This window comes from Gilvibacter sediminis, assembly GCF_028561565.1.
In the GTDB taxonomy this organism is placed as follows: Bacteria; Bacteroidota; Bacteroidia; order Flavobacteriales; family Flavobacteriaceae; genus Gilvibacter; species Gilvibacter sediminis.
Window position 1 is genome coordinate 57672 of record NZ_JAQQTE010000004.1, and the last position, 57671, is coordinate 115342.

Genomic DNA, 57671 nt, shown 5'->3' on the forward strand with positions numbered 1-57671 from the left:
AGGCGTTACTACGTCCACCATATCACAGTCCTCAATAAGGGCTTCTAATGAAGGATAGGCTTTGTAGCCAAATTCTTCGGTGATGGCAGCAGCCTGCTTTGGGTCTGCGTCGTAGAATCCCATCAACTCGTATTGATTGGATTCTTGCAATAGTTTTAAATGGATCTTTCCCAGATGCCCAGCACCTGCAACACCGGCTTTAAGCATAGTTTTTGATTGTTGATTTTGACTGCAAATAGCGCAGATTTACCTACCCCAATTGCCTTAACAAAAATAGCATTTATTCCCCGAACTACACAGGATAAATCGGCTGTGATTTTTGCAGGAAAGCTTTTTGTTCGTTTTCTTTGTGAGACTCAAATTAACCGTGAAAGATTCCTTCAAACATCAAGGCAAACGCAAACAATTGGTCGATGTGATCAAAGCCAAAGGTATTGCCGATCCTGCAGTTCTAGACGCTATTGGTAAGATCCCGAGGCATTTGTTTATGGATTCCAGCTTTTTAGATCACGCATATGCCGATAAGGCTTTCCCTATTGCTGCGGATCAGACCATTTCACAACCCTATACCGTAGCGCGTCAAAGCGAACTTTTACAAGTCAAGCCAGGAGATAAGATCTTGGAAATAGGCACGGGGAGTGGCTATCAAACGGCCGTACTTATGGAAATGGGCGCGACGGTCTTTACCATTGAGCGACAAAATGAACTATTCAAAAAAACGCAGCTCTTCTTGCCTAAATTGGGCTATCGCCCCAAACGACTGATTTTTGGAGATGGCTATAAAGGCTTGCCAGAATTTGCGCCTTTCAACGGAGTGATCGTTACGGCTGGAGCTCCTTTTGTACCCAAACCACTCATGGCACAGCTCGCCATTGGCGGACGTTTGGTGATTCCTGTAGGCGAGAAGGTACAGATCATGACCGTCTACTCCCGCGAATCCGAAACTAAATTTGTCAAGAAAGAATACGGCGAGTTCCGCTTTGTGCCGCTTTTGGAGGATAAGAACTAGTCGTTCTACTGGGGAATCAGCTCAATATTTTTTTCATCACCATTTGCTGAAACGTATAATGTTTCTAACTTTTCTCCGTAGATAGAATCTTTTATGTACAGCACAACGAAATGTGATTTATTCAGCTGTTTTTCGTAGTACCCCTCACTATTGGTAGTAACCCTAAATTGTTCCTGTAAGGCATAGCTTTGATCTGGGCTGTCGTCATAAGCCCAATTCTCTACCATGATTTCCAAACCAGTGATTGGCTTTTTGGTCACCCAGTCGGTGACCTTGCCGTAGACCACGACGTCTTTATAATCTCTTTGGCAGGACAGCGAGAAAACACTTAGTAAGAGCAATATGTAAATGTGTGGTTTCATTGAGTTTCAAACTCTGGGCAATCTAGTCTCAAGTCCTCTGTCTTAAGAGGCATTTCAAGAAGTTGGCAATAGTAGGTGTCTTTATTTTGGTCGAAAAATTTACAAGCCTGACACTGACGCTGTACTTTGATAATACCTTTTTTATGGAGTCCAAAGATCATTTGACTAATGGCTTCGAAAACAATTTTTGATTTTTCTGGCCCAAGATCATTCACTTCCTTAGAAATTTCTTTGTCAAAGCTGGCAATACTTTCCAGTTTCTGCAGTGCTACAGGGGTAGGTTTGAGCCAATAACTCCGTTGATCTGAAGCAGAAGGTATTTTTTGAAGCAATTCTTTATTTACTAGGACTCGAACTGCATCGCTAATGGTGGCTTTAGTCACATTGAATTCCAATGCGAGATAACTCACCGTATTGTAATTGGAATCGTGATTAGAGCAAAATAATAGTATTTGTATTTGAATAGGACTTATACCATGAGTTTTAGCTTGATCCCACAATAAATGACGAAAACTTTCTCCAAGCCTTTCGAGGCCTGAAACAACCTTAAGGTTGAGGTCACTATTTTGATGTTCTGGTTTGAATCTTGATTTTGCCATAAAAATGTCCTGCCACGCTAAGGTAGCAGGACAAGGTTAGTATTCCTAATAAACTAGGAGCAGTTTTCCATTTCTATAATATAGAAACCACTACTTTTGATCTGTTTTTCCATTTCTGGAGTTGCTTGTGCTATATGACAAAAGGAGCAGTATTCTACACGAATATCCAGATCGTTCAAGCTTTTGCTCTTTAAATATTCCTGCCCGTATTTAATTACGGCCTGTTTGTCTGTTATGCGCTCATTCACAACAATATCAAAATGCATTACCCTCCCAGAAGGTCGTTGGACATAAGTGTCCCAAACTGCTGCTCTCATTTGTTAGTTACTTTAAATGGTAAACTGAGGTCTTTGCTTAAAATACTGTAAACTCCATAAACACCGAGCATGGGTTTGTCTTCTTTGCTCGTGTTTACTTGCATATACGCCGTAAGGGCGTCAAAGTTGAATTTAGTTTTATTACTCATGCGATAAGCGGGAACACTAACGCGGATTCTATTGTTGTTAGTGGTTACTGGGAAACCTGGAGAGTCCATATACATCGGCATTCCAGGGTTAGTTGGCGGAAGAGTGACTTCATCCGCACTTTTGAATTGAATCACAGAAAATCCGCCCGCAACACGATTGTCTTGTTGTAGCACTACCCAGTGTGGGTGCCAGATAATTCCGTCATTACCATAGTTGGAGTCGCTGTTTTCATCCCAAAGCGGGGTGTCGTCAAAATCGGGGTGTGAAGTTAAGGCTAAGGCAAGTATTCCTTCTGCGTTTCCGAAGCCAACCGCGCTTGGGGAAAGAGTGGTTGGAAATACGTATCCTAAAACAGGGGCGCCATCCAATTGTCCCAGTTTTTGTGGAGTTGTTGCTCCTGCTTGTCCCTGCACAATAATGTCCCAAATAAGGAGGTCTAAGTCACTGTGATAGTTTACAACTGCTGATTCGATGATAAAATCATCGTTTTTGTATTGCTCAGCTTGTCCTTGCATACAACTAGATAAGACGAACCCAATAGATGCTAATAATACGCTTTTTAGTTTCATTGTTTTTAGTTTAAAATTTCATCACAAATATAGTAAGGAATCCTAACTAAATAGATTTTGAAAATAAATATTGCCTATGGAGCTATAGAGGAATAGGTTCTTTCCCTACCTTAAACTCTGCAATTCTACCTGCAGTTCGGTAAGCATCTGTGCAATACTGCTTATTTTAAGCTCTTGGGCGTCGTATTCCTGGGTGTTGATGGAACAAGTGAATTCCCAAAGCTCTACGATCTCTGCAGCTGGAACCTCAAAGGCCTCATAGGCTTTGTTGTCTGAGATTAAACGAATGCTCCCCTGAGTCTTTAAGTTGTTCTCTACGCGTTTGTAAGTGATCCCGTTGTTAAGGGTCACCACCACATAAGTGGTTCCGTTTTTAATATCATCCAGACTTTCCACAAAGCGCGCTACCACATAAGAACCATCTTTAAGCGGTAGCATGGAATCTCCTTTAATGGGGAAGGCACGGTGCTTTCCGGTAGGCAAGAAAGGCAGCTTGATCTTTTCCAACTGTTCTATGTATTCCGGATCATCATAGCCCAACAAATAACCCGCAGAAGCTTTTACTGGCACTACTTCAATGACGTTCTCGTTAGCCTCATCCACCTGAATGGGAAACAATACCCGCTGTTGCCCGATCTCAATGAAGGAATGATCTTGAGCGCTGGTCAGATCGTTCTTGATCAAAATATCCACAGGAATTTTAAAGAAATCAGAAAAGGCCACCAGCATAGCAATGGGCGGTTCCGAACGACCTTCTTCATAAGAGCCGATACGCGAACGCGGTACTTGCAACTCTTCAGCGAACTGTTCTTGAGTGAGTCCGCGGAGCTTGCGCAGGTGTCTGATGTTTTTGTGAATAATTTTATTCATTTACTACAAATATAAGCAATAATTACTACAAATGATAGCTAATTTTGAAATGTGTTTCTCAATACCCATACATACTACAGTTTGCGTTACGGCACTTTTGCTCCGGAACCCTTGTTGGAAGCCGCTTCCAGCCTGGGGATACAGCAAATGGCCTTTACCGATATAAACAATGTTTCGGCCTGCTTTGATCTGCTCAGATTGAGTCAGAAATACGGCATAAGACCGGTAGTTGGCGTGGATTTTAGAAACGGAGCCGAACAGCAATTCATCGCCTTGGCTAAAAGTCATGAAGGCTTTGCGCAGATCAACCGTTATTTGTCTCATTTTTTGCATGAAGATCTACAGATTCCTGCACGGGCAGCTACACTTAAAGACAGTTTTATAATCTACCCTTTTGCGAGTTTTAAGGGAACCAAATTAGCCGAGCACGAGTTTTTAGGCGTCTGCCCTCAGGATTTGAACCGATTGAAATTCTCTCCCTGGCTCAAGCGTAAGCACAAGTTGGTGGCTCTGTATACTGTGAGCTTTGCGGGCAAACGCAGTTTCAACACCCACAGGCTTTTACGGGCCATTGACAACAATACGCTCTTGAGCAAGTTGCCAGAATCTGAGCAAGGTCTGGAGACACATGTTTTGTGTGCGCCTGAGGCTTTAGAGCAGCAATATGCGTCTTTTCCATTTTTGTTGGACAATGCTACGGCACTGTTAGAGGCTTGTCGTTTTGAGTTTGATTTCTCTAACGAGACGCCCAACAACCAAAGGACCTATACCGGCAATGCTGAGTTGGATTTTAGACTGCTCAAAAAACTGACCTATCAAGGTTTGGCCTATCGGTACGAATCCGCAGACGATAAGATCTTAGACCGTATTCAGAAGGAATTGACCATAGTTAAAGAAATGGGCTTTGTCTCGTATTTCTTGATCAATTGGAAGATCCTAAAATACGCCCGTTCCAAAGGGTATTTCTATGTGGGTCGAGGCAGTGGCGCCAACAGTATAGTAGCTTATTTGTTACGAATCACAGACGTAGATCCCATTGAATTGGATCTCTACTTTGAACGATTCATAAATCTGTACCGCAAAAACCCGCCCGATTTTGATATTGATTTCTCTTGGAGTGATCGGGACGACGTGACTCAGTTCATCTTTAAACGCTTCCCGAATTGTGCCTTGCTCACGGTTTACAACACCTTCAAATACAAGGCTGCTGTTCGTGAATTGGGGAAGGTCTTTGGTTTGCCCAAGGCGGAGATCGATCTGCTTTCTGCAGGCAGCTATGTCTTTGAGCAGTTGGATTCCCTTTCTCGTTTGGTGGTGACCTACAGCAAGCGCATTCAGGGCTTTCCCAACTATCTGGGCATTCACGCCGGAGGCATTCTCATTGCAGAAAAGCCTATGCATTATTACACCGCTACCTTTATGCCGCCCAAGGGCTTTCCCACCACGCAGTTCGATATGGTGGTGGCAGAAGATATTGGCCTGTATAAGTTTGATATTCTGAGCCAACGCGGTCTGGGGAAGATCAAGGAAACCGTAGGTATTGTGGCTTACAACCGTCCCAAGCAAAAGCCCATAGACATTCACGATATCAAAGGTTTCAAAGAAGATGAGCGCATCAAATACCTGCTGCGCAATGCCAAAGCCATTGGGTGTTTCTATGTGGAATCTCCAGCCATGCGGATGCTGCTTAAAAAGCTTCGGGTGGACGATTATTTAGGCTTGGTCGCTGCCAGTTCGGTGATCCGCCCCGGAGTTTCCAAGTCTGGGATGATGCGGGAATACATACTGCGCTACCGTTTCCCGGAAAGGCGCAAAGATGCCCATCCAATTCTACTAGACATCATGCCAGAGACCTACGGGGTTATGGTGTATCAAGAAGACGTGATCAAGGTGGCACACTATTTTGGTGGGTTGACTTTAGGTGAGGCCGATATGCTGCGTCGTGGGATGTCTGGAAAATTCCGCTCTCGGGAGGAGTTTGCCAAGGTGAAGGATCAATTCTTTATGAACTGCCGCAATGCCGGCAAACCCGATGCTTTGATCGCAGAGATCTGGCGGCAGATAGAGAGTTTTGCCGGTTATGCTTTTGCCAAAGGACACTCCGCTTCTTATGCGGTGGAGAGCTATCAGAGTCTGTATCTCAAGGCTTATTTTCCTTTGGAATATATGGTGGCGACCATCAACAATTTTGGTGGTTTTTACCGCACGGAGTTCTATGTGCATGAGGCGCGTTTGCACGGCGGGATCATTGAGCCGCCCTGCGTGAATACCAGTAAACACGAAACCATCATCAAAGGCAAACATATTTATTTGGGCTTTATGTTTCTGCACGCTTTTGAGAGCAATACGGCTAAGGCCTTACTGAGTGAACGTGCAGCTAATGGCCCTTTTAAAAGCCTGGACGATTTTATAGAACGCGTGCCGGTAGGCATGGAGCAGCTCGCCATTTTGATCAAAATAGACGCCTTTCGTTTTACGGGAGTCAATAAGCGAGAACTGCTTTGGGAAGCTCATATGAAACTGGGTAAAACAGCGGTGGCAGAACCCATGCCGTCGCTCTTTAAAGCAGAGAAGGTCAACTATCAAACCCCGGAGCTGAGCACCACGGTTTTAGAAGATGCTTTTGATCAGATGGAGCTTTTGGGTTTTCCGCTGTGTTCGCCTTTTTTCTTATTGCTGAATCCGGGAGGGAATACCCTGCGGGCCCGACAGCTGATGGCTTACATCAGCAAGACCATAACCATAGAAGGTTATTTGGTGACCACCAAACGGACCAACACCACAGGAGGCAAGGGCATGTTCTTTGGCAACTTCTTAGACCGCGATGGCGATTTTATTGACACCGTACATTTCCCGCCGGTGGCTAAAAGATATCCCTTTAGGGGCAAGGGGATTTACCGAATCACGGGCGTAGTGATGGAAGAATTTGGATGTGTATCGGTAGAGGTGAGTAGGATGGAGCGATTGCCCATCATTGCAGATCCGCGTTATGCCGATTCTAAAAAAGGATTGCGAATATGAACAGTGAACGCGCGATAGTACATATGGATCTGGACACCTTTTTTGTGTCCTGTGAGCGGCTATTAGACAGCCGATTGGAAGGAAAACCGGTATTGATCGGAGGAACCACAGACCGTGGAGTAGTGGCCTCTTGCAGTTATGAGGCCCGTACTTTTGGAATACATTCGGCCATGCCCATGCGGATGGCCAAACAGCTTTGCCCGGAGGCGATAGTGCTGCGGGGAAATTCTGGGGTCTATTCTAAATTCTCTGATATGGTTACTGATGTGATCAAAGAAAGCGTACCGCTTTACGAGAAGACCTCTGTAGACGAATTTTACATTGACCTCACAGGGACAGATCGCTTTTTTGGATGTCATAAAATGGCCTCGGAGCTGCGAGATCGGATCATCAAAGAGACGGGACTGCCCATTTCCTTTGGACTATCTACCAACAAAACCGTTTCTAAGATCGCTACCGGAGAGGCCAAGCCAAACAATAAGATCCGCATAAAAAAGGGCAATGAAAAACCTTTCCTTTCACCGCTTTCGGTGCGGAAGATCCCGATGGTGGGGGAGGTCACCTACCGTTCGCTTTGCGATCTGGGGATCAAGCGGATCCAAACCATTCAAGAAATGCCTTTGGACATGATGGCCAGGGTTTTTGGTAAGAATGGCCAGGTGATCTGGCGCAAGGCCAATGGGATAGATCCTTCGCCGGTGGTGCAATATCACGAACGCAAATCCATCTCTACAGAACGTACCTTTGATCGGGATACCACAGATCCGCAGAAATTAAAAGGAATACTAACCGCCATGGCGGAGAACCTGATCTACCAACTAAGGCGAGGTGATAAACTTACGGCCTGTGTAACGGTAAAGATTCGCTATTCAGACTTTCAAACCTACACCATGCAAAAGCGCATTCCCTATAGTGCAGCAGACCATAAGATATTGCCGGTGATCATGGAGTTGTACAAAAAGCTCTATCAGCGCAGATTGTTGGTGCGTTTGATTGGTGTGCGGTTCAGTCATTTGGTCTCTGGTGGCCAACAGATCGATCTGTTTCAAGACAACGACAAGATCATCAACCTTTACCAAGCCATGGACAAGATGCGTGCCCGATACGGGGATCGAGCAGTCATCAAAGCTGCTGGGATGAACGCAAAGAGTATTGGACGCTGGAACCCCTTTACTGGGGAACCGCCGCCGCTACTGGCCAACAGAAGGCAATAGGCTATTCGCGCTCAAAGCTAAAGACAGGGCCGTCTATGCAACCGTCAGAAATGGTGATCAAGCCAGAATCGTAATCATCCATGATCAGAAGTCCTATGGCATCGCTACCCACATGAAAGTAACGATTGTCGTCATAGTTACAAATGTTGTCATTCAAGCTGTAATTGTAAGTGCCTGGTTCTAAGCGAATGGCAGATGCTCCTAAAGCAACTTCTACCTTGACAGTTTCATTGGCAAAGTCAAAGGACCAAACGATCTCTCCGTCTTCAAATTCTTCAAAGACCGGATTCATGGCACTGGGTTGATAGGTCTTTAGATTAAAGGCCTCAAAGCTCACCGGAGCACCGTCATCATCAGAAGAACAACTCCACAGCGTAGCGGCTAAAAGGAAAAGTGTGCATAGTTTGTTCATCTACGTAGATAATTTTTATTTCTGTGTTAATCAAGCAAATAAAAATTATCTGCATAGATCAACCGCTTCGCTTTCGCACAAAAAATTTAATTATTACAGTCGATATTACTAATTAAATTTATTTGTGCTCATTTCATAACAAGTCTTTTCTTAAAGGTACAGAATTCACCGAATGGTTGCGTAATTGGCTTATTCTAAGAAGTCTAAGAACTTGAGGCCAAAGACAAAAATACCGTCGTTAACACCGTTAAGACTGGAGCGCACATAATCGATCCGCAGCAAACGATATTTGCCCCAACCAATATTGTCCAAACCAACAGAATACTCGTAATAAGGCTTGTTGCCTACGGTGCTTAGCAGGTGTCCGCCTACTACTAAATTGAAGTTGAGCTGATTCAAACCAGGGATTTTGCCTAAAAGCCAACCGTTAAAATGATGTTCGGCATGGAACTCCATATAAGAATCATTAGTGCTCAAAGCGTAATAAGGCAAATTGTTGAATACATTGGTATAGACTCCTCCATCATTCACTCGGGTTTGATTGCCGTTAAAGTGTTGGAAGTCCACAAAGGAGATGTCTTCTCCATTCACAAAGGTTCCTCCTTTTAGGTTATAGCGGAATCGGCCTTTGTTGCCAATTCTAAAGCTCTGATACAAGCCTGCGCTGAATTGATGGAAGTTATAATTCTCATTAGAAGCAGAGAATCCTCCCTCATAATTCAGCTGAATTCGTGGAAAACGATTGTCTCCACCCACATTGAACTTAAAGTCCGGATAGCTCATGTATTTCTGCCCAATGGTAATATAAGCGCTCACCCCAGCCTTGACAATATTGTGTTTGTCAATCGCGGCGTTTTCAAAGTCTGTGGGGTCGAGTGGATTGTTGGAGGTGTATGATACTCCAGAATTCCTAAACCAAACCTGATCGGAATTATTGAACAGCGGTACCCGTTCTTCATAGGCCAAACGGCTGGTTAAAAACAAACCGTTCACCACTTCTTGGCCATAGTTAATAGCTCCAGAACGCAGCTCATAGGCTTTTAAGAAGTTTCGCTCAAAGGCCAAACTGCTTATCGCATTTACAAAAGGAGATATGGGCTCATTGCCGTTAAACTGTTCTACCGTAACACCTCCGCTCACGCTTAGTCGTGCGCGGTTTTTGGCATTGAATCTATAGGTAGCACTGGCGTTGAATCGGAAGCGGTCCTCATCTATCCCGTAATTAAAGCGCGAATTAAAACTCAACCAACGGGTATAATTCTCATCAAAGCCTTTAAAAAAGCTCAAACCAACTTCTGGGGCATAACCTTGAATGGTATTGAATTGAAAGCTCGGGCCATCATAAGTGACGTTCCAACGCTCATAGCTGTTTCTATAGGTATAACCGGTAAGAGGCGCTAAAAGGGAAAGCCTGTTATTGCCAGCGTCAATGGAGTCTAAATAGGTTTTGGATTTGCGCAAGGTTTGAATGCTGTCTTTACGCACATAGTCTGTGATTTCCTCAGGTGTAAGTGGAACAGGTCTAACCTGATTCCAGTACAAGGAATCCTTTTCATTGGCATTATCTACAAAGGTGAGTACCTCATTGGTAAAACTGGCTCGGGTAAAGACAGGGTCAAAATTGTAATTGCTGTAAACCGCCGTAAAGCGGCCGTCTCCATTCAATCCAAAGAGTCCAAAACTAAAGTCAATGGTCTGAGAGATCTTAACCCAAAACTGCTTCTGCTTGTCATAAGTGAAGTTCTGTTTAAAGACCAATTCCTTAACAAAGGGTATTTGAATGGCCGTGCCTGAGGTGGTTAAGTCAATTCCGTAGAACTCCCAGTCGTCCTCTACTATATAGACGTAACCTTGCCAAACCCGATCCTGACTGCGTTTAGGAGTCACCAGGATCTTATTGATCAGTTTTCCATCTTCATAAAAAACACCTTCTAATTTATAACGGTAGTATTCCAAGGCATTGCTCGCGATTGGAGATACGAGTTGCGCATTGATCTCAATAGTATTGCTATAAAAGGAGAAGTTCGCATCTCCGGCGCTGTTAAAACTAAAGCCGTTGTCGTTTCCGCTCACTTTAGAAGCAATGATCTTTTCTTTAAAGTCCTTCGGTTCCTGATAGGCAATCTCAGAGATGGTCTCAGAAAGATAAATGATCCCAGTTCGGGTAGAATCCAAAGCACCTCCAAAGTCGCCGACTTCCTCACCCATAATGCGCTCTGGGGCTTCAGTAACTTTCCAAAGACCTTTGGAATAGAAGTCTGCTGTATAGGCTGAGATGCGCTGACTGTTCTGTTTTCTATTGGCGATTGCCGCCCGAATGATACGATAGGCTGGGTCTTCACTAGCATCAATTACTACTTCATCCAAACTCAAACTGGTTGCTTCCAAACTCACATCCAGCGTCTGAGATCCTCCTTTGTAGTTCACGGTTTTACTCAAAGTTTCAAAACCCAAATACTGGAACACTAAGGTATAATCTCCAGAATCGGGGAGTTCTAAGACATAGTTTCCCAATTCATTAGAAGTGGTTCCCAAATAGCTGTCCTGAACAAAGATATTTACGAAAGGAAGGGGTTCTCCGGCTTTATCAGTAACACGGCCTTTGATTTGCGCTTGAGATAGGGTGGTGACTAAAAATAGGAATAGCAGTAGCGGTTTTTGCATGGTCAATGTTTTGAGGCAAATAAAATCAATGGTGAGCTATGCACTTCTTAAAAAAGTGTTAGCTAACATAAATTTACCATTAATTGTTAAAGTTCTTTTTGATCCTGCTAAGGTTACGCTTGTTGTCTCTGTCTTTTATAGTGTCCCGTTTGTCGTAGAGTTTTTTTCCACGACATAGGGCGATCTCTAACTTGGCAAGCCCACGATCGTTGGTAAATAATAATAGGGGGATGATCGTAAGTCCAGAGTTCTTGACCTCTTTTTCGAGCTTTTTGAGCTCGTTTCTGTTTAAAAGGAGCTTGCGCTCACTCTTGGGTTTGTGATTGAAGTGCGTCGCATGCGAATATTCCTCAATGGTCATATTGATCGCAAACAACTCGCCACGGTCGTTGAATTCACAGAAACTCTCCGCAATAGAGGCTCGCCCTTCACGAATCGCCTTGATCTCCGTACCAGCCAGAACTATCCCAGCGGTATACCGATCCAAGATCTCGTATTCAAAGCGCGCTTTGCGGTTTTTGATTTGTACTTGTTTCTGTAAACTCATGCGGCAAATTTAACACTAAATCTAATTTCTAAGGGTCTTATCAAAATTTTAAGAGCGGGGAACTACGGCAGATTGCGTGTTCTGTGTATTTTTGTTTTATGACCACATCAAGAATATTCCTTTTGCTCTGTTTTGTAAGTCTGATGAGTTGCAATCAGGGTGTGAAGGACCAAGAACAGCAACAACTCGATCCCAGAACGGTCAAGCCTAATTTCACGGCCCAACAGTTGGTAGATCGCGCCATTGAGTATCACGGAGGTGACAAGTTTGAAAGGGCAGAGATGACCTTTAAATTCAGGGATTATGAGTACCGCTCGCTACAAGAAGGAGGTCAGTTCACTTTAGATCGGATTTCATACAACAAGGCCATTGGCAAGATTACGGACCGGGTCACTAATGCGGGTTATACCCAAGTGTTGAATGACGAGTTTGAGATGAACATAGTCGATTCTATGAAGGTAAAGTTCACCAACAGCGTGAATTCCGTGCACTATTTTGCGCGTCTGCCTTATGGACTGAACGATGCGGCGGTTCAGAAAAAACTACTCGGAACGGATTCAATTAAAGGGAAGACCTATCACGAAATAGAAGTTCGATTCAAGCAAGAGGGCGGGGGTGTAGATTTTCAAGACGTATTTGTTTACTGGTTTGACACCGAGACCGGTGCTATGGACTATTTGGCTTATTCTTATGAGACCGATGGAGGAGGAATTCGCTTTAGAGCAGCGACCAATCCGCGGGAGATCAGTGGCATCCGCGTTCAAGATTATATCAATTTCAAGCCCAAAGGACTCGATGTGGCTTTAGAAGATCTCGATTACCTATACGAGCAAGGAAGTTTGATAGAAGTTTCTAAGATCGAATTAGAAAATGTAACGGTACAACTCACAGATGAAGCAAATTAATTTATACCTATCACTATTGATATTGACGTTTGCTGCGATGAGCTGTCAGCAAGCGGAGCCTCAACAACAGATCCAGCCTCAAGCGCTCTTAGACAGTGCAATTGCAGCGCACGGCGGAGGCCATTATGATGGAGCGACCATCAGTTTTGGACTGAACAATTACGATTTTAAACTCAAGCGAGAAGGCTATACTTATGACTATGAAATGTCTCAGGAAAAAGATGGCGTCTTACACAAGGTGAATACTTTTAACGGCGGATTGACCTATAAAATGGGCGATAGTCTGGTAGATCATGGTGGGCGTCAAATGACTTTGATCAGAGAGCGCGTCAATAACGTAGCCTATGATTTTTATATTCCTTATTCGCTTACTGGGAATGATGTGATCTTAGAGTATTTAGGAATGGAGGACATGCGCTTAAAGCCCTATCACAAACTCAAAGTGAGTTATAAGCAAATTCCCGGTGGAGACCCTGATCACCGCGCTTATGTGCTTTGGATCAGCAAAGACACCTATGAGATTGATTTTATCGCTAAGCAAAATGATGAAGCCAGTGGCAGAAAGCAATTCATGGCTGCGGCATACAAGCGTAGGGTAAACGGCATGCTCTTTTCAGACTTTGAGCTTTACCAGACTCCAGGTCGCAATAAGGACGTTCGTATTGATTCCTTGGGAATTGCCTATAATTCAGGGAATATGCAGCGAAAGGCCGTTACCACCTATATGGATGTGGAAGTAAGCCTGCCTGAGGATTAATTGATCTGTAAAATCTGAACACTTACCGTGTCACCGGTTTTGGTGACTATGTAGAGGCCGCCGTTGTTATCATCGGCCATCCAAGGATACTTTTCTTCTCCCAAAACGGCATTGACAAACACGGGCGTAGTATTGCTATGTCCCACAACCAGGACTGTTTTGCCTGTTGTAGCTGCAGCGAAGTCTTTGTTGTACAGATCACTTGGGTCATAGGACAATACCTCAAGCCCTTGGGAAGCTGCTGTAGGAGCGGCTGTTTGCTGTGTTCTGTTATAATCTGTACTGTAAACGGCATCAAAATCTACCGTAGCGAATACTTTAGCCCAATTTTCCGCACGCGTAAGTCCTGCTTTAGTTAAGTCTGGGTTTTTATTGTCAGGGTTAGAGCGGTCTTTTTCTGCGTGTCTAATGCAGTAATATACGGTTGTAGTCTCTTCTGTTGAGGACTGGGCTTGTACATTAAAGGGACTGCAAAGGGTCAAAAAGACAATTAGAGTAGCAATAGATTTCATACAGTGAGCTTTTCGGCTTGGAAGGTATAAAATAAAATTGCCTAAAAGAAGCGCTGAGCTTCCTTTAGGCAACCACCAATTCTGGTTCTTTCTTACAACATGCTGATAGAAAGTGAGTAGAAAAGTGTTACTAGTGTAACAACCCCAACGTAAACGGCTAAGGCTTGATTGCGTTTAGGTTGTATCTTTTTGTTGATTGTAGTTTCCATGATCTTCATTTTTTGGAGTTTCGTTTTTTGTTTGATACACCAATATGACGACCCAGAAAAATCTTTGTTACACCCTCTGCGACCGAAATGTCGAAATTCGCTGCTCAAATGTCGTTTCAGGTAGCGGATTTGCTACTGCTTTGAAAAGATTCATAAATTTTTCAGAATGTTGTTCTTTTTTCTGTGTTAAGAGGTTGAAGTGCACAAAGTTACTCCACATGAAGGCTTTGAGGTCTCCTTTTTTCAATCCGTTCATGCGCATCTCCACAAGCAATGAATTGTCTGAGAAATGCAACAATTGGCTGCTTATTTTGACCTCTTCCATAGTAAAGGCGGGTCTGATATAAGCGATCTGTGTACTACCCACAACCCAGCTCTTTCCTTCTTTACGTCCCATTTCATAAATATCAATGCCGTAATGGTCTATAAGTTGATCTTCACGGGCGTTGATCATATAGTTGAGGTATTCTGCGTTGTTGAGGTGATTAAAAGGATCACAATCTTGAAATCGGATCTTAGTCACGCTTTCTAATACTTTCGGTAAATTTTCCATAATAAAATACCAATCGGTATATTTTTAGTTAAAAAAATTAGGTTTCGTAGTTTTTTATCAATTGATCCAAGGCATCAACGGCAGCGACCACATAATTGTGATCATCCATAGTCTGCATCATAAAGATGGCTCCTTGGATTCTAGTGTACATCAACTTGCCAAAATTCATTTGAGCAAATTCTTCTTTAAGGTCACCTTCTGCAACTGCTAGCTCAACAAGCCCTTGAATATGCTCTTGACTTTTAGAGATCACACGCTGTACTTGAGCCATTAGCGGACTTTCGTTGTGATGTGCATCTACACCTACATTGAGAATAGGGCAGCCGCCTAACTTCCTGCTAAACTGATAGTAAGAACGGTAAAACTCGGTGATCTTATAGAGTGCTCCTAAGGCAGAATCACTTTCTTGCTGATGCAAACTGATCTGTTTGAAGAGCTCATTGACATTGTATTTGAATGCAGCAATGGCCAAAGCTTCTTTGGATTCAAAATTGCCGTAAATAGCTCCTTTGGTCAATCCGGTGGCCTTGGTCAAATCGTTAATAGAAGTGGCCGCATAGCCCTTCTGATTGAAAATGGGAGCTACGGTCTCTACAATAAACTTGGATGTTCTTTCTGCTTTAGTAAGCATAATTGCGACGCATTATACTATCAAAGATAATAAAAAATACCAAACGGTATATTTTATTTTTTTATGGGTGTTAAGGTGTAGCCTGCTTCCCGAAGTAAATTGATCACGCCCTTTTCTCCACCTAAATGTCCTGCACCAACGGCGTAAAACACACTTTGATCCTTGGAGAGCTTGTCTATTTTAGGAATCCAATCTGCATTTCTATTGTCTAGAATCAACGGAAGAAAGTCTAAGGGAAAAATAGCGGGATCACTGGAGGTGTATTCATACATGCCTTGCACATCTTGCTTGTTGTATAGATCCACCATAGTATAAAAGTCTTCTCGGCTACTAGCCTCACCGCGCTCCGCCATGACTAAAAGACATCGGGCTTGATCTTTATAAGGTATCTCATCAAAGAGATCATTTTGAAAATCAAAGGTTTCTAATCCTTCAATCTCTTTACTTCCGTTTAGATGGTTCATCAGTTTGACTTCTACACCTTCTATATCACAAGAAAGTAGTGCTGTGATCAGTGCAAATTGGGTGTAATAGGGCTTTACATGTTTCAGCCGCTCATAATTTAAGCCCTCAAAACCATTTATAAAGTTTTTCACTTTAGCTTCTTCTTCCTCAGAAAAGAAATCGCTCAAACTCTGATTGTCAGCCATCATAAGACTGGCTGGATCAATTTGATTGTAAGCCGGATCGTCCATATCAGCTTCTAAAACCAAAAGGTCCGCCTTATCCATAGTATTGTAAACTACCTCTGGCAACTGCAGATTACAGCCGATATGTATAGTTCCTAATAAATAAGAGGGTTCTTCAAGACCGTTACCTGATATCTCCCAGAGGTTAGAATTTTCTAGATTTTGTGTTTTACAGCCGAAGAGGGTAGTGACTGTCAGGCCAAGGCCGAGTAGAAATTTTTGCATACGATGAATTTACTATGGGTAGTATATGCTGATGTGATGTTACAAAAAAGCCCCCCAATTTGGGAGGCTTTTAACGTTCATATCCAATTAGGAGTTGACCAGATCATTTTGGTTCCTAAAGACCAGTTTGCCGTCAAAGCTGTCCAGCAGGATGATACTTTCTGCGGATACTGTTCCGGCTAAGATCTCCTTAGATAGTGCATTGAGCACTTCTCTTTGAATCACTCGTTTTACCGGTCTGGCTCCAAACTGCGGATCAAATCCACGTTCGGCCAAAAAGGCGATGGCCTCATCGGTCGCATCTAAGGTGATGTTTTGCTTATTGAGCATTTTAATCACGCCTTTGAGCTGCAGTCCCACAATTTGAGCAATATCGCTCTTAGTAAGTGGGGTGAACAGAATGATGTCATCAATTCGATTCAAGAACTCAGGTCTCACGGCCTGTTTTAGCAAGCCGAGTACATCCACCTTGGCGGCTTCCATAGCGCTGTCCAGATCCTTAATGGCTTCAAATCGCTCCTGAATAATGTTGCTCCCCATATTTGAGGTCATGATGATAATGGTGTTCTTAAAATCAGCCACGCGCCCTTTATTGTCCGTCAAACGTCCCTCATCTAAAACTTGCAACAAAATGTTGAAGGTGTCTGGGTGCGCCTTTTCAATCTCATCCAAAAGAACCACAGAGTAAGGTCTGCGTCTCACAGCCTCTGTAAGCTGTCCGCCTTCATCATAGCCTACGTATCCCGGAGGTGCTCCAACCAAACGGCTCACGCTGTGTCGCTCCTGATATTCGCTCATATCAATACGGGTCATGGCGTTTTCATCATTGAAGAGATACTCGGCCAACGCCTTCGCTAGCTCCGTTTTACCAACTCCAGTGGTTCCTAGAAATAAGAAGGATCCAATCGGCTTTTTAGCATCCTGAAGCCCAGCGCGTGAACGTCTAATGGCATCACTTACTGCGGTAATGGCTTCTTGTTGCCCCACCACGCGTTTGTGCAACTCTTGCTCCAATTGCAATAGTTTTTCGCGTTCGCTTTGCAGCATTTTGGTCACAGGAATTCCTGTCCATTTAGCCACTACTTCTGCAATGTCCTCATGGGTCACCTCTTCTTTGATCAAGGCAGAACCTTGCTGAGCAGCCAATTCGGCTTGTTTGGAATCTAAGGCTTCTTGAGCCTCTTTGATCTTTCCATAGCGCAATTCAGCCACTTTCCCATAGTCGCCTTCACGTTCTGCACGTTCTGCTTCTAACTTTAAGGCTTCTATTTCGGTTTTGATCTGCTGTACGCTATCAACCACCTCTTTTTCTTGCTTCCATTTGGCGTGGATCTCGTTGCGCTCTTCCTTGAGATTGGCCAAGTCTGCTCTAAGGATCTTCAGCTTGGCTTCGTCCTTTTCACGTTTAATGGCTTCTATCTCAATCTCCAATTGCATGATCTTGCGGTCCAGCACATCCAACTCTTCCGGTTTGGAATTGATCTCCATCCGCAGCTTGGAAGCCGCCTCATCCATGAGGTCAATGGCCTTGTCTGGCAAGAATCTGTTGGTGATATAGCGTTGAGAAAGCTCCACGGCACCTATGATGGCGTCGTCTTTGATACGCACCTTGTGGTGGTTCTCATATTTTTCTTTGATTCCTCGTAGGATGGAAATTGCACTTTCTGTATCGGGCTCATCTACTTGTACCTTTTGGAATCTACGCTCTAAAGCCTTGTCCTTTTCAAAGTACTTCTGATACTCATCAAGCGTAGTGGCTCCGATGGCGCGCAGTTCTCCGCGTGCCAGAGCGGGTTTGAGGATATTGGCTGCATCCATGGCCCCTTGACCGCCTCCAGCACCAACTAGGGTGTGGATCTCATCTATGAACAGCACAATATCTCCGTCACTAGAAGTTACTTCTTTAATGACCGCTTTAAGGCGCTCCTCAAACTCTCCTTTGAATTTAGCCCCTGCGATCAGCGCTCCCATATCCAAGCTATAGATCTGCTTTTGTTGTAAATTCTCAGGTACATCGCCATCCACAATGCGGTGGGCAAGGCCTTCAGCTATGGCTGTTTTACCCGTACCAGGTTCTCCAACCAACATAGGATTGTTTTTGGTGCGACGGGAGAGGATCTGTAAAATTCGTCTGATTTCCTCGTCACGACCAATTACAGGATCCAGCTTGCCTTCTTGCGCCAATTGATTCAAATTCTTGGCGTATTTACTCAAGGAGTTATAGGATTCTTCTGCTGAGGCGGAGGTTACTCGTTCTCCTTTACGCAGCTCTTCAATGGCGGCTTCCAATACTTTAGTAGTTACTCCTTGGTCTTTTAAGGCTTGTGAGACCGTATTCTTACTCTCAAAGATGGCGAGTAAAAGATGTTCAATAGAAACGAATTCATCATCGCGCTTTTTAGCGCTAATGGACGCATCATTGAGGATCTTGGCAGTTTCTCTGCCCAACATAATGTCGGCTCCGCTCACCTTGGCTTTTCGTTCTAATTCTCTATCTAGAATCTGCTCCAAGGCAGTGGGGTTGACATTGAGTTTTTTAAGCAGATAGGGCAGCACGTTTTCATCAACCTCCAGCATGGCTTTAAAAAGATGCTCAGGGTCAATATGCTGCTGCGACAACTCTTGGGTAAGTTGATGCGCTTGCTGCACGGCTTCCTGCGATTTTATAGTGTAATTATTAAAATTCATTGTCTTTCCTTTGATTTGGATTCGCTACTATGGAATCAAAACTCAGACCATTGTAAAAAAGCGTCAATTTGACGTAATCTACTGTGCTTTAGTACGACAGATTGTCAAGATCAGCGGTATAACATATGCTAAAAACCTGATCTAAATCCTTTATTTTTGTGCTATGAGTCTGTTTAAAAAAATCTTCAATAGTGAATCGACTCCAAAAGAACCTCAATTTGAGATTCCTTGGATTCCACTAACCGACATCAAACAACTGGATGAGTTGGTTGAACTTTCCAAATCAAAACCAGTTTTGATCTTCAAACATTCTACACGTTGTGGAATTAGTAGTATGACCATGCGTCAATTCACAGGATCCTACAACTACGAGGCATCACAGATCCAGCCGTACTATTTGGATCTGTTGTCTTACAGAGACCTGTCTAATGAGATCGCCATTCGGTTTCAAGTACTTCACCAAAGTCCGCAGCTCATTGTCATCAAAAATGGATCTACAGTTCACGCCGCTTCTCATTATGAGATCCAGGCTGCTAGTTTAGAGCGTTATATTTAAGAGTGAGTGTAACAATTTTTTAGAAGTAAGCTCTGTAAGGTAACACTATCCTTATGAGTAATTATTTTCTAGCCTTCCTATTGTTCGTTTCAATTTCTGCTAAAGGGCAAACCTCTGTAGCAGACTTAAACCTCGATTATGGTCCCTATGAAGTGGGCTATCGCTACACACAACTAATAGACAACAGCCGCAGCTACAACGTGAAAGGAAATTGGACTACAGCAACCATTGCACGTCCTATTCCTTTGAGTATTTGGTTTCCTGCGCAGTCAACCTCCGCTTCTGCTCCTATGAAGGTGATGGATTATATGCGTGTTCTCAAGTTGGAAGAAGAATGGGAATACTTACCAGATTCTTTGATCTTAAATTGGTTCTATTATGCGCCCAATGCGCAGAACAAGGCCCATCTTTTGGAAGAGGTCAAGGCCGTAAAGGATCAAGCGGTATGTAAAGGGAAGTACCCGGTCGTCGTGTATGCGCCGAGTTATGGTGCGGCCTCAACCGAGAATTTTGCTCTTTGTGAGTACTTAGCCAGTTATGGATATGTGGTTATTGCCAGTCCAAGCCGTGGTGCCTACAACCGCAGTTTTACCGGAGGTACACTCCTTGATCTGGAAACTCAAGCTCGTGATATTGAGTTTATCATTGATGCCTTAGATGATTTCAGTTTTGTAGATACGAGCAGAATTGCAACCATGGGTTTCAGTTTCGGGGGGATTTCTAATGTGCTGGCTTGTATCAGAAACAAAAAGATCAAAGCAAATGTGAGTCTTGACGGAAGTGTGAAGTATCAGTTTAAAACATTGGCAGCTTCGCCTTTTTATCGTCAGAATGAATTCGCCATTCCCTTCATTCATTTTTCTCAAAAAGATATACCCGTGGCGGTTTTGGAGCAAGATGGAATTGATCCTGCATTGAACACGGATTTTGAATTTTACGACCGTTTGGGCAAGGCTCCAGCCTATCAACTCAAGATGTTGGATTTGACTCATGGCAATTTCAGCAGTTTTGGAGTCTTGTTTGCCAATCGCGATCAGCGACAAGACACATCAGATCAGCTCATTATGGAGTCTTATAATATTCTTTGCGAGTACAGCCGTCATTTTTTGGATGCTTTTTTAAAGGTCGATGATTTTTCACCTTCAAAGTTTGATGAGATTCTAAAAGGTAGCTCCGTTAGCTCAGAGCGGTTTAGCTATCAAACAAAGGCTAAGCAGGCTCAACCTATGAGCTTAGCAGAATTCAACGAACTTGCAGCAAAACAGAACTACGCAGATCTAATGACTCTGTACAAAAAAGCAAAGCTCGAACAGAAATTTCATCAAGGAGATTTGAACAATTTAGGTCTTCACTTATTCTTTAACCCAAAATCACAGCAATCCGGAATCGCTGTGCTTAAGTTTGCGACCGAGTTGTACCCAGAATCAGCCAATCTCTTTGACAGTCTTGGAGAGGCCTATTTTCTGTCGAATCAATATCCTCAGGCCACTCGCGCCTTTGAGCGTTCTTTGATGCTGTATCCAGAGAATGTCAATGCGAACAATCGACTTAAGGCCATGAAGCAGTGAGCTTCTATAAAGCTGGCAGTAACTTAGTACGGCATTCGCCAAAGCCAATACGAACCTCACTGTTTTGACAATATCCCTTAAGAATTACAGTATCATGGTCTTCAATGAAAGATCGAGTAGTACCGTCTGGCATTTGCAGCGGGTTCTTACCGCCCCAAGAAAGTTCTAACATAGAGCCATAAGAATCTGGGGTAGGGCCAGAGATGGTTCCGCTTCCCATCATATCACCACTAACTACATTACATCCGTTTACCGTATGGTGAGCGAGTTGCTGCGCCATATTCCAATACATATACTTGAAGTTAGAAGTAGATACCTTGTGCTCATTACCGCCCTCAGGTTGCAGATAAACCTCTAGGTTGATGTCGTAGCTTTTTGGGCCAGTGTATTGTAAATACGGCAGCTGTGGTTTTTCTGGTTTTGGACCTTCCACTTTAAAAGGTTGCAGGGCATCTAAGGTGACGATCCACGGAGAAATACTGGAAGCAAAATTCTTAGCTAAGAATGGCCCTAGTGGCACATACTCCCACTTTTGAATATCGCGAGCACTCCAGTCATTAAACAGCACCAATCCGAAGATATAATCCTCTGCTTCATCCACAGCGATCGGTTCTCCCAAATGATTGGCATCTGTAGTAATAAAGGCCATTTCCAACTCAAAATCCACACGTTTTGAAGGACCGAAAACAGGCGTTTCTGCTCCCGGAGGCATCGTCTGCCCATTAGGTCTTCTAATGTTAATGCCACTAGGAATAATGGAAGAGCTGCGTCCGTGGTAACCCACAGGAATGTGCATCCAGTTCGGTAAAAGGGCCTTATCGGGATCGCGGAACATACTTCCCACATTGGTGGCGTGCTCCTTACTGCTGTAGAAATCTGTGTAATCCCCAATGCTTACCGGTAATTGCATCTCGATCTCATCCATAGTAAAAATGATCACATCACGATGCTCGGCATGGTCACGCAGTTTAGGGTTGTTGGCTTCAAACACTTCAGAAATACGATTGCGCACCAAACGCCAGGTCTTTCTACCGTCAGAGATAAAATCGTTCAAGCTGTCTTGAAGAAAGATATCGTCCGTCAAGTCGATCCCGTCAAAATAGCCCAGTTGATGCATGGCACCTAGGTCAATGGCGTAGTCACCAATTCGCGTTCCAATAGTAATGATATCGTCACGTGTCAAGAAAACTCCAAAAGGAATGTTTTGGATCGGAAAATCCGTTTGTGGTGCATGATCGAGCCAAGTAGTGAGCTCTGGGTTATTTGCAGATAATGGCATGGTTGATTCTTAATAAAGTGTTGGTAAATCGTCTAATCAAAGATAGGATTTTAGATGGTGAAAAAGCATCTAATGTGTATTTTTGGTTTCGTAATTTTTAAGCTGATCAAATGCAACGCGATACCGAGATTTTTTCACTGATTCAAGAAGAAGAACAACGTCAATTAAACGGATTGGAACTCATTGCTTCTGAGAACTTTGCGAGTCCGCAAACTATGGAGGCTACCGGTTCTGTACTCACCAACAAATACGCAGAAGGGTATCCCGGCAAGCGTTATTATGGAGGATGTGAGGTAGTGGATAAAGTGGAACGATTGGCCATTGAGCGTGCTAAGGAACTTTTTGGTGCGGAATACGCCAATGTTCAGCCGCACTCGGGCTCACAAGCCAACACTGCGGTATTTGCTGCTTGCTTAAAACCAGGAGACACTTTTATGGGCTTTGATTTGGCTCATGGAGGACATTTGACCCACGGTTCACCCGTGAACTTCTCTGGGAAGCTTTATCGTCCTGTGTTCTATGGAGTTGATAAGGAAACCGGTTTATTGAATTACGACACCATCTTAGAGATCGCCAAGCGTGAAAAACCCAAGATGATCATTGCAGGGGCGAGTGCTTATTCCCGTGAGATCGATTACGCGCGCTTTAGAGCCATCGCTGATAAAGTAGGCGCACTACTTATGGCAGACATTGCTCACCCAGCCGGTCTAATAGCTAAAGGCCTTATTGCAGATCCGGTTCCACATTGCCACGTGATCACCACTACCACGCACAAAACCTTGAGAGGACCGCGTGGCGGCCTCATCATGATGGGGAAAGACTTTGAGAATCCATTCGGCATTACACTCAAAAATGGAAACTTGAGAAAAATGTCGTCTTTGTTGGATAGTGGGATCTTCCCTGGAAATCAAGGAGGACCCTTAGAGCATGTGATCGCAGCTAAGGCGATTGCCTTTGGAGAAGCGCTTTCTGATGATTTCTTACACTATATGGTTCAAGTTAAAAAGAACGCCAGCGTCATGGCTCAAGCTTTTGTGGATCGAGGTTATGAAGTGATCTCTGGAGGAACGGACAACCATATGATGCTTATTGATCTTCGCAACAAAGGGATCACTGGGAAACTGGCTGAGGAAGCTCTTGGACAAGCTGAGATCACCGTGAATAAGAACATGGTGCCTTTTGATACGCAATCGCCATTTGTGACCTCTGGAATCCGCATTGGAACGCCAGCTATTACCACTCGTGGTCTAAAAGAAGCCGACATGGATGCTATTGTTGCATTGATTGATCGCGTGATCCAAGCACCAGAAGATACTGCCGAACTCGAAGCCGTTGCCAAGGCTGTAAATGAGATGATGGCGGGACGTCCTTTATTTAACGCTTAGAGGCTTGCGAATCTAAAACTACACGGCTATATTTGGAGGACTTCGAACGCGCGTAAGCGCCCTAAATGTGACTTGAATGAAGTACCTCGGATTGATAGCGTGCGCCTTTGCGGCAGTGCTGCAGAGTTGTGATAATAGCCCAAGTATTGCCAGTGTTGACCGCCCGTTGGCGTCATCCATTGATGCAGACAATACCACTACAACCTTTTTAGAGCTGTTGGACCCAGCAGCGACAGGAGTAGGTTTTAAAAATGGGATCGTAGAGACCGAATACAAAAACCACAGATCCTACACGCAGATCTACAATGGTGGCGGCGTTGCCGTAGGTGATCTCAATGGGGACGATCTGCCCGATATTTACTTTGCGGGTAATTCTGTAGATGACAAGCTCTATTTCAACCAAGGGAATTTTAAGTTTAAGGAAGTGACCGTAGAAGCCGGTTTGGGTAAGTATGTCAACGGTTGGTCCTATGGAGTCAATATGGTGGATATCAATTCGGACGGACACCTAGACATCTACGTTTGTAAAGCTGGACCTTATGCGAATAAACAATATATCGCCAATCGCTTGTTTATCAATCAGGGTGATGGAACCTTTACAGAGGAAGCTTCAGACTACGGTTTAGATATCAAAACATACAGTGTTCAAGCGGCCTTTTTAGATTACGATCTGGACGGAGATCTGGATATGTATTTGGCGAACCATCCTGTGCCAGGATCAGACAAGAAAAATCCGAAGAGCTTTGGCAGCTACGTAAAAGCCATCAATGATGGGGTATTGCGTACCGATAACTTCTATGAAAATGACAACGGCAAATTCGTAGAAAAGACCGATGCAGCTGGCCTTGTAAATTACGGTTACAAAAACGCTATCGGTGTGGGTGACCTAAACAAAGACGGATACCCAGACCTTTACGTATCCACTGATTTTGGTGAGCCTGATCTTTATTATGTGAATAACGGAGACAAGACCTTCAATAATAAGGTTCGCGAAAGCATGAAACATATTACCTATTACAGTATGGGTAGTGATGTTGTGGATGTGAATAACGACGGACAATTGGATATCTATATCACGGACATGACTCCAGATGATCACATCAGATCCAAAACCTTTATGCCGAGTATGGACACCGATAAATTCAATGCTTTTGTGCATTTTGGGTTCCACCATCAGTATATGTTGAACTCTTTGCAGATCAACAATGGAGATAACAGTTTTAGCGAACTCGGGCAGTTTGCAGGCATTGCAAAGACCGATTGGAGCTGGGCGCCGCTTTTCTTTGACATTGATCTGGACGGTAAACGTGACCTGTTTGTCACCAACGGTATTAAAGAGAATCTGAACGACAACGACATTAAAGAGAAGGTCTTTAGTCAACAAGATGCTTTACAGCGACCGCTTTCTCTGGAGGAGTATTTAGAAATTGTCCCTTCTGATGTTACGCCGAATCAGGTATTCAAGAACAACGGAGATCTAAAATTCAGCGATGTTTCCACCCAGTGGGTAGACAACGCCAATTTTAATTCCAACGGTGCGGCCTATGCCGATCTGGACCGCGATGGTGACTTGGATATGATTTTGAACAATATGGATGCTGAGGCAGCCATTTACCGAAACAACAGTCCTTCCGGCCAAAGTGGGAACGCTTTAATGCTGGATCTGGAAGGTCCTAAAGGAAATAGTTTTGGACTTGGAGCCAAAGTTACCCTTACCCTTGACGATCAAATTGTTTACTACGAACACTATCCTTCACGTGGATACTTATCTTCTGTAGACTACACTGCAGTTTTGGGAATAGGAACCGCTGCTCAAGTAAGTAGTATAGAAGTGATTTGGCCCGATGGAAAAACTCAGAGTTTATCCGCAGTTCCTGCGAACAGCAGAGTTAAACTTTCCTACGGTGGAGCCAGTTCAGTAAAGCAACAAGACGAGTCACAAAAACCACTGATGGCCAAGTTAGACCCTAAGGAAACAGGTTTGCTTTACTTCCATAAGGAAGATCGTTTTGACGATTTTAGAGCGCAAGTACTTTTGCCTTATTCGCAATCTCAGAATGGGCCTTTCAGCGCTCAGGCAGATGTGAACGCAGACGGGCTTGTAGATATTTTTGTAGGTGGAGCAGCAGGCAGTCCAGCGGCTTTATACATGCAAAAAGCCGACGGTAGTTTCTCTGTAGATCAAACCTCAGGTTGGTTGCAAGACGCGGCTTATGAAGACACTGGGGCAGCCTTTTTAGATTTTGATGGCGATGGTGATATGGACCTTTATGTGGCCAGCGGTGGTGCAGCAGCGCCAGCGGGAGACGCGCTTTACCAAGATCGACTTTATGAGAATAATGGAGCTGGAGTTTTTAAAAGAACTTTGGGGATATTGCCTGCAGAGACCGTGAGTAATCAAGTGGTCTTGGCAGAAGATGTAGATGGTGATGGAGATACCGACCTTTTTATCGGTGGTCGGGTGATTCCTGATAAATATCCTTTTTCGCCAGAATCTCGTTTGTTGATAAATCAAAATGGTCGATTCCAGAACATCACCCAGCCCGATCTCAAGAATGTAGGCCTAGTGACCGGCGCCGTTTTTTCTGATTATGACGGTGACGGAGATAAAGATCTAGTAATTGTTGGGGAGTGGAGTCCCATCCAATTCTTTGCCAACAATAACGGAACTTTTAGAAAACAGAACTTCAAAGGCTTTGATACCTCTAACGGCCTGTGGTTTGCCATTCAAGAGGCTGATCTAGATAGCGATGGTGATATGGATTATCTTTTAGGTAATCTGGGAACCAATTCTAAGATGACGGCCAAGGAAGGAAAGCCATTTCACGTCTTCTGTGATGATTTTGACAACAACGGTACTTATGATATCGTCTTTTCTAAAGATTATAAGGGCAAACTAGTGCCTATGCGTGGTCGTGAATGTTCTTCTGAGCAGATGCCGTTCATCCTAGACAAGTTCACCAATTTCCAGTCCTTTGCTAATGCTTCTTTAGAGGAGATCATTGGAGATGATAAGTTGGCTGGAGCCTTGCACTACAGTGTGGAGGACTTTCATCACATGGCTTTGATCAATGAAGGCGGAGGTGATTTTACGCGCGTGGAATTACCGCGTATGGCGCAAGTAGCTCCAATTATGGATTTTGAATTGACGGACCTTAACGGCGACGGACAAATGGAGATCATTGCTGTGGGGAACCTCTATCCGACAGAAGTTGAGACTACCCGTTATGATGCCTCACGCGGAATTGTAATGAATTTTAAAGACGGTAGTTTTGAAGTACTTCCTTCTAGTCTTACAGGCTTAGCTGGCCGTGGTGATGCTAAGGACGTTGACGTTTTATCCTTGAGTAACGGAGAACAACGTTTGTTAGTGACCAACAACAACGGTCCGTTGGAAGTTTACCGTATCAACAAACCTTAATCGTCGTCTGGGATAACTGCGCTTTCATAAGCTCCAGCGTCAAAAGGAGCGGTTCGGGCTACATTCAGAATATCAAAGGGCACAATTGGTGTTCCCGAGGCGTCTAGGCCATTGGCTCCAGATTCGTCTGGAATGTTGAGCTCATTCTCAAAAGGCGCCTTGAACAATGGATCTTCATTAACCACTAAATTGTTATAGCGAGCCACGTTGGTAAAGTCATACAAAGGATTCTCATCAAACACCCCTTGTACGTCATTAAAACGCAATAAGGTATTGGTGAAGTTGAAGTTAAATGCCGCTTCACCGCTATCTAGTAGACCGAGTTCAATATTCTCGTTTCCGTAAATGATGCAGTTGATAAAGTTCGCCTCAATGAGATCTAAGGTCTGAATCTCTGTTTCACTCACCACAAAGATATTGTCTAGTTGTACGGCAGGGAAGCTTCTAAAGCTGTCGTTCCAATAGTTGACAAAAGTACAGTGACGGAAGTTGTATCGACCGCCAAAAGTCAAAGCCAAGGCCGATTGCCCTGCATTGTTGATCACAACATTCTGTCCGTCTACAAAGCCAGTACGGGCCAAAAGACCGACATTAGAACTGTTGTAGATCTGTACATTATTCAAACTCAAAGTAGGCGAGGAGGAGCCGTCGTTGCTATCCATCAAAATACCTACGGTGGCGTTCTTAATTGTTGTATTGGTAAAGGTGTGACCGGTACTTCCTTGAGTGAGCCAAATGGCGCCCCATTGTCCAGGTACATCAGAAAAACCAGGTTCTAATCGATCGCCTTCAAAAATAACCTCATTTTCAAGGGCTACAGGGTCTGAACTCGGAGCTCCGTTTACAATCATGGTCGCTGTGTTAGCCACAAGGATTCCGCTATTGGCGTGGAAATGTACACGCGCTCCTGGATTGACCGTCAAAACATCGCCTGCATTCACAGCCGCGTAACCATAGATCACATAGGGCTTTTCATTGGTGAAGGTGAGCTGGTCGTCCTCCAAAATAAATCCTTCAATCAAAATCGGTTCTCCATCAGCATCGGTCCCGAGATTGAGCGTTTCAACAACTCCATCCGCATCACGCTCAGGAAAAAGGAATACAGCATCTTGAACCAAAGTGACCAATTCCACATCTTGCTGATTGCCTCCGCTGTCAAATTCAATCTGGTCCGTATATAAAAACTGATTCGCCGTAGCTGAGAATTCTTCTATATCAATCGTGGTCTCTACAAAGACAAAGATGCTGTCCTTGGCTCGGATCACTACATCTTCAAAGGTCTTGCCTGGAATTCCGTCTACATTTAAACGATATAGCGAGCTTTCTCCTTGTCCCAAACGCACCGTTGGGATGTTGATGTCTTCATCTCCACGGTTATATACCTTAAGATTATAAGTACTGGAACCAATATTGGTGAAGACCGTGTCCAAAAAGACAGTGTCTCTAGAAAATTCCAATTGGCCCGTATTGGGTACGGTTTCAAAATCGTTACGACAACTGGAAAGGAGAACAACAAAGCCCAAGATAGTCAGGGCAAGTAAGCTTCGCATAAAGATCTATTTTGTGTAAAAATATAACTTTTTGCATAGCATCTTATTGTGCTGAGCGCCTTATTTGCGTTTTTTCCGCGCTTTACGCTGCGCCCTTCTTTGCTCTTGCTGCAAACGTTGAAAAGCTACTGTGTTCTCATATCGAGCGCGGTCTCTTTGTAGCTGAGGATTTCCGTTGAAATTAGTTGACGGATTGTAAGACGATCTAAAATCTACCGGTCTGCTGGGTTCATGCCATATGGGGATTCCAACAGTGATGTATTGGTAGTATTCTTCGATCTCAGTATCCAATTGCATTTCAATGGTCTTTTGCTGCTCCACTACAGTCACTTCTTGAGTGACAAAGCCCACATAGCGCAGTACGAGCTTTTGTCCTTCTGCAGCTTCGATCTCAAAGTTACCGTCAAAGTCTGATTGTATGCCTTGGTCTGTTCCTTTTACTAGGATGTTGACTCCGGGTAAGGGTAAGCCTGTATCGTCTAAAACAGTGCCTTTAAACTGAATCACAGCCGTGCTGTCAACAGGTTTTTCTCTAACAGGCTTCGGAGCAATTCTACCCAAGATCATTGACTCGCGTTTAATGCCTGTGGCACAAACCACCACTTCTGGCATATGCTGTGGATTGTAAACCAGCGCGAAATTATAAAGGTCTTGATCTTGATGTACTTGAATTTCTTCTGTGAGGTGTAGATAATAGGTAAACCTCAAAGTGTGGCCAACACGAGCGCGTAGGCGGTAAGTTCCCTTACTGTCGGTTTGAATTTGATCGTTGGTCTCTACTATGGTCACCCGTACACCTGGCAAAGGATTCCCAGCAGTATCTTTAACCACTCCTTTGATGTCTTTATAATCTTGTTGTTGACTTCCTATATTTAAAGAAACATAGGATTTATTGCTTACTGGTAGCGGTTCACCTTGTGAATAAGCAGAGGTACTGGCCAAAAGCGCTAAAGGCAGAATAAAACTGGCTGCCAAGGGCGGAATGAGCGAGTAGCGTCTTGGATTGAATTCCATAGGTCTATTGAGTTGATCGTTCCTAAAACGACCGCAAAGGTTGGAATCACTTTTTAGTGCTTTAACAATGAAGGCGTCGGTCTTATTGGTAAAGTCCATAACGGTCTTTTCACAAACCTGACAATGGCGTCCACGCTCTTGTGGGCTCATTTGATTCCAGTCTTCATGACAGGGTTCCGGAATTTGAATGCTGATCTTTTTTCCCATGATGCTTTGTTTTTATTGCTGATTGTTTTTACGCGCTTGCTTTTTCTTTTCTCTTTGGATTCGTTCAAAGGCCACCGTGTTGGCGTTGCGCGCTTTTTCTGCCTGCAACTTTGGGTTCCCGTTAAAGTTCTCCGAATGATTGTACCCGATACGATACCAAGGGATAACCCCTTCATAAGTGATCTCAATACCGTAGATAACGCCACCCATGATCATTTTCTCCCATTTGCGGTCCAATACGGTCTCGGCCTGAATTTCTGAAGCCTTGAGGGTTACCGGCTTGAAGTTGGTTACCTCAAAAATGAGTTCATCAGTAGGTCGCAGGTCGGTTCTAAAATAGCCGTCCGCATCTGTATATACTGCGGCCTGTGTTCCAGCGATAGCTACTTTTTCAAAAGGAATAGCTATACCCTCCGCGTCCATTAGAATGCTTTCTACTTTGATGATCTTTGCAGCAGGAGTGACATATATACTGTCTTTGGCTATTGGGGCTACGAGATCAACATCAGTGGCGGTTTCATTCAATCCACATACTGCCGCTTTGTTTTCTAGAACTTCTTTCACGGTATTCGTGGTGGTTGTCTCCGTTTCAGTAACAGTCACAGTAAATCCACTAACAGCACGGGCCTCTTTTTTAACCACTTGAGCTACAACAACTACTTCTGGTAAATGCTCTGGGCTGTATTGCAGGGCAAAGCTGTAAACATCTTGATGTTCGTGGACCTGAATTTCTTCTGTGAGGTAGAGGTAAGAGCTAAAACGCAAAGTATGTCCTACCTGAGCCTTTAAGCGATAAGTTCCTTTGTTATCTGTTTGGATCTGATCGTTGGTTTCTAAAATGGTGACCCTAACTCCAGGCATAGGATTTCCTGCGGTATCCGTAACTACGCCTTTAATGTCTTTGTAGATCTGCTGTTTTTGACTGCCGATGTTTAGCGATACGTAGCTGGGGTTATTCTGTGTTGAGCTTTGCTGCTGACTGTAGGCTGATCCTGCCGCCAGCATGGCCAAGGGCAAGATAAAAGATGCGGCTAGCGGAGGCAGAACGGAATTTCTGCGTGCAGAGAGATCAATGGGTCTGTTGAGCTGGTCAGGTCTAAAGCGGCCACAGATATTGTCGTGCTCTTTAAAATAGGAAGCGATGAATTTATCGGTGCGAGCCGTAAAGTCTACCACAGTTTTCGCACAGCTCTCGCAATGCTTGCCCAGTCCATCAGGAGACATTTGGTTCCAGTCTTCGTTACAAGGCTCGGGAATCTGAATAGTAATCTTCTTGGCCATAAGGTTGATTTAAGTGTTACTCAAATCACCTGCTTTTCCAAGAGATTTAAAAGATAGAACGAGGGAACGACCCTCCTGAATGAGGGAACAGGACTATTGTACTTCCGCTATGGCAACTTTAAAGAGTTTTTCCCAACGCTTCCCAGTCAAATAGAGGATGTTCTCTTCCCCTTTATAGGCGATTCCGTTGAGTACATTCTCATCTTTGGCCTGCTCGTATTGGGTGACTTGCTCTTTTAGGGAACTGGTGTTGATCACCCCTTCAACCACACCCGTTTCTGGGTTGATGATGGCAATAGCATCTCGCTGCCAAACATTGGCGTATATCTTTCCGTTGATGAACTCAAGCTCGTTGATATTGTCAATCTTGGCACTGTGGGTGTAGACTTCGATATAGTCCTCTTCCATAAGCGTCTCGGGATTGAGAATCCAGATGCGGGAGCTTCCGTCGCTTTTATAGATCTTTTCACCATCATTACAAAGACCCCAACCTTGCAGACTGTTTCCATAATTGAAAAAGCCTTGCTTTTCCATGCTTTCGCGGTCATAGATCAATCCAATACCGCGTTGCCAAGTAAGTTGGTAGATATTATTGTCCTTTACGGTAAGACCTTCGCCAAACTGATTTCCAGGTAAGGCCACAGAGTTCCATACTTCTCCCGTTTGGTAATTCACCTTGCGCAAGGTGCTCTGGCCGTATTGCCCGGTACTTTCATAGAGGGTATCACCGACAAATTCAATTCCTTGCGTAAAGGCTTTTATATCGTGTGGATAGGTCTCTAGAATTTCATAAGTATAACCTTTGGGAGGATTAGCGGCCAAAACCGTAATGGATTTTTGGGCCACAAACCGATCTTCGCCACTATAGACGCGCGCTAAAATTTTACGCACACCAACTTTTCCATCCTTAATGGTAATTGAAGCCTTGCCGTCCGTTGAAGAAGCAAAACGCACATCGTCCATGAAGTAAGCTACAGAATCTACTTGCTGCTGATTGGCATTGTATAGATCTACACTCATGCTGCCATCGGCTTTCATGGTTGCTTTGGCGTCTGAGAAGTTCAAATTGAAACAGTGGGCTTCTTTTATGGTGGGTTCTGCGCAAGCCCCTAGCAATAAGGCGATTGAAATTGGCAGAAAGAGCGTCTTGAAAAAGTTCATTCCAAATTTTTTGGCAAGTTATTTAATTTAGGTCAAAATCAACAGAAACAGATTTTAAATTCACCTTAAAATTCGTTGCAAATATTAAGAATGAGCGTATCTTTGCAGCGGCAAGTCCTACACAACCAGCTCCTGTTGAATCCCCCAGGGTGGGAACACAGCAAGGGTAGACGGTCGTAGCGGTGTGATGTAGGTAGCTTGCCATTTTTTTTTGCCCTTTGGTCAAGGATTTTTCATTTGCTATTTTTGACCGCAACATCTATGAGTAAGGTAGTTTTTATAACAGGAGCATCGTCAGGTATTGGTAGAGCCATTGGTGAGCTTTTGCACAGCAAAGGCATGGTGGTTTACGGAACCAGCAGAAACCCCTCCAAAGTAAAAGATTCTCCCTTTCCTTTAATTCCTTTAGATGTCAACAAACCCGAGACCATTGAGCAGGCGGTAAACTGGATCCTCGCAGAAAAAGGCCGCATTGACGTTTTGGTCAATAACGCGGGCGTTGGGATCACAGGCCCAGTAGAGGAGACCCCAGATGATCAGATCCACCAAAATTTTGACACCAATTTCTACGGACCTATCCGTGTGATCAAGGCAGTATTACCCGCCATGCGAGAAGCAGGGCAGGGACGTGTGATCAACATTACCTCTATTGCCGGTTATATGGGCTTGCCGTACCGCGGGATTTATTCCGCCAGCAAAGCTGCTTTGGGAGTCGTTACGGAGACGCTGCGTATGGAGGCTCGTGAATTCGGTATTTCCTTTACTACGGTTGCTCCGGGTGATTTTGCTACCAATATTGCAGCCGGGCGCTATCACGCTCCTTTAAAAGAAGATTCGCCCTATTACAAGAACTATAAGGTATCTCTCGATCTAATGAATGAACACGTTGATGCCGGTGAGGATCCTATAGCTATGGCGAACTTCATCCACAAGCTCATCAACAAAAAGAAGGTAAAGGTGCATTACCGTGTTGGTGCGCCACTACAGCGCCTTTCCATAGTGCTTAAACGACTATTGCCAGACACCTGGTACGAATCTATGCTTAGAAAGCACTACAAGCTCTAGCAGTTATTAACAGTTTTGGTCAATAATTTCTTGCTACTATCCCTTTGCAGCGGGTAGAGGTTGTTTATTTTTGTACCCATAATCACTTCATCAGGAATTTTATGAAATTTTTTATCGATACTGCCAACCTTGATCAGATCCGTGAAGCCCAAGAATTGGGAATCCTTGACGGTGTTACTACGAACCCATCGCTAATGGCCAAAGAAGGCATTACCGGGGAGGCGAACATTCGTCAACACTATGTAGATATTTGTAATATCGTAGACGGAGATGTATCCGCAGAAGTTATTTCTACCAACCATCAAGACATGATAGAAGAAGGGAAAGCGCTTGCTGCTTTGCACGAGCAGATCGTTGTTAAAGTTCCTATGATCAAAGACGGTGTTAAAGCCATCAAGTATTTTAGTGATAATGGTATTCGCACCAACTGTACTTTAGTATTCTCTGCTGGGCAAGCCCTTCTAGCTGCGAAGGCTGGCGCTACTTATGTTTCTCCATTTATTGGACGTTTGGATGACATCTCTACAGACGGTCTAAACTTGATCAACGAGATCCGATTGATCTATGATAACTACGCTTTTGAAACGCAAATTCTAGCCGCTTCTGTGCGTCATACCATGCACGTTATTGATTGCGCGAAGATTGGTGCTGATGTTATGACTGGGCCATTGAGTTCTATTGAAGGATTACTCAAGCATCCTTTGACAGACATTGGCTTGGACAAATTCCTTGCAGACTATCGCAAAGGAAACTAAGCAAGTAAAAATTCTATTGGAAGGGTGAACTATTGAGATAGCCCAACAACTGGACTTCAAAGTTGGAGCCAAAGATGTTGGTGTTGTTTTCAATGATCATACCACTAGCATCAATGATGATCGCCTTATTGGGTGAGTTGAGCACCAATTCACGCTCTGCTGTAGCAGCGTCGTTGAAGCGGTATTCAGTCTTCTCATTAAAGGTGCGCATTGCCATGGTCTTTAACCATTTTTCATGGTTTTGATCCACGCTGATCCCGATGAAGTCAAACTCAGGATACTTGGCGCGCATCTCTGCCGCCTTTTTGTGAATGCGTTTGTTGTGAGAAGAAGATCCCGCAGACCAGAAAAATAGAACCGTAGGTCGGTTGATCAAACTGTGCAGGTCTTTAATAGTATTTTCTGTGGTAACCACCATTTGATTCGGTAAGGGGTTCCCTGGAATCATTTTGTCACAGGCAGATTGCAACAACTTCATTTCTCCGTGCTGTTTTTCACTGCTGTTCTTGTCAAGGAACAGCTGGAAGATCTCTCTACTGCTCTCTTGATCTTTAGAGTTGATCAAATAACGTCTGGTTGTGGCGTAGAGTAAATTGTTCTTTAACGAATCGTGGGTGATCACACTGTCAATAAGACGCAGTTTTGCTTTGGTGTGAACCGGTGAGGTTCGATCAAAACGCGCTCCATTCATATAAGTGGTATAACTCACATTATCTAGATAAGAAGAAATGTATCGGTAATACGGATAATAAGTGTACAAATGGGCATCACCGTAGTTCACCTGATTGCGGAAGGCGTAGAAATCCGCTGGCAAGGAGTTCATATTCTCTAAGTGATTGCTGCCGTAATGCGCAAAAGGATACAATTCTTTCTTGGAATAGTAATCAAAGTCGATACTCGCTTGAGCGACGGTATTGAATCCTGCAGAGGACTCATTTTTTTCTTTAAATCGATTCAAGACCTCAAGACGGATAGCACGCATGCTATCTAGAGAAGCGCTGAATTCCTCGGGAGATTTTTGATAGAAGCTCGGCATGAGTTTCTGCTCTTGTTCATTGTGCAAGAACATATCGATCAAATAATTGTTCTTTTCCGCTCCCTCACCCGAATAGGCTAAAGATTCGTCAAAGTCCAAGGTGTTTACTCGCAACATAATACTATCTCCCGGTTCAATGTAAACCAGTTGGTATTCCTTGTGAATAAAACTGTACAGGCCAGGTACTAGGCTATCAAAACGGTATTTGAAAAAGTTGTTCTTGTCTAGATAGATGGTATCTACCAAACGAGAATTCTTGGTCAACAAGACATAGTCTGCTTTTGGGTTGATGATCTCGCCACCAAACCAAGTCCCAGCTTGCTCTTGAGTTTCCGTTTTACAGCCTGTTAAAAGTAAGGGGAGTAACAGGCCTAGGGGATACAAGTATTTTGAAAGAATATGCTCCATAAACAAATCCATACAAAAATAAGCCCCCGCCATAGAGTACAGTGTTAAGCGCTCGTTAAAATAATTGGGTTATAAAACCTTTATAAAGCCCGCTTTTATGCCTATTTTTGCGGCGCATTTTAAGACAATAATCATGCTTTCAGTATCTAATCTTTCCGTTCAATTTGGTAAGCGCGTTTTGTTTGATGAGGTAAACACCACCTTTGTCAACGGGAATTGCTACGGGATCATCGGGGCCAACGGTGCCGGTAAATCTACTTTTTTAAAGATCCTTTCTGGGAAAATGGAACCTACTTCTGGGCAGGTTCACCTAGAGCCTGGTAAGCGTATGTCTGTCTTAGAACAGAACCACAACGTCTTTGATGAGCACACGGTTTTGGAGACGGTGATCATGGGGAACAAACCGCTCTATGAGGTTAAAACGGAGATGGATCAGATCTATGCCAAGCCAGATTTTAATGATGCTGACGGAGAGCGAGTTGGTGAACTACAGGTGATCTTTGAAGAAATGAATGGTTGGAATGCAGACAGTGATGCGGCCGCCTTACTTTCTAATCTAGGGATCAAAGAAGAGTTTCACTATACGCCCATGGCGGATATGGATGGAAAACTAAAGGTACGTGTGCTTTTGGCACAGGCACTTTTTGGAAATCCGGATGTATTGATCATGGATGAGCCTACCAATGACTTGGATTATGAAACCATTTCTTGGTTGGAGAATTTCTTAGCCAATTATGACAATTGTGTGATCGTAGTATCTCACGACCGTCACTTCTTGGATGCCGTTTGTACGCACATCAGTGATATTGACTTTGGGAAGATCAATCACTATTCAGGAAACTACACCTTCTGGTACGAATCCAGTCAGCTGGCAGCGCGTCAGCGAGCTCAGCAAAACAAAAAGGCTGAAGAGAAGAAGAAAGAACTGCAAGAGTTTATTGCGCGTTTTAGTGCAAACGTGGCTAAGTCCAAGCAGGCTACCTCGCGTAAAAAGATGATCGACAAACTCAACATTGAAGATATTAAACCATCGAGTCGTCGATATCCTGCGATCATTTTTGAGCGCGAACGTGAAGCTGGAGATCAAATTTTGAATATTGAGAACCTATCGGCCTCTATTGAAGGAGAGACCTTGTTTACTAATATCGATCTAAACCTGGCCAAAGGTGATAAGGTAGTGGTTTACGCGAAAGACTCTCGTGCTACTTCAGCATTCTATCAGATCATCAATGGAGAACAAGAAGCAGATAGTGGTAAGTATCAGTGGGGTGTGACCACCACACAGAGTTATTTGCCTGCAGATAACGATGCTTATTTTCAGGAGAAGATCTCTTTGGTGGATTGGTTGAGACAATGGGCTACTACAGAAGAAGAACGCGAAGAAGTTTACATTCGCGGGTTCTTGGGTAAAATGCTTTTCAGTGGCGAAGAGGCGCTTAAGAATTCCGATGTCTTGTCTGGAGGAGAAAAAGTGCGTTGTATGCTCAGCCGCATGATGATGATGCGCGCCAATGTGGTCATGCTGGACGAACCTACCAACCACTTGGATCTGGAATCCATCACGGCCTTCAACAACTCGCTCAAGAACTTTAAAGGGACTGTGCTTTTCACTACGCATGATCACGAGTTTGCACAAACGGTCGGTAATCGTGTGATCGAACTGACCCCAAAAGGCATCATTGATCGCTACACGACCTTTGACGAGTATATGTCAGATCCAAAGATCAAAGAATTACGCGAGAAAATGTACGCAGTTAATGCTTAGGCGTTGTAGTATTTAGAGTTCCAAATGGCGGTATTGAAGTTCTTCCCGGCCGCGAATCCATAGTACAAAACAACCGCAGCTACAGCCTTGAACATAAAGAGGAACAGCATGACGTATTCAGGCATGCCTACTTCTTTATTGGTGAATACACCCATGGGCGAGATCGCTGTAAGCAGAATACTGGCCACAAAGATGCTGAAGATCATATTATCAAAGTTCTTCACCGGCCAAACCAATAACTTTCTCAAACCGCTTAGGTCATTACCCCATTTGTGGATCAAATAGTAATATCCATTTCCAATAGGAGCAAAGAGTAACGGGTCATCTGCATTCTCCAATTTGAAGAGTTTAGAAGGAGCCATCAACTTAAAGCCGTTTAATGCGGTATTATGAGTTTCTTCTAGATCGCGGATCTTGCTTATGGCTTCTTCCGGGAACTCACTTTTAAACAAAGCAGCATTCAAAAAACGCAAACGGTAGTCTACGCAAATTGATTTAATGGTATCGATGTGATAAATGCGATCTGTTTCCAATTGATCCAGATCAAATGCATTGGAATTGCTGGAATTTCTGCTTCTAAGACGGGTGTGAATATCCTGTCTCTGATCCTCGTTTTCAGCTAAAATGCCTTGAATTTGATCTAAAATAGATCCTTCAGGTGCATCTTTAGCTCTTCTTTTATTTAGTTCGCGCTCAATATTGGTGCTTAGTCTCATCCGATCAAAATTTTTATAATTCTTAAAAACGAATCAATCAAAATTGTGTTGCACTTTATAGAGTTCGCTAAAGGATTCTAATTAGGTGGGTAAGGTGGTAAATCCTTTTTAGCTTAGCTCATACCCAATTTTTACTCAAAGTTACACGCTAAATGGCTACATTCCAAATGGCTGTATTGTTAATTTTTATTTTTTGGAACGTTGTTTAAGGATATCCTCAATATCCCCTAGAGAATGCCCTTTAACGTTCAACAAAATAAGTAGGTGATAGAGCAGATCTGCCGCTTCATTCTTAAAAAGTTCCGCATTATCATCCTTGGCCTCTATAACCAACTCCACAGCTTCTTCACCAACTTTTTGAGCTACTTTATTGATTCCACGCTGTACCAAAGCTCGGGTGTATGATTCCGCTTCATCACTGGCAATTTTTTTATCAATGGTGGCCTCTAACTGTCGTAAAAAGCCCAAAGCGCTATCGTTTGCAAAACAACTTTGCGTTCCCGTGTGGCAGGTAGGTCCTGCAGGCTCACAGAGGAATAATAAAGCGTCTTGATCACAGTCAATGAAATGTTCACGCAGTTCTAAATAATTTTCAGAGCTTTCTCCTTTGGTCCACAATCGCTGTTTGGAACGGCTGTAAAAGGTGATGCGCTTTTCAGCCAGTGTTTTTTCAAAGGCTTCTGCGTTCATATAGCCCACCATGAGGACTTGGCGTGTATTGTAATCTTGTATTACTGCAGGCAATAGCCCGTCTGCAGATTTATTGAAATTTGGTGTCATCGTATGGCGATGTTTTTTGTTTTTAAAGCTGATTTTAATTCGGGTACTGGGATCTCTCCGTAATGGAAGATACTCGCGGCTAGGCCAGCACTGGCAGTGGTTTGCTCAAAGAGTTCGGTAAAGTGATCTACCGTTCCGGCTCCGCCAGAGGCAATCACCGGAATTTGAACATTGCGCGCTACGGCCTCGGTGATGTCTAAGGCAAAGCCAGCTTTGGTGCCGTCGTTATTCATAGAGGTCAATAGGATTTCTCCGGCACCTAGAGCTTCCATTTTTTTAACCCAATCTAAGGTTTTGATCCCAGTGGGCGTTCTTCCGCCACTGACAAATACGGTCCAATCCGGATCTTCATATTTGGTATCTACTGCCACAACCACGCATTGCGAACCAAATTCTGCGGCCAATTCTTGAACCAATTCCGGGCGTTTCACCGCTGCTGAATTCACACTGACCTTATCGGCCCCAGCTCTAATGAGCGCTTTGGCCTGTTCTACTGAGGTGATCCCTCCACCTACAGTAAAGGGAATATTGATGTTCGCAGCGATCTCTTCTACCAATTGTATCAGCGTAGCCCGAGCTTCAATGGTCGCTGTAATGTCCAAGAATACCAGCTCATCAGCACCTTGAAGCGCGTACTGTCTGGCAAGCGCAACTGGATCTCCGGCATCTTGAATGTCAACAAAATTGACACCTTTAACCGTGCGCCCGTTCTTAATATCTAAGCAGGGTATGATGCGTTTTTTTAGCATAATTTCTCTAAGTCTTTTAAAGCGATGGTACCTTCATAAATGGCTTTGCCAACTATGGCACCTTCACAGCCCATGGCTTGGAGTTGTTCTAATTCTGATAATGTAGTAACCCCACCACTGGCAATGAGCTTTATGCCCTCTAATTCTAAAAGTTCTTGGTACAGGTCAAAACTTGGACCTTGTAACATGCCGTCTTTGGCTATGTCTGTACAGATCACGTATTGCACACTTTTTTCTAAATATTGACCGATGAATTCCTTAACCTCTAAACCAGAAGCTTGCTGCCAGCCGTGTGTGGCGATCATCCGATCTTTGCAATCAGCTCCCAGTATCAGGCGCTCGCTACCGTATAACTTAAGCCAACTGGCGAATAGTTCCGGAGCACTGACCGCAATACTGCCACCAGTGACCTGTTGGGCTCCGCTTTCAAAGGCAATGCGAATGTCTTCATCAGATTTAACCCCTCCTCCAAAATCAATTTTCAAGGATGTTTTGGTCGCGATGCGTTCCAGTACCTTGTGATTTACAATCCGCTTGCTCTTGGCGCCGTCAAGATCCACCAAGTGCAAATATTCAATGCCGTGCGCTTCAAACTCCTTGGCAACTTCCAAAGGATCTTCATTGTAGACGGTCTTTTGGTTGTAATCTCCTTGGGTTAAACGCACGCACTTACCTTCAATAAGGTCTATGGCTGGTATTATTCTCATTCGGATGGTAATTTTAAAAAGTTGGCCAAGATCTGTTCTCCCACATCTGCTGATTTTTCCGGGTGAAACTGCGTGGCATAAAAATTTCCTTTAGATAAGGCCGCTGAAAAGGGCAGGATGTAGTCGCAGGCTGCAATAGTATCAGGACCTTTTTCAGCATAGAAGCTATGGACAAAATAAACATCACTATTGGCCTGAACTCCTTTAAATAGGGGGCTTTTTAGTTCGGTGAGTTCGTTCCAACCCATATGCGGTACCTTTTCTTCGGGAGGAAAGCGTTTTACAGCCTCTGGGAATATTCCAAGACATTCGGTATTTCCTTCTTCAGATCGAGCACAAAAGAGCTGCAATCCTAAACAGATTCCCAAAGTGGGTTTGGTTCGCTTTTTGATCACCTGGTCCAAACCGCGATCTCGCAAATAGGCCATGGCAGAAGAAGCTTCACCCACACCGGGTAAGATAAGTTTATCAGCCTTACTTAAGACCTCTGGATCATCACTGATCACACAGTCAGCTCCTATGCGTTTTAAGGCATTTTCTACGGAGCGAATATTACCCGCGTTGTATTTTACTATTGCGATCATAAACTTCCTTTTGTACTTGGAATGTCATTAGAGCCACTTCTAGAAACGGCCATGCGCAAAGCTCTGGCAAATCCTTTAAAGATCGCTTCTATCTTGTGGTGTTCGTTATCTCCTTCTGCTTTGATGTTCAGGTTGCATTGCGCGGTATCGCTAAATGATTTGAAAAAGTGGAAGAACATTTCCGTAGGCAGATCACCAACTTTTTCACGTTTAAATTCAGCATCCCATTCCAACCAAGGTCGGCCTCCAAAATCAACAGCAACTTGCGCTAAGGCGTCATCCATGGGTAAAAGAAAGCCATAACGCATAATGCCTTTTTTACTTCCCAAAGCTTCTTTAAAAGCAGTACCCAAGGCAAGCGCGGTATCTTCAATGGTGTGGTGTTCGTCAATATGCAGATCACCCTGTACGCGAATGTCTAAGTCAAAACCGCCGTGCTTGGCTATTTGTTCTAGCATGTGATCGTAGAAGCCAAGGCCTGTTTGAATCACGCTTTCACCTTTTCCGTCTAGGTTCAAGGCAATGTTGATCTGTGTTTCTGAGGTGTTTCGGTTCACCATAGCCTTGCGGTCTTGTCCTTTTAAAAAAAGATAGATTTCTTCCCAGCTTTTTGTTGTTAGGGCGGCATCTGCAAAAGGCTCGTCACCAATAAGAATCCCTTGACTCCCCAGGTTCTGCGCTAATACCACGTCAGAAGTTCTGTCGCCAATTACAAAGGACTTTTCCAGATCAAAATCTCCGTGAATGTATTCCATAAGCATTCCAGTGCCAGGTTTACGGGTAGGAGCGTTGTCTTCCGGAAGCGTAGGGTCTATGTGTACGCCATAAAACTCAATCCCTTCATTAGAGAAGGCTTGCATTACCTTGTTGTGCGCAGGCCAGAAGGTTTCTTCCGGGAAAGATTCAGTGCCCAATCCGTCTTGATTGGTCACCATTACTAAGGTGTAATCGAGTTCTTGATTGATCTTGGCCAACCATTGAAAAACTCCCGGGTAGAATTCCAGTTTTTCTAGACTGTCCAATTGATAATCTACTGGAGGTTCAATGACGAGTGTTCCATCTCGGTCTATAAAAAGTACTTTCTTGCTCATAAGTTGTTCAATGCGTTGATGAGTATGTCGTTTTCTTTTGGAGTTCCTACCGTAATGCGCAGGGAATCTGCGATCACTGAACTCCTGTTTCGTGTTATGATTTGTTGTTCAATCAATTGCTCGTAAAGGGCAGTTGCCTCGGGCACTTGAATCAGAATGAAATTCGCTTGTGTTGGATAAACTTGCTGTACCCAATCCAGTTGGTTGAAGTAATCCATCAAGCGCTCTTTTTCCTTTAGAATGGCAGCCTTGCGCTGCGTAAATACTTCACGATCTTGCAATGCTTCAAGGGCAGCAGCTTGATTTAGCCCGCTCACGTTGTAAGGCGGTTTGATGTTATTGAGCCAGCTGATCACAGCTTCCGAGCTGTAAGCGACACCAACTCGGGCGGCCGCCAAGCCCCAAGCTTTACTAAAGGTCTGGGAGACGATCAGATTGTCTAATTGCTCCAGCAGGCTAATACAGCTCTCTGAATCCGCAAAGTCAATATAAGCTTCATCTACGATAACCAAACCTCGGGTAGTTTGAGCAATGCTTTTAATAGTCGCTTGATCAATCAGATTCCCTGTTGGGTTGTTGGGCGAGCAGATAAAGATCAATTTGGGTTGTTCGCGTTCAATAGTTTTTAAGGCTGATTCTAGATCGATCTGAAAGTCAGCGGTCAGTGGGCAATCCAATAATTCAATATTGTTGATAGCCGCAGATACCTTGTACATGCCGTAGGTAGGACTGAACTGTAGCGCTTTATCCATACCGGGTCTACAGAAAAGTCTAAAACACAGATCAATCACTTCATCGCTGCCGTTGCCCACAAAGATCTGGTTTGGGTCCACGTCGCGCAGCTGTGCCAATTCGGCTTTTAGAGCACGTTGATAGGGGTCGGGATACCTATTTAGTGTTCCATAGGGATTCTCGTTGGCATCCAAGAAAACACCGGCCTTCCCTGTGTATTCATCACGGGCGCTAGAGTAAGGTTTTAAGGCCAACAGATCAGGTCTAATTACTTCTTTAATTTCCATCCTTCAAAGCATTAAGTCTAACCGTCACTGCATTTTTGTGGGCCTCAAGGCCTTCTGCTTTCGCCATGGTCTCTATCACTGGCCCTAGGTTTTGAATGCCTTGTGCGCTGATCTGTTGAAAGGTGACCTTATTGACAAAGCTGTCCAAGGAAACACCGCTGTATTGACGCGCATAGCCATTGGTGGGCAAAGTGTGATTGGTGCCTGAAGCGTAATCACCTGCACTTTCTGGAGTGAAATTCCCCATAAATACTGATCCTGCCACAGTAACCTTCTCTGCCCAATAATCGTCTTCTCTTAAAGCGAGAATGAGGTGTTCTGGAGCGTAATTATTACTGAAGTCCATACAGCTGTTTAGATCGTCAAAAACAAAGGCCTTACTATTCTTAAGCGCTTCTGTGGCCAACGCGACTCGCGGAAGCTTTTCTACTTGTTCATTGACGATCACCAAAACATCGCCTATAGTCTTTAAATCATCTCCCACCAAAATAACTTGGCTGTCACTGCCGTGCTCTGCTTGGGAGAGCAGATCTGCGGCGACAAATTCTGGATTGGCATATTTATCGGCTATCACCAGTACTTCACTAGGTCCAGCAGGCATGTCTATAGCTAGACCGTAGTTGAGACTCATCTCCTTGGCTCGGGTCACGTATTGGTTTCCGGGACCAAATATTTTGTCCACCTTTGGAATGGATTCTGTTCCAAAAGTCATCGCTGCAACAGCCTGTGCTCCTCCAACCTTAAAAATTGTGTCCAAACCTAGTATTTGGCAACAATAAGCGATCTCGGCAGCAATGCTCCCTTCTTGATTCGGTGGTGTACAAACCACAATGGTCTTGCAACCCGCCAATTTAGCCGGAATGGCTAACATCAAAAGGCTAGAGAATAAGGGTGCTGTTCCTCCGGGAACATAAAGCCCTACCCGCTGAATGGGCAGTTGTTTTCTCCAACACACCACGCCAGGAGTCGTGGAGATCTTTTCTGGGGTGCGGGCTTGCGCCTTGTGAAACTTCTCAATATTGGCTGCGGCTTGTTTAATGGCCTCTTTTAAATCAGAAGAAACAGATGCCGCTTGTTGTTCGAGTTCTTCAGCACTTACACGAACCTCCTTTAGTGTGGTCTTGTCAAATTCTTGTGCATAAGCAAGCAATTGGGCATCACCTTTCTGTTTGACCGCGCTCATGATCTGCTCAACGGTACTACTCAGATCCTTGCGGTCAATACTGGGGCGCTCACAGAGCTTGTCCCAACGGCTTCTTGGTGGGTTAACATAGACTTTCATTAGCGTACAATTTTATCAATAGGAATAACCAAAATGTCTTCTGCACCTGCTGCCTTGAGTTCTTCAATCACATCCCAAAACTGAGATTCACCAATAACGGTGTGTAAGGAACTCCAGCCTTCTTGGGCTAGAGGAAGAATCGTTGGACTTTTTAATACGGGAAGCAAGGCAGAGACTGCTTCAACCTTTTCATTGGGAACATTTAGCAGCACGTATTTAGAAGCCTTTCCTCGTAAAACCGCGTCTATTCTAAAACAGAGTTTATCTAAGATGGCTTCTTTTTCTGGGCTGAGGTCTGGAGCTTTTGCCAAAACGGCTTCCGAACGCAAGATCACTTGCGTTTCACGCAGCCCATTTTTAAAGAGAGTACTCCCAGAACTTACTATGTCACAGACACCGTCTGCCAGACCAATGCTCGGAGCGATCTCCACAGATCCTGCAATTTGGTGAATGTTTGCCTGTATCCCCTCAGCATCTAAGAAACGCTTTAAGGTATTGGGGTAGGAGGTTGCAATGCGTTTTCCGTTGAAGTAGCTTAGGTCATCGGTAGAAACAGACTTCGGTACAGCGAGAGAGACGCGACATTTGGAGAAACCAAGCGGCCGAATCACGCTCACATTCTTTTGTTTTTCGATCAGTAAGTTCTCCCCGACGATAGCAATATCGGCCACACCATCTTCCAAGTACTTTGGAATATCAGAATTTCTTAAGTATAAGATATCCAAAGGGAAGTTTGCTGCTCGCACCTTGAGTTGGTCTTTTCCGTTTTGCACGGAAACACCACAATCTTTAAGTAATTCGATGGATTTGTCGTGAAGTCTACCGCTCTTTTGAATCGCAATTTTTAATCTGCTCATTTTTTTAAATAATGGTCTGAGCAATTGGCGGTAAAAAAAAACCCGTCTGATTGCTCAGACGGGTTATATGGTTTTAAACAGTTTACAATACCATACTAGCTCGCCTGAAGGCCAGAGTGTGCATGATGATGATGTAACTGTACTAAATTCATTGTTTCGTTATTGATTGCAAAGTTGAAACCTTTTTTTATTTCAGGCAAGTTTATGCTTCGAAAATTAACAAATAATTATCGCCTCATGATTCCGACCCGCTTTGAATCCTATGAAGAATTGATATCTTAGCGTAAATTACATTGCTATGAAAAATATAATAACCGTGCTCTTGTTAGTCTTGACTGTTAGCCCGTTACTGGGGCAGGACTATCAAGCCGGAGTCGCTTCAAAATCCTATCAGCTTATAGGGAATGATACCATTTTCCCGACCAAGAGCATTTATGAGAACATTAAAAATACAACTCAGTTTACCGTAATAACGCAGATCTTTGAACTGACCAATGCACAAGAAGAGATCGACAAACTGGGCATGGTAACGGTATTTTTGCCAACAGATGCCGCCTTTGCCGCGTATGATGAAAAAGCGCTTAAAAAATTATTGAGCGCGTCTAATGCAGAAGCCTTAAAAGCTGCTTTGATGCGTCATGTGATCATCGGCCGTGTGGACCAAAACAGTTTGCAGCGAAACTTACAACAGAACGGCGGTTCTGCCTATTTTAGATCTCCGGCAGATATTGATCCGGAATTCAAATCAGGTGGAAGTCAGATCCAATTACGAATTCCTAATGCTGCTGCCGCCACGATAACTGGAACAAACTACTATCACAAACTCGGCTTTATTCACGTTGTGGATGCCTTTTTACTAGAAGAATGATTTTAAACCGACTGCTCGCTATCTTGTTTTTGTGTTGCTCCGGATGGATTTCAGCACAGACCAATTACACTTCTTATTTCACAGGAAATCCAGCAGACGCTGAGGTTATCGGTGATGGCGGAACCGTCCTCATGGGAGGTGCAGGAGAGAACGATCCGGCCATGGTTTGGTTTTTAGAAAGAGCCAATGGAGGAGATGTTTTAGTCCTGCGGGCCAGTGGTGCAGATGGTTATAACGACTACTTCTATTCAGAGCTGGGGGTAACGGTCAATTCCGTAGAAACCATTGTTTTCAATGATTGGACTGCGGCTAGTGAACCTTATGTGCTGGATAAGATCAATCGCGCAGAAGCCATTTGGTTTGCCGGTGGAGATCAATGGGATTATGTGTCTTATTGGCGAGGAACAGGAGTAGCTACCGGAATAAACAATGCGATCTCTGAGCGAGGTGCCGTTGTTGGTGGAATCAGCGCTGGAATGGCTATTTTAGGCAGTATTTATTTTACTGCTGAGAACGGAACAGTCACTTCTGACCAGGCCACGGCCAATCCGTATCACCCCAACATCACTTTAAGTGGCGCACCATTTTTAGACATCGAGTATTTAACTGGTGTGATCACCGATACGCATTATGACGATCCAGACCGACGTGCGCGTCACAGTGTGTTTTTGGCGCGTGCTATGGTGGATATGGGCGTTAATGCCCGTGGTATTGCTTGCGATGAATTTACCGCAGTTTGCATTGCTCCGGATGGTATTGCGCGCATCTTTGGAGAGTATCCAAGTTTTGATGACAACGTCTATTTTATTCATTCCAACTGTAATTTAGAGGTTCCAGGACCTGAAGTTATCGGAGACGGAAGTCCCATTACTTGGAACAGAGGGGGAGAGGCGCTGTACGCCTACCGTGTCAAGGGAACAGAAACCGGAGAACACACTTTTGATCTAAACGATTGGCAAACGGCCAGTGGCGGGGAATGGCTCAATTGGAGTATTGATGAGGGAGTCTTCAACGAAGCTCCGGGCAGTGATCCAGCCTGTAATCCTTTGAGTGTTGATGAGTTTGAACAGGCCAATATCAGCTTGTTCCCAAATCCTGTGCAGGATCAGTTCCAACTACTTACTAACGGTCTTGATATAAAGTCAATGGCGGTTTACAACCAACTCGGTCAACAGATCTTCCAAAATGAGCAATCGAGCAGTACCAATTGGACTGCAGATGCTTCAACTTGGTCCGCGGGAACTTATTACGTCCGTGTGGAGACTTTGCGAGGAGAAATACTGATCAAAAAGATAATCAAGCAATAGCCTTAGCGCAGCTGAGCTTCAAACTTAGTTTCGAAAGCTTGTTGCAAACGCCCCATGATCTTGTCGATCTGCTTATCTGTTAAGGTCTTGTTCTCATCAGCCAAAGTAAAACTCAAGGCATAAGACTTCTTTCCTTTTGGTAATGACATCCCGGTATACACATCAAAGAGTTGCACTTCTTTTAGCAATTTGCGTTCTGTAGCGAAAGCCGCAGCGTGAAGCGCTTCAAAACTCACACCTTCATCCAATAACAAAGCGAAATCACGCTTTACTGCAGGATACTTGGAAATCGCTTTAAAAAGGATCTCTCCAGTAGACAAGGCCGCTAAAACTGCGTCCCAATTAAAATCAGCATAGAAAACTGGGCTGCTAACAGCGAAGTGTCCGGTGATCTTTGGATGCACCACCCCAAGGGCTACCAATTCTGTGTCACCCATTTTTAAGCTGATCCCTTCTGAGAAGATATCTGCAGAATTTGGCTGTTCGGTGTATTTGGTCACTCCTAAACGTTCTAAGATGCCACTAACTACTCCTTTTAAATAAAAGAAGTCAATTTCCGTAGAACCGTTATGCGCCCAGTGGTCCGGATAAACCGTTCCTTCTGCAATCACTGCTAAGTGTTTGTGCTCAATACGGCTGTCACCCTCTTGATGATAGGTCTTGCCAAATTCATAAAGTTTAATACTGCTCGCCTTACGGTTCTTGTTGTAAGCAACAGCCTCAAGCGTGGTGAACAACATGGATTGGCGCAATACAGAAAGGTCGTTGCTCAATGGGTTGAGCATAGCGACATTCTGCTCCTCATCCAAGGTTGCCGTTAGATCGATATAATCAGGCTTGGTCAGGGAGTTGGCCAGCATCTCGTTAAAACCAATAGCGGTGAGCTGATTGGCCGTGATGTTTTGTATGCGGTAATCTTCAATGCGCTTATTCTCTGAGATAGAGGCATTGAGTTTTTTGCCAAAATCAATATTGTTGTAGCCGTAAACGCGCAGCACTTCTTCCACCACATCGGCTTCACGAGTAACGTCATTGCGGTAAGCTGGTATGGTCATCCCAATACCGGTTTCGGTCACATTATTGATCTTAATGTCCAAAGAGGTCAAAATGGATTTGATGGTCTCTCTTGGTATTTCTTGTCCTATCAAGCGCGCTGCGTTGTCCAAGTTTAGCACTACTTGATGGTCTTCTATTTTCTTCGGATAGATATCGATCACATCACTGGTGATCTCTCCGCCTGCTAGTTCTTTGATCAAGATAGCTGCACGCATCAAGGCGTATTCGGTAATGTTCGGGTCAATACCGCGTTCAAAACGGAAGGACGCATCGGTGTTGAGTCCGTGTCGCTTTGCAGTTTTACGGATACTTACTGGATCAAAATAAGCTGATTCTAAGAAGATGGCTGTTGTTTGATCGGTCACTCCGCTTTCCAATCCACCAAAAACCCCAGCAATACACATCGGCTTCTCTGCGTCACAGATCATAAGGTCATCCTCATGCAAACTACGCTCTTCTCCATCTAGGGTAGTGAATTTAGTTCCAGCTTCAAGGGTCTTAACTTCAACTACACCTCCTTGGATCTTGGCCACATCAAAAGCGTGCAGCGGTTGTCCAAGATCGTGCAGTACATAATTCGTAATGTCTACCACATTATTCTTTGGTGTAAGCCCAATGGCCTTTAAACGGTTTTGCAACCACTGTGGAGAGGGGGCTACTTGCAAACCACTAATGGTTACCCCACAGTAGCGCGGCGCCAGTTCGTTATTGTCAACTTTAATGTCAATCTTGTTGGAACGATTGTCCACTCTAAAGTTGGTGTTAGAAGGAGTTATGAGTTCAATGTTGATCTCTTGTTGTAACAGTCCGGCACGTAGGTCACGAGCGGTTCCCCAGTGACTCATAGCGTCTGCTCGGTTCGGCGTAAGACCAATTTCAAACACATGGTCGATCTCAACGTCAACTACGGTATTCATTGGGGTTCCAGGAATAAGCTCCTCATCTAGAACCATAATTCCATCGTGAGAATCTCCCAGGCCGAGTTCGTCTTCTGCACAGATCATTCCCATACTTACCTCGCCACGGATCTTTCCTTTTTTGATCTTCCAAGGTTTTCCTTCAGCGTCATAAAGGGTGGTACCTACAGTAGCTACAGGGACTTTTTGACCTTTATCTACGTTTGGCGCACCACAGACAATCTGTACAGGCTCGTCTGCGCCGATATCCACTTTAGTGAGTTTGAGTCGGTCTGCATTTGGGTGCTGGTCACATTCCAAAACGTGTCCAACCACAACTCCTTCCAGGCCTCCTGGAACGGATTCAAAACGGTCAATGCCTTCAATCTCAAGTCCGAGATCTGTGAGTAAAGCTCCTGTTTTTTCAGGATCCCAATCAATATTGATAAACTGTTTAAGCCAGTTGTAAGATATCTTCATGCCCCTTAGCGCTGTTTAAGCTGCAAAGATAGCATTTACCCATTGAAGTCATAACGATTTGAAGCTTTGCTGTGTATTTTTTGTATTAATCTGATGGCTGACTTTAGTTCGTTGAAATTTGTAAGTACTTTTACATCTTTCGACCAATTGCTAAAATTTCAACATCATGCGTTTTTTGCTTCCCCTTTTTTGTGCCTTGATCCTTGTGGCTTGCAGCGATTCTGAACCTCAGATAAAACCAGGGGATTGGCGGGCTACTTTAGCTTTAGAGGATGAGGTTTTGCTACCTTTCAACCTTGAATTTAAGGCAGATGGCACCGCGGTTATTCGCAATGCAGAGGAGCGCATTACCATTACGGATATAAGTCTGCGTGGCGATACGGTGACCCTTGCACATCCTGTTTTTGCAGGTGTTTTTGAAGGTCTTTTAAAAGAGGATTTGATCGAGGGAGATTTTGTAATTGCCAATATGGACCGATCCATTCCTTTTAAAATGGTCTACGGGGATAGTGAACGTTTTAAAGAAACCAGTCCGGCTACTGCTAATGTATCCGGTACTTGGGAGATCACTTTCATTGAAGACGACTGGAGTACCTATCCTGCACAAGGGGTATTTGAACAAAAGGACGACCGCGTGACGGGAACTATTCGCACAGAGACGGGAGATTACAGGTATTTAGAGGGAGTAGTTGATGGGAGTGACCTCAAACTCTCCACTTTTGATGGTGCGCATTCCTTTTTGTTTACTGCGAAAGTGACCGATACCACACTTAAAGCGGGAACATTTTTTAGCGGTAACCACTACAAAGCAGGGTTCAACGGTAAACTCAATCCGCAATATGAATTGGCTGATCCTGACTCCTTGACCTTTTTAAAACCCGGCTATGACCGTTTTAACTTTGCATTTCCAGATGCCGAAGGGAAGACTTGGACCTTGGATGATCCGCAGTTTAAAGATAAAGTAGTGGTAGTCCAACTCATGGGAACCTGGTGCCCAAATTGCTTGGATGAAACTCAGTACTTTGCAGATTATATCTCAAGAAATCCGAACTCGGAGGTTGAATTTATTGCCTTAGCCATTGATTACTCTAAAACTCCGGAACCAGCATTTAAAGCTATTAATAGACTGAAGCAGCGCATGGGCTTGGAATACCCAATCGTCTTGGCGCAATACGGGTCCAACTCTAAGAGTGAAGCTAGTGAAAAGTTGCCGATGCTCAATGCGGTCCTGAGTTATCCAACCACCATCGTCGTAGATAAAAAAGGGGAGGTGCGTAAAATTCACACAGGTTTCAACGGCCCTGCAACTGGAGATAAGTACACGGAATTTGTAACTTCTTTTGAATCTTTTTTAGACGATCTAGTTGCTGAGTAGTAGACCTTAACACTCGTTTGGCTGTTAATTAACAGGTCCCTAACACGCTTGCTTTTGTGATGCCATTACCTTGGTGTCAACTAATTAAACAAAAGCAAAATGTCAAAGATCGTTACCCACCTGGTCATTGGGCTTACCTTGTTGCTTATAGGTTCTGCTCAGGCTCAAATTCAAACTCCAAGGGCCGCCAGTCCGCAAGCATCGCTCAGTCAAACCATAGGACTTACCGAGATTCATGTTGATTATTCTAGACCCAGCGTGCGTGGTCGAGAAATTTACGGAACACCTTTAGCTCATTACGGTTTTCAAAATTTAGGTTTTGGAACTTCAAAGGCAGCACCTTGGCGTGCCGGTGCCAATGAAAACACCAAGATCAGTTTTACTCATGATGTCATAATTGGCGGGGGAGTAGTGCCAGCAGGGACTTATGGCTACTTTATTGCCTTAGAAGAGAACGGCCCGGCCACTATCATTCTTTCGAGCAATTCTAGCGCTTGGGGAAGCTTCTTTTACGATCCGAGTGAAGACATTGCTCAAATCCGCATCACGCCAGAAACTATCGCTCATCAAGAAACCTTAGCCTTTGAGTTTAGTGATATCACTGCAAATTCTACTGTTTTAAGCCTTAAGTGGGAAAAGATGGCCTTTCCGTTAAAGATAGAGGTTCCCGTAGCAGATATAGTATTAGCAGAGGCACGTAAAGCCATGCAGGATCAGCCGGGTTTTAATCGTCAAACTTGGGAACAGGCAGCTGGTTACGCCTTGCAAAACAATACAGATTTAGAAGAAGCCCTCGGGTGGATAGATAACGCTATAGCTGGGAAATTTTACAGTCAAAAGACCTATGCCAACTTGCAGATTAAAGCACAATTGCTAACCGCCTTAGGGCGAGGAGCAGAGGCAGAGGCTATTATGGCAGATGCCTTGGATTTGGCAACGGTCTTGGAAATGCACCAATACGGGCGTCAACTTATTGCGGCAGGGCAAGTAGAGAAGGCCCTGGAGGTCTTTAAACGCAATGCAAAAGAAAATCCAAACACCTGGCCGGTTCATTACGGATTGGCCCGTGGATATTCCGCTCAAGGTGATTACAAGCAAGCTGCTAAACACTTGGAGAAAGCCCTAGCCAATGCGCCTAATGACGCGAGTAGAGGAAGGGTAGCGGCTAATTTGGAAAAGCTTAAAAACAATCAAGACATCAATTAAATCTTTCTTTATATTTCTCGAAAAGCGCCTGTGGGCTTCGGTTTGCAGGCGTTTTTTAATGCTAGGAGATGAAATTCCAAATGTTCCCGTACTTCGCCAATTCAATATAAGTGCGGCGTACCGGCTCATTGAGTGGATGTTCCAAGTTAGGATCGTTCTTAAGCAGTTCCATTGCAAAAGAGCGCGCCATTGCCAAAATATCGCGGTCTCGCACTACATCGGCTATGCGCAAGTTGAGAATTCCACTCTGTTGGGTTCCCATCAAATCTCCAGGGCCGCGAAGTTTTAGATCGACCTCTGCAATTTCAAAACCGTCATTAGTGGCGCACATGGTCTCCAAACGGGTTTTGGCTTCATTGGAAACCTTTTGCCCGGTCATTAAAATACAGAAGGATTGATCGGCACCTCTTCCTACACGTCCACGTAACTGATGGAGTTGTGAAAGTCCAAAGCGTTCAGCACTCTCAATGACCATCACCGAGGCGTTGGGTACATTCACTCCAACTTCAATTACTGTAGTGGCGATCATGATCTGAGTTTCCCCTTTGACAAATCGGTCCATTTCATAATCCTTGTCCGCAGGTTTCATTTTGCCATGGACAATGGAGATCTGAAATTCGGGCATGGGGAATGACCTGGAAATGGACTCATGACCATCCATCAAATCCTTGTAGTCTAAAGCCTCACTTTCTTGTATTAATGGGTACACAATATAGACCTGTCTACCGAGCCTAATTTGGTCCTTTAAAAAGGCAAACATTTTGAGCCTGTTTGCATCACTTCTCAAGACCGTTTTTACGGGCTTTCTTCCAGGGGGTAATTCGTCTATTACAGAGAGGTCCAGATCTCCGTATAAACTCATGGCTAAAGTTCTTGGAATAGGGGTGGCGGTCATCACCAAAATATGAGGAGGCCGCTGATTTTTTTTCCAGAGTTGCGCGCGTTGTGCAACTCCAAAACGGTGCTGCTCATCTATGACAGCAAGCCCTAAATTCTTAAAAACAACCTTCTTTTCTAAGACGGCATGGGTACCAATTAAGAGGTCTAATTCGCCATTTTCAAGCTTTTCATGGATTTCTTTACGTTTTGAAGCTTTGGTTGAACCAGTGAGTAAGTAAACGCTGATATTGAGTTTTTTACACCAGGGAAGTAATCCATTATAGTGTTGGACTGACAAAATTTCAGTCGGCGCCATTAAGCAAGCTTGAAAACCGTTGTCAAGCCCTATTAACATGGACATGAAGGCAACTATGGTCTTTCCGGAGCCTACATCTCCTTGTAATAAGCGATTCATTTGGGCATTGCTGCCCATGTCGTTGCGGATTTCTTTGATCACTCTTTTTTGAGCGTCAGTCAAATCAAAGGGCAAATGGTCTTTAAAAAAAGTGTTGAAATAATCCCCTACCCGATCAAAGGTATAGCCTTTGATTTTTTGTTTGCGCTGATAATTCTTGCGCAAAAGTTGTAATTGGATATAGAATAATTCTTCAAATTTTAGGCGGTATTGAGCCGCCGCTAACACCTGCTGATTCTTTGGAAAATGAACCGCAAAAAGGGCCTGTTTTTTAGTGGGTAATTTAAGGTGTTCTAAAAGGGGTTTTGGAAGGCTTTCTTGGAACTCATTTTTCGCTCCTAAAAAGAGTTGTTCAACCATGTTAATTACAGCTCGATTTGTCACTCCTTTTGCGCTTAATTTTTCCGTGGAAGGATAGACTGCTTGCATCCCAGATCGGAGCTTTTTTTCGTGTTCAGTAAGCAACTCAAGTTCGGGATGTGGCATGGAAAATTGCTGTTGAAATTTATTCACACGTCCAAAAGCGACGTATTTTTTACCGAGCTTTAGTCGCTCTTTCATCCACTTTTGACCTCTGAACCAAACCAGTTTCATGCTCCCGGTTTCATCCTCAAAAGTTGCTTCCAAACGGTTGCCTTTTTTCTGAGAAACCGTTTTTAAATGGGTGAGCATTCCTACAATTTGAACTTCGGCACCGGTATCTTGTAGCTGCCCTATTTTGAAATACTGAGTTCGGTCAATGTACTTTCTTGGGAAAAGATGAAGCAGATCTTGATAGGTGTGAATCCCCAATTCAGAACGCAAGGCATCGGCCCGATTGGGTCCAACACCCTTCAAGTAAGCAATAGGAGTCTGTAGGTAACTCGCGTTCATTATTTAAAAATAATTGATTCCGCAGCCATGGCCTACCATTGTTAAAAAGTTCATGGGATTGTTAATGTTTACTTTGTGCTACCACTATAATTGCCGCTTTTCATGTAATTTGCAGCCTATGCGTCAAGTAATCCATTTTACATTTATACTGCTAGCGTTAAACTGTTTAGGGCAAAATCAACCCGAGATTGACTTTATTAAAGCTGAGGCTGTAATAACTCCAGATTTTGAACAACAAAAGATTCATGGTGCGGCTCGCTACGAACTGCTTGTGATCAAAGACACAGATTCCATTTTCTTAGACGCTCATATTGACGAGTTAGTAACGCTATTTACTTCAAAGGGGGTTACTTATTCAGAGGACGAAAACAAAATTTGGATCAAAGGAGACTTCAACGCAGGTGAATCATTCAGTTTTACCGTTAATTACAAGGTAATACCTAAACAAACCCTCTATTTTTTTGAAAATCAACTCTGGACCCAAGGCCAAGGAAAGTATACCAGTTACTGGCTGCCCAGTCTTGATGATATGACCGATAAGATCGAATTTGATCTATCAATAACAGCTCCCACGGATTACGTTGCAATATCCAATGGTCGATTGACTGATAAAGAGGCGGTAGAAGAACTTGCTCACTGGCACTTTGATATGGAAGAGCCTATGTCTAGTTATTTGGTGATGATCGCTGTTGGAAAGTATGACAAGCAAGAACTGCGCTCCAGTTCTGGAGTGCCTTTGGAGAATTACTATTTCAAAGGCGACAAAGCCTACGTAGAGCCTACTTATCGCTACACCAAAGAGATCTTTGACTTTTTTGAAAGGAAGATCGGTGTGCCTTATCCTTGGCAGAATTACAAGCAAGTTCCCGTACGTGATTTTCTCTATGCAGGAATGGAGAACACTACAGCAACGGTGTTTTCCTCTGCTTTTGTGGTGGATAGTATTGGTTTTAATGATAAGAATTATGTTAATGTAAACGCGCATGAGTTGGCCCATCAATGGTTTGGCAACTACGTCACAGAGGTCTCTGCTGCAGATCACTGGCTGCATGAAGGCTTTGCCAGCTATCATGCGCTATTGGCGGAACGCGAACTTTTTGGTGACGATTATTATTACTGGAAACTCTTTAACACGGCAGAACAACTGCGCAGTCGTAGCGATAATGGAAAAGGGGAGGCCTTGTCCAATCCCAAGGCGAGCTCGCTTACCTTTTATGAGAAAGGTACTTGGGCTTTAATTGCGTTGGACGAGTTGTTAGGCAGCTTTGATTTTGATCGGGTCATTAAGACCTATTTGGAACGATTCGCTTTTGATAATGCTACTTTGGATGACTTCTTTGCCGTAGTTACAGAGGTGACCGGAAAAGACATGACCGAGTTCCGAAAGCAGTGGATTGATCAAACTTCCTTTAAATCTGCCTGGGCGTTGGATTATTTGACGCAGTCAGAATTTATCACGGCTTATCTCTCCTTAGAAGCTTTGCGTACTCAAGATCTATCCGCCAAACAAAGGCAACTCGCTGCTGCTTTAAACAGTGAGAACGAATACTTAGGGCAGGAGGCGGTCTTCCAACTCTCCGGAGAACCAATGAACCTCAGCTTGCCTTTATATACAGCAGCTTTGGCCGATGAGCATGTGTTGGTTCGTCAGGCTGTGGCGCAGAGTTTGGACAATATTCCACTGGCTATTAAAGGAGATTTTGAAGCTTTGCTGACGGATGATTCCTATGTAACCCAAGAGCTAGCGCTCTATCGTTTGTGGAGTAGTTTTCCGCAGGATAGAGCGAAGTATTTAGACCGAATGACCTCCGCCCTAGGCTTTAAAGAGAAAAATGTGAGACAACTGTGGCTCACTTTAGCAATAGTCACACCGGATTACAACGAGGGGCAAAAGCGTGATTATATCCGAGAGTTGATGGATTACGCCTCAGACACCTATAGTTTTGAGGTCCGGGAATTGGCGCTCAATTATTTATCGGAGATTCAGATCATCAACGAGCAGGTGCTAAAATCTATGATCAATGCTTGTGTGCACCCCAACTGGAGGTTTCGCAATCAGGCCCGCGAGCTCCTAAAGCGACAATTGGACAACCCAATCGCGCTTCAATCCATTCAATCCTTTAGATCGGACTTACCCCAAAAGGAGCAAGACTACTTGCAGCGGGTGTTAGAATAATTCAGAAACCTCTTTTCTGATGTAGGCCAAGGCCTTCTGAGACGGAGTTACATCGTCCATAAAATTGGTCAATAAATACTGACGCAAATTGTCTGGAGAGCTGTCTTTCTCATGCATCACCCCTTGGCGAATCACGTGAATGGTCGCGTTTTTAGCGGCATTGATCAAATTCCAGCATTCCTGAGAGACATAGATCTGCTGGGAGATATTGTGATCAAATTCCTGCTCAATATTGCGGATCAACAGGCTTTCGTAGTTCTCTAGGCTGTTTCCAGCAGGTTTAACACGTGTTAAAAGACGATTCGGGTCTATGCGCTCTAAGAACAAAGTAAGGCGCTCATAGGCTTGCAAGCGCAAAGGAATGGTGTTCTTCTGTGCTTCTTGCTGAATGAGGTAGCGTCTGCGACCTTCTTCATTGGCCGTATGACCTTTAAAAAAGTAATAGGCAACGATCCCAACCAAAATGGCGGGGAGTAAGTAGGCAACATAACCTAAGACCTGTTCAATTTCCATAGTTTTAATTTGATGTTTGGTAGCTTCCTCCCAAATGTATGCAATCTTTTAAAGACTGCATCCCTTCAAAAGGAACGGGCTGTTTGATGTATTTAAAGGTGGATCGCATGTCTAGCGATAAATTCTTGTCGTCCATATTGAGTTCTACGTCTTCCATGGTAAACTGGCAGGGATGCTCATAACCAGAAGCATGGGTGATCTCAATGAGTTCTTTTCTAAAGGTTTTAAAGTATTGATCCAGTCGATCTGATTTTAAAGGAACGTCAATACCGCGCTGCAACCATTTAGACTGCGTAGCAACGCCACTCGGGCAGCGGTTGGTATGACAGATCTGCGCTTGAATACACCCAATACTCATCATGGCTTCACGGGCTACATTGATCACATCTACGCCCATAGAAAAGGCCATTGCTGCCTTTGCAGGAAAACCTAGCTTTCCGCTACCGACAAAAACAATACGCTCGGTGAGCCCCGCAGTTTGGAAGAGT

At 44.0% G+C, this 57671-nt stretch carries 50 protein-coding genes and 1 other RNA gene (2 of these 51 cut by a window edge); 18 read left to right on the plus strand and 33 right to left on the minus strand.

Annotation, left to right across the window (positions count from 1 at the left end):
• On the minus strand, positions 1-207 hold the 5' end (the start) of the coding sequence (locus POW22_RS07505; RefSeq protein ID WP_272832015.1) for a Gfo/Idh/MocA family protein. Its footprint begins 759 nt before the window's first position; only the first 207 of its 966 coding nucleotides appear in the window; its start codon is at positions 205-207; its stop codon lies beyond the left edge, outside the window.
• A 160-nt stretch (positions 208-367) separates the two neighbouring features.
• Here POW22_RS07505 and POW22_RS07510 point away from each other — a divergent pair, with 160 nt between their 5' ends.
• Positions 368-1009, plus strand: a complete 642-nt coding sequence (locus POW22_RS07510; protein WP_272832016.1) for a protein-L-isoaspartate(D-aspartate) O-methyltransferase — start codon at positions 368-370, stop codon at positions 1007-1009.
• Positions 1010-1014: 5 nt separating this feature from the next.
• Here the strand turns inward: POW22_RS07510 and POW22_RS07515 are convergent, their stop codons facing one another.
• The 5 genes from POW22_RS07515 to POW22_RS07535 all read right to left on the minus strand — a co-directional run bounded on the left by POW22_RS07515 (position 1015) and on the right by POW22_RS07535 (position 3876).
• The gene (locus tag POW22_RS07515; protein WP_272832017.1) at positions 1015-1371 is read right to left on the minus strand and encodes a hypothetical protein; all 357 of its coding nucleotides are present in this window, start codon (positions 1369-1371) and stop codon (positions 1015-1017) included.
• Positions 1368-1970: a MarR family winged helix-turn-helix transcriptional regulator gene (locus POW22_RS07520; protein WP_272832018.1), complete on the minus strand. Its 603-nt coding sequence runs from the start codon at positions 1968-1970 to the stop codon at positions 1368-1370. Before POW22_RS07520 ends, POW22_RS07515 begins: the two co-directional genes overlap by 4 nt.
• 53 nt (positions 1971-2023) lie before the next feature.
• Positions 2024-2287 (minus strand): DUF2024 family protein, encoded by a 264-nt coding sequence (locus POW22_RS07525; RefSeq protein ID WP_272832019.1) that lies wholly within the window; start codon positions 2285-2287, stop codon positions 2024-2026.
• The gene (locus tag POW22_RS07530) at positions 2284-3006 is read right to left on the minus strand and encodes a hypothetical protein (RefSeq protein ID WP_272832021.1); all 723 of its coding nucleotides are present in this window, start codon (positions 3004-3006) and stop codon (positions 2284-2286) included. Before POW22_RS07530 ends, POW22_RS07525 begins: the two co-directional genes overlap by 4 nt.
• A 105-nt stretch (positions 3007-3111) precedes the next feature.
• A complete protein-coding gene (locus POW22_RS07535) occupies positions 3112-3876 on the minus strand; it encodes an XRE family transcriptional regulator (protein ID WP_272832022.1) in 765 nt (254 codons plus the stop codon).
• A 51-nt stretch (positions 3877-3927) separates the two neighbouring features.
• Here POW22_RS07535 and POW22_RS07540 point away from each other — a divergent pair, with 51 nt between their 5' ends.
• Positions 3928-6897, plus strand: a complete 2970-nt coding sequence (locus POW22_RS07540; RefSeq protein WP_272832023.1) for a DNA polymerase III subunit alpha — start codon at positions 3928-3930, stop codon at positions 6895-6897.
• Positions 6894-8111 (plus strand): DNA polymerase IV, encoded by a 1218-nt coding sequence (dinB, locus tag POW22_RS07545; protein WP_272832024.1) that lies wholly within the window; start codon positions 6894-6896, stop codon positions 8109-8111. Before POW22_RS07540 ends, dinB begins: the two co-directional genes overlap by 4 nt.
• Before the next feature lies 1 nt (position 8112).
• Here dinB and POW22_RS07550 read toward each other — a convergent pair whose 3' ends face one another.
• The 3 genes from POW22_RS07550 to smpB all read right to left on the minus strand — a co-directional run bounded on the left by POW22_RS07550 (position 8113) and on the right by smpB (position 11734).
• Complete coding sequence (locus tag POW22_RS07550) at positions 8113-8523, minus strand: hypothetical protein (RefSeq protein WP_272832025.1); 411 nt, start codon at positions 8521-8523, stop codon at positions 8113-8115.
• A 189-nt stretch (positions 8524-8712) separates the two neighbouring features.
• Positions 8713-11187: a DUF5686 and carboxypeptidase regulatory-like domain-containing protein gene (locus POW22_RS07555; protein WP_272832026.1), complete on the minus strand. Its 2475-nt coding sequence runs from the start codon at positions 11185-11187 to the stop codon at positions 8713-8715.
• A gap of 79 nt (positions 11188-11266) precedes the next feature.
• Positions 11267-11734: an SsrA-binding protein SmpB gene (gene smpB / locus POW22_RS07560; RefSeq protein WP_272832028.1), complete on the minus strand. Its 468-nt coding sequence runs from the start codon at positions 11732-11734 to the stop codon at positions 11267-11269.
• Between the two features lie 143 nt (positions 11735-11877).
• Between smpB and POW22_RS07565 the strand changes: the two genes are divergently transcribed.
• Together POW22_RS07565 and POW22_RS07570 are read left to right on the plus strand one after the other, a co-directional pair.
• Entirely contained in the window at positions 11878-12639 is a 762-nt protein-coding gene (locus POW22_RS07565) for a DUF6503 family protein (protein ID WP_272832029.1), read from the plus strand.
• Positions 12626-13396, plus strand: a complete 771-nt coding sequence (locus POW22_RS07570) for a DUF6503 family protein (RefSeq protein ID WP_272832030.1) — start codon at positions 12626-12628, stop codon at positions 13394-13396. Before POW22_RS07565 ends, POW22_RS07570 begins: the two co-directional genes overlap by 14 nt.
• Here the strand turns inward: POW22_RS07570 and POW22_RS07575 are convergent.
• The 5 genes from POW22_RS07575 to clpB form a co-directional block, all read right to left on the minus strand.
• Positions 13393-13908, minus strand: a complete 516-nt coding sequence (locus POW22_RS07575) for a SixA phosphatase family protein (RefSeq protein WP_272832031.1) — start codon at positions 13906-13908, stop codon at positions 13393-13395. The two genes, POW22_RS07570 and POW22_RS07575, sit on opposite strands and share 4 nt — an antisense overlap.
• Before the next feature lie 276 nt (positions 13909-14184).
• Positions 14185-14670 (minus strand): acyl-CoA thioesterase, encoded by a 486-nt coding sequence (locus tag POW22_RS07580; protein WP_272832032.1) that lies wholly within the window; start codon positions 14668-14670, stop codon positions 14185-14187.
• A 37-nt stretch (positions 14671-14707) separates the two neighbouring features.
• Positions 14708-15301, minus strand: a complete 594-nt coding sequence (locus tag POW22_RS07585) for a TetR/AcrR family transcriptional regulator (protein WP_272832033.1) — start codon at positions 15299-15301, stop codon at positions 14708-14710.
• 53 nt (positions 15302-15354) lie between these two features.
• Positions 15355-16215 (minus strand): TraB/GumN family protein, encoded by an 861-nt coding sequence (locus POW22_RS07590; protein ID WP_272832034.1) that lies wholly within the window; start codon positions 16213-16215, stop codon positions 15355-15357.
• 87 nt (positions 16216-16302) lie between these two features.
• Positions 16303-18903, minus strand: coding sequence for an ATP-dependent chaperone ClpB (gene clpB, locus POW22_RS07595; RefSeq protein WP_272832035.1), 2601 nt, complete (start codon positions 18901-18903; stop codon positions 16303-16305).
• A 163-nt stretch (positions 18904-19066) separates the two neighbouring features.
• On the opposite strand from clpB, the gene ytxJ reads away from it, so the two are divergent.
• The gene (gene ytxJ / locus POW22_RS07600) at positions 19067-19459 is read left to right on the plus strand and encodes a bacillithiol system redox-active protein YtxJ (RefSeq protein ID WP_272832036.1); all 393 of its coding nucleotides are present in this window, start codon (positions 19067-19069) and stop codon (positions 19457-19459) included.
• 53 nt (positions 19460-19512) lie between these two features.
• Positions 19513-21027 carry a dienelactone hydrolase family protein gene (locus POW22_RS07605; RefSeq protein WP_272832037.1) on the plus strand — a complete coding sequence of 505 codons (1515 nt, stop codon included), beginning with the start codon at positions 19513-19515 and terminating at the stop codon, positions 21025-21027.
• A gap of 4 nt (positions 21028-21031) precedes the next feature.
• On the opposite strand, the gene fahA is transcribed toward POW22_RS07605, so the two are convergent.
• Positions 21032-22306 (minus strand): fumarylacetoacetase, encoded by a 1275-nt coding sequence (gene fahA, locus POW22_RS07610; protein WP_272832038.1) that lies wholly within the window; start codon positions 22304-22306, stop codon positions 21032-21034.
• Positions 22307-22416: 110 nt separating this feature from the next.
• On the opposite strand from fahA, the gene glyA reads away from it, so the two are divergent.
• Both glyA and POW22_RS07620 read left to right on the plus strand, forming a co-directional pair.
• Positions 22417-23691, plus strand: a complete 1275-nt coding sequence (gene glyA, locus POW22_RS07615) for a serine hydroxymethyltransferase (protein ID WP_272832039.1) — start codon at positions 22417-22419, stop codon at positions 23689-23691.
• A gap of 76 nt (positions 23692-23767) precedes the next feature.
• Positions 23768-27112 carry an FG-GAP-like repeat-containing protein gene (locus POW22_RS07620; RefSeq protein WP_272832040.1) on the plus strand — a complete coding sequence of 1115 codons (3345 nt, stop codon included), beginning with the start codon at positions 23768-23770 and terminating at the stop codon, positions 27110-27112.
• Here the strand turns inward: POW22_RS07620 and POW22_RS07625 are convergent.
• From POW22_RS07625 to POW22_RS07645, 4 genes are all read right to left on the minus strand, one after another.
• Positions 27109-28662, minus strand: a complete 1554-nt coding sequence (locus tag POW22_RS07625; RefSeq protein WP_272832041.1) for a hypothetical protein — start codon at positions 28660-28662, stop codon at positions 27109-27111. The two genes, POW22_RS07620 and POW22_RS07625, sit on opposite strands and share 4 nt — an antisense overlap.
• 60 nt (positions 28663-28722) lie before the next feature.
• On the minus strand, positions 28723-29883 hold the full coding sequence (locus POW22_RS15410) for a carboxypeptidase-like regulatory domain-containing protein (protein WP_336407710.1): 1161 nt from the start codon (positions 29881-29883) through the stop codon (positions 28723-28725).
• Between the two features lie 12 nt (positions 29884-29895).
• Positions 29896-31164 (minus strand): carboxypeptidase-like regulatory domain-containing protein, encoded by a 1269-nt coding sequence (locus POW22_RS07640; protein WP_272832042.1) that lies wholly within the window; start codon positions 31162-31164, stop codon positions 29896-29898.
• A 93-nt stretch (positions 31165-31257) separates the two neighbouring features.
• Positions 31258-32325, minus strand: a complete 1068-nt coding sequence (locus POW22_RS07645; RefSeq protein WP_272832043.1) for a glutaminyl-peptide cyclotransferase — start codon at positions 32323-32325, stop codon at positions 31258-31260.
• Between the two features lie 108 nt (positions 32326-32433).
• Between POW22_RS07645 and ffs the strand changes: the two genes are divergently transcribed.
• The 3 genes from ffs (at position 32434) to fsa (ending at position 34145) form a co-directional block, all read left to right on the plus strand.
• Positions 32434-32532: signal recognition particle sRNA small type (gene ffs / locus POW22_RS07650), an RNA gene on the plus strand.
• Positions 32533-32586: 54 nt separating this feature from the next.
• Positions 32587-33390 carry an SDR family oxidoreductase gene (locus tag POW22_RS07655; protein ID WP_272832044.1) on the plus strand — a complete coding sequence of 268 codons (804 nt, stop codon included), beginning with the start codon at positions 32587-32589 and terminating at the stop codon, positions 33388-33390.
• A 101-nt stretch (positions 33391-33491) separates the two neighbouring features.
• Complete coding sequence (gene fsa / locus POW22_RS07660; protein ID WP_272832045.1) at positions 33492-34145, plus strand: fructose-6-phosphate aldolase; 654 nt, start codon at positions 33492-33494, stop codon at positions 34143-34145.
• A 13-nt stretch (positions 34146-34158) separates the two neighbouring features.
• Here the strand turns inward: fsa and POW22_RS07665 are convergent, their stop codons facing one another.
• A complete protein-coding gene (locus POW22_RS07665) occupies positions 34159-35622 on the minus strand; it encodes a TlpA family protein disulfide reductase (RefSeq protein ID WP_272832046.1) in 1464 nt (487 codons plus the stop codon).
• A 100-nt stretch (positions 35623-35722) separates the two neighbouring features.
• On the opposite strand from POW22_RS07665, the gene POW22_RS07670 reads away from it, so the two are divergent.
• Complete coding sequence (locus POW22_RS07670) at positions 35723-37354, plus strand: ABC-F family ATP-binding cassette domain-containing protein (protein ID WP_272832048.1); 1632 nt, start codon at positions 35723-35725, stop codon at positions 37352-37354.
• Here the strand turns inward: POW22_RS07670 and POW22_RS07675 are convergent.
• The 9 genes from POW22_RS07675 to hisG all read right to left on the minus strand — a co-directional run bounded on the left by POW22_RS07675 (position 37351) and on the right by hisG (position 45139).
• Positions 37351-38070 (minus strand): hypothetical protein, encoded by a 720-nt coding sequence (locus POW22_RS07675; RefSeq protein ID WP_272832049.1) that lies wholly within the window; start codon positions 38068-38070, stop codon positions 37351-37353. The two genes, POW22_RS07670 and POW22_RS07675, sit on opposite strands and share 4 nt — an antisense overlap.
• 186 nt (positions 38071-38256) lie before the next feature.
• Positions 38257-38850: a bifunctional phosphoribosyl-AMP cyclohydrolase/phosphoribosyl-ATP diphosphatase HisIE gene (hisIE, locus tag POW22_RS07680; RefSeq protein ID WP_272832050.1), complete on the minus strand. Its 594-nt coding sequence runs from the start codon at positions 38848-38850 to the stop codon at positions 38257-38259.
• Positions 38847-39599: an imidazole glycerol phosphate synthase subunit HisF gene (gene hisF, locus POW22_RS07685; RefSeq protein WP_272832051.1), complete on the minus strand. Its 753-nt coding sequence runs from the start codon at positions 39597-39599 to the stop codon at positions 38847-38849. The genes hisIE and hisF overlap by 4 nt, the downstream gene beginning before the upstream one ends.
• Entirely contained in the window at positions 39593-40306 is a 714-nt protein-coding gene (gene hisA / locus POW22_RS07690) for a 1-(5-phosphoribosyl)-5-[(5-phosphoribosylamino)methylideneamino]imidazole-4-carboxamide isomerase (RefSeq protein ID WP_272832052.1), read from the minus strand. The genes hisF and hisA overlap by 7 nt, the downstream gene beginning before the upstream one ends.
• The gene (gene hisH, locus POW22_RS07695; RefSeq protein WP_272832053.1) at positions 40303-40890 is read right to left on the minus strand and encodes an imidazole glycerol phosphate synthase subunit HisH; all 588 of its coding nucleotides are present in this window, start codon (positions 40888-40890) and stop codon (positions 40303-40305) included. Before hisH ends, hisA begins: the two co-directional genes overlap by 4 nt.
• Positions 40887-41981, minus strand: a complete 1095-nt coding sequence (gene hisB, locus POW22_RS07700; RefSeq protein WP_272832054.1) for a bifunctional histidinol-phosphatase/imidazoleglycerol-phosphate dehydratase HisB — start codon at positions 41979-41981, stop codon at positions 40887-40889. The genes hisH and hisB overlap by 4 nt, the downstream gene beginning before the upstream one ends.
• The gene (gene hisC, locus POW22_RS07705) at positions 41978-43000 is read right to left on the minus strand and encodes a histidinol-phosphate transaminase (protein WP_272832055.1); all 1023 of its coding nucleotides are present in this window, start codon (positions 42998-43000) and stop codon (positions 41978-41980) included. Before hisC ends, hisB begins: the two co-directional genes overlap by 4 nt.
• Positions 42990-44282 (minus strand): histidinol dehydrogenase, encoded by a 1293-nt coding sequence (hisD, locus tag POW22_RS07710; RefSeq protein WP_272832056.1) that lies wholly within the window; start codon positions 44280-44282, stop codon positions 42990-42992. The genes hisC and hisD overlap by 11 nt, the downstream gene beginning before the upstream one ends.
• The gene (hisG, locus tag POW22_RS07715) at positions 44282-45139 is read right to left on the minus strand and encodes an ATP phosphoribosyltransferase (protein ID WP_272832057.1); all 858 of its coding nucleotides are present in this window, start codon (positions 45137-45139) and stop codon (positions 44282-44284) included. Before hisG ends, hisD begins: the two co-directional genes overlap by 1 nt.
• Positions 45140-45437: 298 nt before the next feature.
• Here hisG and POW22_RS07720 point away from each other — a divergent pair, with 298 nt between their 5' ends.
• Together POW22_RS07720 and POW22_RS07725 are read left to right on the plus strand one after the other, a co-directional pair.
• Positions 45438-46007, plus strand: coding sequence for a fasciclin domain-containing protein (locus tag POW22_RS07720; RefSeq protein ID WP_272832058.1), 570 nt, complete (start codon positions 45438-45440; stop codon positions 46005-46007).
• Complete coding sequence (locus POW22_RS07725) at positions 46004-47314, plus strand: T9SS type A sorting domain-containing protein (RefSeq protein WP_272832059.1); 1311 nt, start codon at positions 46004-46006, stop codon at positions 47312-47314. Before POW22_RS07720 ends, POW22_RS07725 begins: the two co-directional genes overlap by 4 nt.
• Before the next feature lie 2 nt (positions 47315-47316).
• Here the strand turns inward: POW22_RS07725 and pheT are convergent, their stop codons facing one another.
• The gene (pheT, locus tag POW22_RS07730; RefSeq protein WP_272832060.1) at positions 47317-49746 is read right to left on the minus strand and encodes a phenylalanine--tRNA ligase subunit beta; all 2430 of its coding nucleotides are present in this window, start codon (positions 49744-49746) and stop codon (positions 47317-47319) included.
• 166 nt (positions 49747-49912) lie between these two features.
• On the opposite strand from pheT, the gene POW22_RS07735 reads away from it, so the two are divergent.
• Together POW22_RS07735 and POW22_RS07740 are read left to right on the plus strand one after the other, a co-directional pair.
• Positions 49913-51121, plus strand: coding sequence for a peroxiredoxin family protein (locus POW22_RS07735; protein WP_272832061.1), 1209 nt, complete (start codon positions 49913-49915; stop codon positions 51119-51121).
• 99 nt (positions 51122-51220) lie between these two features.
• A complete protein-coding gene (locus POW22_RS07740; protein WP_272832062.1) occupies positions 51221-52327 on the plus strand; it encodes a DUF2911 domain-containing protein in 1107 nt (368 codons plus the stop codon).
• 61 nt (positions 52328-52388) lie between these two features.
• Here POW22_RS07740 and recG read toward each other — a convergent pair whose 3' ends face one another.
• The gene (recG, locus tag POW22_RS07745; protein ID WP_272832063.1) at positions 52389-54494 is read right to left on the minus strand and encodes an ATP-dependent DNA helicase RecG; all 2106 of its coding nucleotides are present in this window, start codon (positions 54492-54494) and stop codon (positions 52389-52391) included.
• Between the two features lie 118 nt (positions 54495-54612).
• Between recG and POW22_RS07750 the strand changes: the two genes are divergently transcribed.
• On the plus strand, positions 54613-56670 hold the full coding sequence (locus POW22_RS07750) for a M1 family metallopeptidase (protein WP_272832064.1): 2058 nt from the start codon (positions 54613-54615) through the stop codon (positions 56668-56670).
• Here the strand turns inward: POW22_RS07750 and POW22_RS07755 are convergent.
• A complete protein-coding gene (locus POW22_RS07755; RefSeq protein ID WP_272832065.1) occupies positions 56662-57183 on the minus strand; it encodes a DUF7935 family protein in 522 nt (173 codons plus the stop codon). The two genes, POW22_RS07750 and POW22_RS07755, sit on opposite strands and share 9 nt — an antisense overlap.
• A gap of 4 nt (positions 57184-57187) precedes the next feature.
• Positions 57188-57671: the 3' portion of an FMN-binding glutamate synthase family protein gene (locus POW22_RS07760; protein WP_272832066.1), read on the minus strand. It continues 1082 nt past the right edge of the window; the window shows 484 of its 1566 coding nt (coding positions 1083-1566); its start codon lies off the right edge, out of view; its stop codon occupies positions 57188-57190.

Excerpts from the sequence above, each read along its gene's own strand:
- POW22_RS07515 (WP_272832017.1), bottom strand. The coding sequence starts at position 1,371 with ATGAAACCACACATTTACATATTGCTCTTACTAAGTGTTTTCTCGCTG.
- POW22_RS07520 (WP_272832018.1), bottom strand. The coding sequence starts at position 1,970 with ATGGCAAAATCAAGATTCAAACCAGAACATCAAAATAGTGACCTCAAC.
- POW22_RS07525 (WP_272832019.1), bottom strand. The coding sequence starts at position 2,287 with ATGAGAGCAGCAGTTTGGGACACTTATGTCCAACGACCTTCTGGGAGG.
- POW22_RS07530 (WP_272832021.1), bottom strand. The coding sequence starts at position 3,006 with ATGAAACTAAAAAGCGTATTATTAGCATCTATTGGGTTCGTCTTATCT.
- POW22_RS07535 (WP_272832022.1), bottom strand. The coding sequence starts at position 3,876 with ATGAATAAAATTATTCACAAAAACATCAGACACCTGCGCAAGCTCCGC.
- dinB (WP_272832024.1), top strand. The coding sequence starts at position 6,894 with ATGAACAGTGAACGCGCGATAGTACATATGGATCTGGACACCTTTTTT.
- POW22_RS07550 (WP_272832025.1), bottom strand. The coding sequence starts at position 8,523 with ATGAACAAACTATGCACACTTTTCCTTTTAGCCGCTACGCTGTGGAGT.
- POW22_RS07555 (WP_272832026.1), bottom strand. The coding sequence starts at position 11,187 with ATGCAAAAACCGCTACTGCTATTCCTATTTTTAGTCACCACCCTATCT.
- smpB (WP_272832028.1), bottom strand. The coding sequence starts at position 11,734 with ATGAGTTTACAGAAACAAGTACAAATCAAAAACCGCAAAGCGCGCTTT.
- POW22_RS07565 (WP_272832029.1), top strand. The coding sequence starts at position 11,878 with ATGAGTTGCAATCAGGGTGTGAAGGACCAAGAACAGCAACAACTCGAT.
- POW22_RS07570 (WP_272832030.1), top strand. The coding sequence starts at position 12,626 with ATGAAGCAAATTAATTTATACCTATCACTATTGATATTGACGTTTGCT.
- POW22_RS07575 (WP_272832031.1), bottom strand. The coding sequence starts at position 13,908 with ATGAAATCTATTGCTACTCTAATTGTCTTTTTGACCCTTTGCAGTCCC.
- POW22_RS07580 (WP_272832032.1), bottom strand. The coding sequence starts at position 14,670 with ATGGAAAATTTACCGAAAGTATTAGAAAGCGTGACTAAGATCCGATTT.
- POW22_RS07585 (WP_272832033.1), bottom strand. The coding sequence starts at position 15,301 with ATGCTTACTAAAGCAGAAAGAACATCCAAGTTTATTGTAGAGACCGTA.
- POW22_RS07590 (WP_272832034.1), bottom strand. The coding sequence starts at position 16,215 with ATGCAAAAATTTCTACTCGGCCTTGGCCTGACAGTCACTACCCTCTTC.
- clpB (WP_272832035.1), bottom strand. The coding sequence starts at position 18,903 with ATGAATTTTAATAATTACACTATAAAATCGCAGGAAGCCGTGCAGCAA.
- ytxJ (WP_272832036.1), top strand. The coding sequence starts at position 19,067 with ATGAGTCTGTTTAAAAAAATCTTCAATAGTGAATCGACTCCAAAAGAA.
- POW22_RS07605 (WP_272832037.1), top strand. The coding sequence starts at position 19,513 with ATGAGTAATTATTTTCTAGCCTTCCTATTGTTCGTTTCAATTTCTGCT.
- fahA (WP_272832038.1), bottom strand. The coding sequence starts at position 22,306 with ATGCCATTATCTGCAAATAACCCAGAGCTCACTACTTGGCTCGATCAT.
- glyA (WP_272832039.1), top strand. The coding sequence starts at position 22,417 with ATGCAACGCGATACCGAGATTTTTTCACTGATTCAAGAAGAAGAACAA.
- POW22_RS07620 (WP_272832040.1), top strand. The coding sequence starts at position 23,768 with ATGAAGTACCTCGGATTGATAGCGTGCGCCTTTGCGGCAGTGCTGCAG.
- POW22_RS07625 (WP_272832041.1), bottom strand. The coding sequence starts at position 28,662 with ATGCGAAGCTTACTTGCCCTGACTATCTTGGGCTTTGTTGTTCTCCTT.
- POW22_RS15410 (WP_336407710.1), bottom strand. The coding sequence starts at position 29,883 with ATGGGAAAAAAGATCAGCATTCAAATTCCGGAACCCTGTCATGAAGAC.
- POW22_RS07640 (WP_272832042.1), bottom strand. The coding sequence starts at position 31,164 with ATGGCCAAGAAGATTACTATTCAGATTCCCGAGCCTTGTAACGAAGAC.
- POW22_RS07645 (WP_272832043.1), bottom strand. The coding sequence starts at position 32,325 with ATGAACTTTTTCAAGACGCTCTTTCTGCCAATTTCAATCGCCTTATTG.
- POW22_RS07655 (WP_272832044.1), top strand. The coding sequence starts at position 32,587 with ATGAGTAAGGTAGTTTTTATAACAGGAGCATCGTCAGGTATTGGTAGA.
- fsa (WP_272832045.1), top strand. The coding sequence starts at position 33,492 with ATGAAATTTTTTATCGATACTGCCAACCTTGATCAGATCCGTGAAGCC.
- POW22_RS07665 (WP_272832046.1), bottom strand. The coding sequence starts at position 35,622 with ATGGCGGGGGCTTATTTTTGTATGGATTTGTTTATGGAGCATATTCTT.
- POW22_RS07670 (WP_272832048.1), top strand. The coding sequence starts at position 35,723 with ATGCTTTCAGTATCTAATCTTTCCGTTCAATTTGGTAAGCGCGTTTTG.
- POW22_RS07675 (WP_272832049.1), bottom strand. The coding sequence starts at position 38,070 with ATGAGACTAAGCACCAATATTGAGCGCGAACTAAATAAAAGAAGAGCT.
- hisIE (WP_272832050.1), bottom strand. The coding sequence starts at position 38,850 with ATGACACCAAATTTCAATAAATCTGCAGACGGGCTATTGCCTGCAGTA.
- hisF (WP_272832051.1), bottom strand. The coding sequence starts at position 39,599 with ATGCTAAAAAAACGCATCATACCCTGCTTAGATATTAAGAACGGGCGC.
- hisA (WP_272832052.1), bottom strand. The coding sequence starts at position 40,306 with ATGAGAATAATACCAGCCATAGACCTTATTGAAGGTAAGTGCGTGCGT.
- hisH (WP_272832053.1), bottom strand. The coding sequence starts at position 40,890 with ATGATCGCAATAGTAAAATACAACGCGGGTAATATTCGCTCCGTAGAA.
- hisB (WP_272832054.1), bottom strand. The coding sequence starts at position 41,981 with ATGAGCAAGAAAGTACTTTTTATAGACCGAGATGGAACACTCGTCATT.
- hisC (WP_272832055.1), bottom strand. The coding sequence starts at position 43,000 with ATGGAAATTAAAGAAGTAATTAGACCTGATCTGTTGGCCTTAAAACCT.
- hisD (WP_272832056.1), bottom strand. The coding sequence starts at position 44,282 with ATGAAAGTCTATGTTAACCCACCAAGAAGCCGTTGGGACAAGCTCTGT.
- hisG (WP_272832057.1), bottom strand. The coding sequence starts at position 45,139 with ATGAGCAGATTAAAAATTGCGATTCAAAAGAGCGGTAGACTTCACGAC.
- POW22_RS07720 (WP_272832058.1), top strand. The coding sequence starts at position 45,438 with ATGAAAAATATAATAACCGTGCTCTTGTTAGTCTTGACTGTTAGCCCG.
- POW22_RS07725 (WP_272832059.1), top strand. The coding sequence starts at position 46,004 with ATGATTTTAAACCGACTGCTCGCTATCTTGTTTTTGTGTTGCTCCGGA.
- pheT (WP_272832060.1), bottom strand. The coding sequence starts at position 49,746 with ATGAAGATATCTTACAACTGGCTTAAACAGTTTATCAATATTGATTGG.
- POW22_RS07735 (WP_272832061.1), top strand. The coding sequence starts at position 49,913 with ATGCGTTTTTTGCTTCCCCTTTTTTGTGCCTTGATCCTTGTGGCTTGC.
- POW22_RS07740 (WP_272832062.1), top strand. The coding sequence starts at position 51,221 with ATGTCAAAGATCGTTACCCACCTGGTCATTGGGCTTACCTTGTTGCTT.
- recG (WP_272832063.1), bottom strand. The coding sequence starts at position 54,494 with ATGAACGCGAGTTACCTACAGACTCCTATTGCTTACTTGAAGGGTGTT.
- POW22_RS07750 (WP_272832064.1), top strand. The coding sequence starts at position 54,613 with ATGCGTCAAGTAATCCATTTTACATTTATACTGCTAGCGTTAAACTGT.
- POW22_RS07755 (WP_272832065.1), bottom strand. The coding sequence starts at position 57,183 with ATGGAAATTGAACAGGTCTTAGGTTATGTTGCCTACTTACTCCCCGCC.